The sequence below is a fragment of the Methylotetracoccus oryzae genome (assembly GCF_006175985.1).
Lineage (GTDB): Bacteria > Pseudomonadota > Gammaproteobacteria > Methylococcales > Methylococcaceae > Methylotetracoccus > Methylotetracoccus oryzae.
In genome coordinates this window covers 1-57,671 of record NZ_SRSH01000027.1, presented here as the reverse complement: position 1 = coordinate 57,671, position 57,671 = coordinate 1, and the positions used below count along the sequence as shown (strand labels likewise).

The following is a 57,671-nucleotide window of genomic DNA, read 5'->3' as shown; positions in this document are numbered from 1 at the left end:
CGTCTGCAAAACGGCGATATCGGCGGTCGCGGTACGATCCAACAAGCGGTCGCGGACGAAGACATCCCCGAACCCGTTCGAGTCAGGCACGCTAACCAGGTTGGTCGCCCCTGAACTGAAGGCAGCGAAACGACCATTGGCCGACAATTCTGGTGTTCGCGAGAACTCGTTGGCTGGATTGCCGCTCGCGTCGACGGAAACCAGCGAGGTTTCGTGGGTCAGCCGATCGTGAATGTACGTGCGCTGAGTGCCGTATACCGATGGGGGAGTGTTGACTACGAGATTGTTGGCATTCGAACTGAACCCTACGAAACGGCCGTCGGCGGACAGACTACTGCCGAGTATGCCCGACCAGCTGTCGGCTTCTCGGCCCATGGAATCGACGCTCACGCGTGTGGTCTCGCGTGTCTGCCGGTCGTGCACAAAGACATCGGGCTGGCCGTTCGTGTCACCGGGGACCAGATTGCTGGCGTAGGAGGTAAAGGCCACGTAGCGTCCATCCAATGAGATTGCCAATCCACCTGCCGAGTCATCGTTTCCTTGACGGCCCACCGAGTCGACACTGACGCGGATTGTCTGATGCGTCTTGCGATCATGGACGAAGACATCCCAGGTTCCGTTCGTATCGCCAGCGACGAGATTGGTGGCGTCTGAAACGAAAGCCACGAAACGCCCGTCAGCCGAGAGCGCCGGTCTGGACGGCGGGTAATAGGATGGAGGTTGATCTCCTTGCTTGCCGGCGGAATCGACGCTGATTCGGGTTGTTTGGCGTGTCGTGCGATCACGCACGAAGATGTCCCATGCGCCGTTTGTGTCGCCAGCGACGAGATTGGTGGCGTTTGAGGGGAAAGCCACGAAACGGCCATTTCCTGAAAGAGCCGGTTCAACCCAGCAATACACGGCGCAGAGGTCCGGCAGGTTACCGGCAGAGTCCAGGTCGACCCTCTCGGTCATCCCTGTCTTCCAGTCGTGCACTGATACCTCGAGGCCAGCAAAAGGCGACGAGAAGCCGTAACTTACAAAGGCCACGTGGCGTCCGTTGCTGGAGATGGAAGGATGGTGGGACTCCCCGAGGCTTTGCACTCCATGGGAATCCACGCTGACGCGCCGGGTGACTCCGTTGCGGCGATCGTGGACGAACACGTCAGCGAAGTCGCCATTGGCGTCCCCGGCGACCAGATTCTTGGAGGTTGAGGTGAAGGCAACAAAGCGACCATCCGCGGAAATGTCCTGTTCGCTCGATGACTTTTTTCCCTGTTCTCCCTTGGAGTTGACACTGACCATAGTCGTCTCGCCGATGGCCCGCGCTGATTGGGAAAGACTCCACATGCCGGCCGCCGCAAGGGCGAAGGACATTAACCGGAGTACCGGTGCGAATCGAAAATGACCTGGGGCAAATAGACGTTTCACTGGGTTTCTCCTTGGTGCGTGAGGCCGTCGGGTTGCGCTATTCGGCCCTGGTCGCCCGGTTAGTGTGAGCGACTTACGCGGGTTCGTTAGGCCTGCGCCCCTGGCATCGACCATTGGATCCGATAACGGCGCCCGTCGCATCGCAGGTTGCGGCAACAACACCGCATGCGGATTCTCCGGTTCCTCGAGTCCTTGTGCGTCGCAGCGCCCCTGGCGCGGCTCGATCGGAACTCGGCCAGCATCCGAATCCGCCATTGGGTAACACATGATCGGGGTTCTTTCCTGAATGATCGGACTCCGCACACCTGCCTCGCGGGAGCGGGCTGGAGGCCGAGACAGGCCGTGAATCCGTCCCTGGAGGCTAGCCTGCGGGTTCCCTCCCGCAGACGGTCTCGCCCTCCCGGCCCGCTCCCGGTACCCCGCAAAAGGGGGGTGAATGGTTACGCTCGGGGCACCCCTCCTACTGCTCCCGCATGCGTCGGGGATCGCGGGCGATGTCCTGCACGCGGAAGACGTATTCGCCGCGCTGGCGGTCCTCAACAAAGAATTGCAGGGTGCGGTGCACCGTTTCGAACGACAGGTCGTCCCAGGGGATTTCGTCCTCCCGGAACAATCGGGTCTCCAGGCTTTCGGCGCCGGCCCAGAACTCGGGCGACAGCATCTGGGCGCGAAAGAAGACGTAGACCTGGGAGATGTGAGGCAGATTGAACAGCGTGTAGATCTCGCCGATCGCGACTTTGAGGTTGGCTTCCTCATGGGCTTCGCGCTCCGCGGCCTGGGCAATCGTCTCGCCCAGTTCCATGAAGCCCGCCGGCAGCGTCCAGTAGCCCTTGCGCGGCTCGATCGCGCGCTTGCACAGCAGGATGCGGTCTTCCCAGACCGGGATGCAGCCCGCGATCAGTTTGGGGTTCTGATAGTGGACGGTGACGCAGGCGTCGCAGATGAAACGCGGGCGGTCGTCACCCGCGGGAACGCCGACGCGAACCGGAGCGCCGCAAGCCGAACAGTATTTCATTGCACCCCATGAGCTGGTTTACGGAGAGTTTCCGCCGACGGCGCGACCGCCACCCGCCTCAATTCATCAACGCTTCGACCATCTGGTCTTCCAGTTCGGAGCGGGTCACCAAGGCGTCGCCGAGGCGAACCAGATCGGGCTCCAGCTCGGCGGCCAGCGAAGCTCGATCGAGCGCTTCGTACTTGTCGTTGAAGGCGAGCGCGATGTCGGTCGCTTCTTCGATCCGCGGGTACACGCGTTGCGCGGTCTCGACCGCGAGACGGCGGCGCTCCGTGCCATCGATGATGCGGCGGTACACGCCGAAATGGCCGAGCGAGATGTAATCGATCAGGACCTGGCAGAATTCCATCACCTTGGCGGGGAGACCAACATCGGCCGCAGCACGCGCCATGCCGCTGAGCTCATGGAAAATCGCCCATACCTGCTCGCGCTCCTGCAACAGTTCAGCGACCATTTTCGAGGTTTGCGGGCGGCGGACATCAAAGACGGGCATGCTCATTTATTTCAATCCCTGTTCAAGGCCATCGGGCTACTTTATGCGATACGGACCGCGTGGACAATCGGTGGGCGGCTGACCCGGCCGTCCCGTGCGATACTGACCAAGACCCAACAGGCGCCCCTGCGTCGACCGTCCGTGCGCGCCCATGCCTCACCCCGTCTCTGTCATCATCCCCACGCACAACCGGGCCGCACTGCTGGAGCGCGCCCTGCGTTCGGTATACGCGCAGACCGCGCCGGTACTGGAAGTGATCGTCGTCGACGATGGCTCGACCGACGGCACCCGCGAACTGATCGAACGGACGTTTCCGGAAGTCCGCTATCTGCAACAGGCGCAGGCCGGGGTGAGCACCGCCCGCAACCGGGGCATCGCCGCCGCGCAGGGAACCTGGGTCGCACTGCTCGACTCTGACGACGAGTGGTTGCCGCGGAAGATCGAGCGGCAATGGGCGCGGCTTGGCGCCGAGCCGGAGCTGCGAATCTGCCATACGGATGAAATCTGGATACGCCATGGCGTCCGGGTCAACGCGATGAACAAGCACGCGAAGCGCGGCGGCTGGATCTTCCGGCACTGCCTGCCGCTGTGTGCGATGTCGCCGTCGTCGATCCTGATCCATCGCGACATATTCGATACCGTCGGCGTGTTCGACGAAACCCTGCCCGCCTGCGAGGACTACGACCTGTGGCTGCGCATCGCCGCGCGGTTCCCGGTGCTGTTCGTCGACGAACCGCTGATCTTCAAGTACGGCGGCCACGAGGATCAGCTCTCGCGCCGCCATTGGGGCATGGACCGCTTCCGGATACGCGCGCTGGAGAAGATCCTCGCGAGCGGCGTCCTAAGCGAAGAAGACCGCGCCGCCGCCGCCGCGACCTGCGCCGCGAAGGCGGCCGTGGTCGCCAACGGTGCGCGCAAGCGCGGCAAGCATGAACTGGCCACGTACTATCAGGAGATCAGTGAACGCCATGCGACCCACCGCTGAGACTTTCGTGCATTTCGTCGTCGCGTTGCCGGCGGAAGCCAAACCGCTGATCGCGCACTACCAACTGAAGCGGCGCACCGGCGAGGATGCCTTTGCGATCTTCGAAAAGGACGGCATCAGCCTGACCGTCGCCGGCGTCGGCAAGCTGGCGACCGCCGCCGCGGTAGCCTACACCCACGTGCTGTTCGGCAAACCGGCCAACGCGATCTGGCTGAATGTCGGCCTGGCCGGGCACGCCCACCATCCGCTCGGCAGCGCCTGGCTGGCGCACAAGGTCACCGATGCCGAGCGCGGGAAGAGCTGGTACCCGGCAATTGCCTTCAAGGCCGCGTGTCCGAGCGCCGAGATTCGCACCGTCTCCCAGCCCGAAACCGAATACGCTGGCGATTGCCTGTACGACATGGAGGCCGCGGCCTTCCTGGATGCCGCCAGCCGCTTCTCGACGCTGGAGCTGATTCATTGCCTGAAGGCCGTATCGGACAACCGCGACCACGCGATCTGCGATATCGACCCGGCGCGCGCGAGCGCGTGGGTCGACGGCATCATCGACACGGTGACCCACACGCAGCAGTGCCTGCGCCGGCTTGCCGAGCAGCTCCGCCCCGCGGCGACGCCCGATCAACCGGACTGGCTGGCTGCACTGCACTTCACGGCCCAACAGCGGCTGCAGCTCGATCGTTTGCTGCAACGGTGGCACGTACTGACCGACAACCGACCGTTGCCGGAACCGCCCGTGATCGGGAACGGCCGCGAGGCCTTGGGATGGCTATTGCGCGAGATAGAACGGGAGCCGGTGATCTGGGGAGGGCGGCCTTCCGCGCCGTGAGGCACGGCAACAGCGCGCGCCGGCCATATGCGCAGGCGACCGCGAAGGGATCTTGTCAACGCATGCGTTCGGGAAGAAAGCGAACCGGAGCAGCGTGAGGACAATCGGGCGTGGTGCCAACGGCTCTCGCTGCACCGGCCCCGGCGAAGACCGCCGGGGCTTTGCGAGCACCCCCGCGGCGAATCCGTGCCGCGGGGGCTGTCATGAGCGAGGGGCTCGCTCGTTCAGAACTTCCCGGCCGTGAAAGCCTCCTTGTACATCAGGATGCCATCATTACCCTTGCCGGTGATGTCCTTGATGGTGTTGTTGAAGTTGTAATAGGCGTTGAGGCCCACTTCCTTGCCCGTCAATGGTCCGTCCTTGCCGGCCCGGATCTGAGCGCCGGTCAAGGCGCGGTCCCAGAGCCGGACTTCGTCCACCAGCCAGTTACCGTAGCGTCCGATGAGCAGATTGCCGAATCCGGCAACCACGTTGCCCGTTACGGTCGCCTTAGCGACGAGCACACCGTTTCGGTACAAGCGGAAGTTGTCGGCCGCGACAGCCGCATCGTAGGTCATGGCCAGGTGCGTCCAGACCTTCGGTGTCAGCAGCCCCTTGTCACCGTCTGCCGAGAGCGCGAAGAACCCGGAGGTCGTCTCCAGATCCGCGACCAGTTTCCGTTGCCCGTAGTAGTCGCGGGTCGCCAAACCGAAGGCCGGTTCGTATCCCGTCGACAGCGTTCGCTGCTTGAACAACATCGGGGTTCGGTAGTCGGTGAATCCGGTACCGATGCCGCCGCCCAGATCCTTGACCCACAGTTCGGCCGTCATGGCCGTCGTGAAACCCAGGGTTTTCGACGCCAGTTGCACATTGTCAACGCGATCTTCGAAAGTGGCCCCCTGGGTCAGCAGGCGCATGCCGATCTGCGTACCCGAGGGATCGGGCACCGGCGGGATCCGGCGATAGAAGGTATCCCAGTCGCAGATGCCGTTACATAACGCGTTCGAGTAAAAGAACCCGCTGGTCGTCGCATGCAAGGTGCCCACGCTGTCGACGATGGCTTGCGAGCGATGGAGACGGTTGTAGCTGAAGATCGGATGGGACCACAGCGGCTGGCTGAAGGTCTTGCCGGCGTTGGTCGTCTGGCGATACGTCGGCGCATCCCAGAAGGCATAGAACGTCGCCCCCGTGGCATCGCGCGGATCGAGGACCACTTCCGGCCACCAGCCCCCCGTGGTGCTGAGCTCCTGTACCTCCTGGAACCCCCACCCGGAAGTCAGAGAACGCCGCAGCTGGATCTTGTTGTCCGTCGTCGGGAACAGGATGTAGACATAGCTGCCCTTGGCGGCAATGGTTTCCTGCCCCGGATAGAGGGTGTTGCCCTTGAAAAGGACCTTGGGCGCGGCGAAGGAAGCCCCATTATCGGTGGACCGCGCGTACATCAGTGTCTTCGTACCCTGATAGTTCGTATCGAGCTGATTCCAAATGACATGGACGTTCGACCCCTCCACGGCGAGGTCGGGCGAGTTGTACAAGTCCTTCGTGCCCAGCGCGTAATAGCGCCCGTCCGTCGCCGGTGTCGTCAGGAACACACTGCGGAAGGACTGGCTGTCGTCGATCGAGGACGCAAGCCCGATCCGCGCCTGAAAGTTGCCGTAGTAATAGTCCTCAAGCAGGTGGTAATACAGCACGTAGACCTCGGTCCCGGACAGCACCAAGTCCTCGAGGCTGCCGTCGCGATCGTTCGAGCCCACCACTTCCGTGTTGCGAAAGGTGGCGCCCTTGTCCTCCGAGACCAGCGCGTTGATATGGTAGTTGTCGTACCAGTTCGCGCGGGTTCGGTAGGCGATCACCACGCGTTGCGGGTTGCAGGCGACCCGCGACTGATCGATATGCCAGGCATCGGCACTCGAAGCGAGCACTCGCACCGGCTCGAACGTGGCGCCACTGTCGGTGGAACGGTAGTACTCCAGGTTGTAGTACCAGCTGCGTTGCTGCGTGATGGGAAAAGAACGCGAAATCACCACATGGACGGTGGTTCCGGCCACGCAGAGGTAGCGGTCTGATTCGTTGTGAATCAGCGAGCTGCCCGGAGAATCGGACTCGGCGGCGACGACGAGCGGCGTAGCCCAACTGACGCCGCGATTGGTCGAGCGCCGATACACGAAGCGACGATCGCTCCAGTCGTCCTTGCGGCTGTACCAGAGCGTATGCACGTTCTGCCAGGCCACCGCCAGGTTGGAGAATTCATCCGACCAGTAAGTCCCCTCGGGCTCCAGTGCCGAGGTGTAGGAGAGATCGCGAATGTGCGAGGAGAGTGCGGGGTTCCGTGCGTTCGCACCGGATGCGGCCAGCAGACAACCCACCATCAGCGACCAGTAAACAAGGAGTCGATAGACTTTCATGACACATACTCCAGACGGTTCAAACGTCAGTTGTCGAACCCCTTCAAGTATGGTCGATGGAACGGCGTCATGCCGAAGTGCGGGGTCGGGAAGCGGGGGTGTTGGGGTTAATCGAGTGCGAGCCGTTGAATGAGCAAACAGGCAGACCCGGCGTCTTCTCACTCGACACGGGGCTAGGCCGGAGAGCTTGCCCTATCGCAAGGCCATTGCATGTCGCACCGATTCGATCGTTAAACGGAGCATTTCCTGCCCTACCCCATGTGGCATAGGCGCCCTGCTGGTGTAGATTGTCGCTACACGGGGAACGCAAGGGAGAGCCCAGCCAGATGAGTGAAGATTCCAAAGCCGCTTCGTCCGCCTACCGGCATTCTCAAGAAAGCGTGCAACGTCCCGATGTCGGGGTCGAGGCACAGTTTCCAAACAAGAAAAAGCCCAAAACCTACCGTTACGATTCCAGCCTCGCGCCGGAACTGTGTTGGGACGAGAACGCCGAACGCCCGTTCGCCGAATGGCTGCTGAACCTCGTGACCGAAGCAGCGGAGAGGGGGGAGAGCGTTGTCTTCGCGCAGCCGCAGATGTGGGAAGGAACGCGGGAAACCTTCTCGTCACTGTCCCAGTGCGCAGCACGGCTAAGGAGCCTGACCAAGCCCTTCCTCAATTGGGCGGGTAAGGCCGAACGGCAACAGATTTCCGTGCCGACGCTGCCGCTGTTCGTGCATGAACGGCACTCCACGCAAGCCATTCTGGAAACCCTCAAAGCGCATAAGGCCAGCGGCACGACCCTAGACCTGTTCGGCGATGCCGAGTTGGACATAGCTGACAAGCTGGATGCCTACCAGCACAAAGGCCCGTGGACGAACCGCCTCATCCTCGGCGACTCGCTGCAGGTGATGAACTCCCTGCTCGAATACGAGGGGCTAGGCGGGCAGGTGCAGATGATTTATTTCGACCCGCCCTATGGGGTCAAGTTTGGTTCGAACTTCCAGCCATTCGTGCGCAAGCGCGACGTGAAGCACGGCGCGGACGATGAAATGATCCGCGAACCGGAGATGGTCAAGGCCTACCGTGACACATGGGAACTCGGCCTGCATTCCTATCTCGCCTATCTGCGCGACCGGTTACTCCTTGCGCGGGAAATGCTCAATGAATCCGGCTCAATTTTCGTGCAAATTTCTGATGAGAACCTCCACCATGTGCGAGAGTTGATGGATGAGGTCTTTCCGGTGGGCTTCGTCTCGCAGATCAGCTTCCAGACTACATCAGGATTTGAATCTTCGACATTGCCCACGGTCGGGGATTTTATGCTCTGGTATGCCAAGGATAAGGATAAAGTTCGGTACAACAAGATGTTCCAGCCGCAGCCCGTTGAGCTTGGGAAAGGAAATGCGCGATGGGTTCTCCTGCCAGATGGCACTTATCGTGGCGTCACTGCCGCAGAAAAACGAGGTGAAGTCGAGATTCCGCCTAATGCTAGGCTTTATAAACCAGATAATATCCAGTCTCAAGGGGCATCATCCGAACCACAACCATTCGAGTATCTAGGAAAAACTTATAAGCCAGGTGCCAATTCGCATTGGAAGGCTAATTATCCAGATGGGATGAAACGAATAGCTGAAGCTGGACGCATTCACGTTGCCGCTAATAGCATCCAGTATGTCCGCTTTACGGACGATTTTCCGTTTCAGCAGATCGGGAATATTTGGACGGATACTGCGACCGGAAGCTTTACGGACGATAAGGTTTATGTCGTGCAGACCGGTTTTAAAGTCATCGAGCGCTGTATGCAAATGACCACCGACCCCGGCGACCTGGTCTTGGACATTACCTGCGGTTCCGGCACCACGGCTTACGTCGCCGAACAATGGGGCCGCCGCTGGATTACCTGTGACACGTCTCGCGTTCCGCTCGCTCTGGCTCGGCAACGTCTACTTACCGCTACGTTTCCATGGTATCGCCTTAAGAACCATGCCCAAGGCCCTTCGGGTGGTTTTGTTTACGAGCGCAAGCAGAACCGCAAGGGTGAAGAGGTCGGCGGCCTCGTGCCGCGCATCACGCTGAAGTCGATAGCCAACAACGAACAACCGGAAATGGTTACTTTGGTTGACCGCCCGGAGGTGAACAACCAAATCACCCGTGTCTGCGGGCCGTTCACAGTCGAAGCCACTATCCAAGCGGCGCTGACGCTGGCCGAAGAAGGCAGCCAAGTCGCCGAGGCCTCGAAGGGTTACACCAGCCCCCGCGCCTATCTTGACCGCATGATTGAGGTGCTGCGGCAAAGCAAGACGCTGCGGCTGCCGGGGAATGTCAGCCTTGAACTGGAAACCGTCCGCCCGTTGGCGGATCGGGAGTACATCCACGCCGAGGCAACGGCCAAGAACGGCTCGGAAAAACGCATTGCGATCGTCTTTGGCCCGGAAGATGGCGCGATTGGCTCCGAATACGTCTTCAACGCTCACACGGAAGCGCTGCAACAGGGCTTCCAGCAACTTTTCCTGTTCGGCTTCGCGATACAAGCCAAGGCCCGCGAAATGCTGGAAAAGCTGAAGATCCCAACCACTTACATTGCCATGACTCCCGATGTGGTGATGTCTGACTTGCTGAAAACGAGCAAGTCCAGCGAGATTTTCTCGATTACCGGCCTGCCGGAAGTCGCGCTGGAACCCGCCGGGAACAAGCCGGACGGAACGCCACTGCATCAGGTGGAAGTCAAAGGCCTCGATATTTTCCGGCCCGACACGATGGAAACGGACTCCATCGAAGCCGAGAACCTGCCGTGCTGGATGCTGGACACCAATTACAACGGCATGGTGTTTTGCGCCGCCCAAGTGTTCTTCCCGAAAACCGGGGCATGGGACAACCTTCGGAAATCGCTCAAGGCCGACTTTAGCGACAGTGTGTGGGAGCATCTGGCCGGGACGGTGAGCGAACCGTTCACGCTGGGCGACCAGCGGCGGATTGCCGTCAAGGTGATTGACGACCGGGGCAATGAACTGATGGTCGTCAAAAACGCAGAGGGAGCGCACTGATGGCAACCGCCAAACAGGAGTTGTCGCCGCCGGTAACACCCGCTGAGGTGGACTCACCAATCATCAATTCGCCGTTCTACGAGCCGCAATTTCACTGGCAGATTGAACGGGGCAAGCCGCCCGTCAAAGCAGACGGCCGCCGTCGGGCCAGCTACTTCTACCGGGTGCCGGAACACTCCGGGCGCGGCAGCAAGAACAAAGCGCAGGTCGAACTGTTCGAGACCGAGAAGGGCGAGGAAGTCGAACTCACCATCGTCAACGGCATCCGCGCGCGCCTTCAAGACTGGCGCGACGGCACTCGCAGTTCAGGCTTCGCCTATGACGGTGCTTCCAGCGTCACGAAGGAGCTATTGGAACAATGGCGCAGCGAAGACCGAATGCAGCGGCTGTTCTTCGCGCAAATCGAGGCAGTTGAAACGATCATCTTCCTGCTCGAGGCAAGCGAACACTATCGCAAGGGGCTGCCAGCGATCCCCAAGGACGAACCCGGCCTCGAATCCAAGGCCGCAGGCATTAAGGCATTCGTCCGCTACGCCTGCAAGATGGCGACCGGGTCCGGCAAGACGACCGTCATGGGCATGCTCGCGGCGTGGTCAATCCTCAACCGTGTAGCCGCGCCCACGGATGACCGGTACTCCGACACCATTCTGATTGTCTGTCCGAACGTCACGATCCGCGAGCGCTTGCAGGAACTCGATCCGGCGCTCGGCGACTTGAGCCTGTATCGCACCCGCCAGTTGGTACCGCCGCAGCGGATGGAAGAGCTGCGCCGGGGCGAGGTGATGATCGCCAACTGGCACCGGCTGGCGAAGAAGGAAACCAACACAGTCAACGGAACCTCGGCCAAGGTGGTCAAGACCGGCGAGCCGGTGGAAGTGGTCAAGAATGCGGGCAAGGACAATGAATCACTCGAGGTGAAATACTTCGAGTCCGACGCGGCATGGTTCAAGCGTCTCCGGCAGGAACTCGGCAGCGGGAAGGGCCGGAGTCCGCATTGGCTGGTCTTCAACGATGAAGCCCACCACGCCTATCGGCGCGGGGACGTGACCGGGGACGAACAGTCCCTCGATGAAGACAAAGACCTCGCCAAGAAGAACGCGCGCGAGGCGACCATCTGGATTGAAGGTCTCGACCGCATCAACAAGCTGGCCGGGGGTAGACGCAAGCGCGGCATCAACCTCTGCGTGGATCTATCCGCTACGCCCTTCTATATACAAGGCTCGGGCAACGAAGTAGGCAAGCCGTTTCCGTGGATCGTTTCGGATTTCGGGCTGTTGGATGCAATTGAATCCGGTCTGGTCAAGATTCCGCAACTGCCGTCGCGCGATGTGACCGGTGCCGACGAGGCTGCCTATTTCAATATCTGGCGCTGGGTTCAGACCAAGGCTGAAGAAGACGGCTACGGGAAGAAGCTAACCTCCGAACTCGTGATGAACTATGCCAGTGCCCCGATCAACCTGCTGGCGGCGGAATGGCATCAGCGCTTCACTGAATGGGAACGCACCTCGAAACAGCAGCACAAACACCCGGTGCCACCGGTGTTCATCGTGGTGTGCCGAGATACCGCCGTCGCCAAGGAAGTGTACGGCTGGCTGGCGAACGGAAATGATGGCTATGGCGTGTCGCCGCCCTGGTTCAAGAACCAGCCGGGGCAGGAAGTCACGGTGCGCATTGATTCGAAGGTCATCGAAGACATCGAGGAGGGCGGCACCAAGGATGAGACCCAGCGGCTGCGTTTCATCCTCGAAACCACCGGCAAGGCCGAGTGGCCGGGTGGGAAGATCCCCGAAGACTGGTCGGAGCTTGTCCGCAAGCACAATGAGAAAGTCGCCAGTGAAGACAACGACGGCTCGTTGAAATGGATGGACGAGCGGATTCCGCCGGGCCGGGACATCCGCTGCATCGTCTCGGTCGCAATGCTAGCCGAGGGCTGGGATGCCAACACCGTCACCCATATCGTCGGTCTACGCCCGTTTGGCTCGCAACTCTTGTGTGAGCAGGTCGTCGGCCGCGCCCTGCGCCGGAAGAGCTACGCACTGAATGAAGAGTCCCAGATGTTCGCCGAAGAGACCGCCAAGGTCTTCGGGGTACCGTTTGAGTTAATCCCGTTCAAGGTGGCGCCCGCTGGTCCGACCCCCGAAGCGCCAGACCCGAGCCATATCTATTCCGTACCGGAGAAGGCCACCTACGAAATCACGTTCCCGATCGTGACCGGCTATCACGAATCCGGGCAGTTCGATGTCTTTGTGGATTGGGACCAGGTTGCCAAGGTTACGATCGACCCAATTAACATTCCGCAAACGGTCGAGCTAACCCCTCTGACGACGCCAGATGGCGCACTCGCAGCTTACGGCCCGGGCGAAAAACCGGTTCTGTCCCTGAAGGACTGGAGACGGATGTTTCGGGAGCAGCAAGTTGCCTTCAAGCTGGCGCGGGAGATTTGCGTCCGCTGGCAAAAGGACAACGGCGCGGCAGCCGTTCCGGTGCAGGTCTTGTTCCCGAAGGTCGCCTTCGCAGCCAAGCGGTTCCTGGCCGAAAAGCTCGATCGGAAAGGCGGGAGCCAGCCCTGCGATGTGCTGCTGGTGGGCGAGTACATGCAGGCCGCCATCGGTTCACTGCTGGAAGCAATCAAGAAGGGCACCGCGACCGGGAGCGCCGAAGTGGCTGTGATCCCACAAGGCGCGGCCGGGCGCGGGAGCACACTGTATGTGGATTTCCACACCACGAAGCCGATTTACCCGGTCACCAAGTGCCACCTCAACGCGATGGTGGCGGATACAAAGAAATGGGAGCAAAGCGCGGCATTCCTGCTAGATAGTCACCCAGGCGTGACAAAGTGGGTGAAAAATGATCGCCTGGGCTTCTTAATACCCTACCGTAACAAGGGCATCCCGGCCCGCTATGTGCCGGATTTCCTCGTTGTCACCGATGCCGGTCTCAACATCATTGTGGAGATCAAGGGCCAGGTCACCGACAGCGCCGACGTAAAGGCAAAAGCAGCAGAACGTTGGGTCAAAGCCGTCAACCGGCTCGGGCAGCACGGCACTTGGCACTATCTGCTGGTCACCGACCCCGGAAAGGCTGGGATTGCGCTCAATGGTTACGCAAACGCCAAATGGGATGAAGGGCAGTTCGAATTGATGTAAGCGGCATCGGAATTCTGTTCCACTTCCAATTTCACGAAAGTTCTCTGTGTATGGCTAGCGCTCCGACCAAGATTGATCCGATTCGAGACCGCTACTTTCGTCCTCTAGAGGTCGCAGAATCGACGACGGACACACTTTTTTACATAGCCGCGCTTCTTTCCTTCACGGTCTTGTTGGTAAATAAAAATGAATATCAAACAGCTTACTCCATTGTCCAAATCGCATTTGTATTGAGTGTAATCGTTGTGTTCTTCCTTGGGCTTGGCATTCGGCTTTACTGGACACCCCGGGCCGAGGATCAGCGCCGTCTCGATTTACTTTCCAACGCACATGGCGTTCCGTTGACTCACGAGCAAACGACTGGCTACTACAACAACGATCAGACAGACCCGATTAAACGGCTTGGCGTAGCCGTCATGGAGAACAGCCACTTTAGTAGGGCCATTGCATTGGAAATGGCCAAGACTGAGCGCCTCAAGGTATTAATTTATTTAGCTGCTTTTGTTATCGTTCTTCTTTATAGGAATACTGAACTGGCTGTCGCGGCAACGGCGGCGCAGGCTATATTCAGCGAACAAATATTATCGCGCTGGTTCAGACTCGAATGGTTGCGAATCCGATGCGACGACACCTACAAGCATCTGTATTCCGTCTTTCAAGCTTCCCCCAATCGAAGCACAATGAATGCGCGAGTGCTTGAATTTGCAATGTTCTACGAGACTGGAAAGGCCAATGCTGGAATTATGCTGTCCGCAAAAGTGTTCCAAAAACTCAATCCGTCACTTTCAATGGAGTGGGATAGGATAAAAGCAACATTAAAAATATAGATCAGAATACCTCTTAACCATATGTTGGAAAATAGTCGTCGAAGATCTTCCGCCATTCCTCGAACGCGGCAGGAATTTTGTTTGCGCTTGCCAACTCCTCTGCCTTCACGGCGCGATTATATGCCGTTGTGAAGCGACTCACAGCATCATCTACCGTATTAACGTTATTGAGCGGATTTATATAGCCCCCGAAGCCGGCAGGGTCGCGCTGCTTGTATTTTATCTTATCACGCCCCTTGTCAAAAACGTATCTAACGCCGCTAGGAAAATCTGAGATAGTGACATTTGTAAGAATGTCAGTGGTCATAAGTTCGAGATAAAAGCCCGTGAACGCGCCATTTATAATGCGATTCCATCCCTTGATCATTTTGATGAGTGGAACGAGGCTCCCGTCATGTGCTTTATTTTGTGCCGTAAGTAGTGAGGCATGAGCCGTCGGGTCGGTGCTAATCCAGCGCTTATTAACGGAGTCAGGAATCAGGTAGCCGCCACCGTTACGATTAAATGCCGGAACAACATCAACTACAAAATCTGTAAATGTGATGGTGACGGCTTGGCCGTTACGGCTAATTTTCGGTGTCTTTGGATAGGTACGGAGCAGGACAGCGCGAAGGCGGTCAAGTAATGAAGCTGGCGTGTATTTCGAAAAATAGGACGGGTCTAGGACTACAATAATATCTATGTCGCTATCCTTCAGGGGCGCAATCATCGTGGAACGGGCATAAGATCCGGCGAGAAATGATGTTAGAACAGTGAACTCTTGTTGCACCGCCTCGCGCACGTTTTGTTGCCTCGTCGAAACTGTAGAAGACTGCAATGTCGTTATTTGCAGGTTCTCGCGGAGTTTCTCAAAGCCCGTTTTGATTGTTGTAGCCATTCGGCATCCCCCTTCGGTAAGTTCAGACACGTTAAGCAACGGCAGTTCTGTTGTCGAGAACAACAGAAAGTATGAACCGTTCACTACCAAGCATCTTAAATAGCACTAAGACGCAGGCACGGCGCAACTTACGGTGCGATTTTCAGTTGCCAGCGTAAAGCCGCGAAACGCGATGCGGCGAGCTGAGGCCACTCTAGGCGGCCGCCCACTCCTTCATGGGGGGAGAGCAGTGAACGTGCCGAACCGCTGAGCGACCGGGCAGTCACCCTAAGCTGCGCGAGCGATTCCTTTAGCTACGCCAACCACGCAAGATCAATCGAGCGTGACAAGAAAAGCCCCAGCGATGCTACCCAGGGCGCGGAAGACGGGTTTCCGGAACTCGGCGTTGACTTTCGGAGCAGAGACCACGAGTCTCCGAGCGGCCATCGCAACGCTCGGAGCGACGACCGCGACGCTCGGATTGGCGAGGGAGACGCTTTGATTGTCGCAGGGGACGCTACACAGCTCTCATCGCGCCCGATTTTGGGTCGTGGGGGAGTTGCGGAGAGTTGACGGCGGGAAGAAAAGAACCCACGGCGGTTCTGCGATATTGTCCGCCGCGGGTTAGAGAGTCGGCGTCCATGTCATCTACACCTCGAGTTTTCCTTTGCGCGATGGTGCCGCAGCGCTCCTGGTCGGGCGCGGTGTAAAGGGCGACTCAGCCGGCCACGAAAGACTCGCAGGTGCTCAGGCAGGAACCGGCTCTGCAGTTTCCTTTTTCCGCCCGCCCCCGGGGAACCGCGAACTCAGGTCATTACAAATCGCCTCCGCCCCGGGGAGCTTCCGACGCGCTGCATCCTGCGCGCTGTGATAGAAAGCGAGGTCAGCGAGCCAGATGTCGCTGCCAACAGCCATCAGCGTGTCTTCCATGGCACTGGACAATGCCTGTAACGGAGCGAAACAGCGCATCAACTGGCCACGCAAAGTCCGCTCCAGGTTAATCTCATCCAGCGCAACGAAGCCCGGAAGGAATTCGGGATGAGAGGCCATGTGTTGAGCGCACTTTTCCTCGAAGCCGATCGAGCGTTCTCCCAGCTTCGGCAACTGGCGCCGCTCCTGCGCGGTCAAGGTGATCAGAAAGTCGAACTTGGCCTTCAACGCTTCGAGCATTGTCACGATTTCGGCCACTTCCTGTTCGGTCAAGGTCTTGGTTGGAAGGGTGTGGGTGGACATGAGCTTTTACCTCTCGGGTTCGATGTCACTTGGGAAGCTGGCGGCTTCGGCCACGTACGCTGCCCAAAAGCCTGCGCACGCAAGGAGGAAACCTAGCCGCGCGCCGCGACTTTAACCACTGATAACCGGACTATTTTCTCGGAACTGTGCAGAGCATCACGCTGTTGAAGGGAGCAAACCCAAAATCACCGCGAAAACGCGTCGGTTAAAATCCCTCTCGCGCTCCCCCGACCATAAATCGGCGCACAGCAACCGAAACATCCGGCGCGCGTCCGCGCCGCCGCCCCGGCAACGCCACCCTCACGGTTCCAGCCCTGATCGACACGCTTTACCTTGAAGACGCCGTCCGCGACCATCCGCGCGCGGCCGAGGTCATTGCCCGCTTCCCCGAGGCGCGGGTCGTGCCGTGCGCGCGCTATGGCGAGGTGTTCAATCCGAAGGCGCAGAACTTCCGGCTGCAGAAGCAGAAACCGGCGCTGATCCTGGCCGAGAAGTACCGCAATTTCGTGCTGCCGGCGCCGCCCGGCTACGGCATCGGCGCCGCGCGGAATTACTATTTCTCGCACATGCTGAATTGCGTGTACGACTGCCGTTACTGCTTCCTGCAGGGCATGTACCGTTCGGCGAATTACCTGCTGTTCGTGAACTACGAGGATTTCCAGGCGGAAATCCGGCGCATCGCCGATGAGGCCGCCGGCGAGCCGGTGCACTTCTTCTCCGGCTACGACTGCGACAGCCTGGCGCTGGAACCGGTGACCGGCTTCGCGGCCGCGTTCCTGCCGCTGTTCCGGGAACTGCCGAATGCCTGGCTGGAGCTGCGAACCAAGAGCACGCAGGTGCGCTCGCTGCTGGCAGTGGAGCCACTGGAGCGCGCCGTCGTCGCGTTCAGCTTCATGCCGGAAACCATCGCGGCCGCGGTCGACCACAAGGCCCCGACGCCCGCCAAGCGCTTGCTGGCCGCCCAGCGCCTGCAGCGGCAGGGCTGGCCGATCGGCCTGCGCTTCGACCCGGTGATTTATGTCGACGGCTGGCAGGACTGTTACCGGGCGATGTTCGATGAGGTCTTTCGCGTGCTCGATCCGGCCGGAATCCATTCGGTGAGTCTCGGCGCCTTCCGCTTGCCCGACGCCTTTCTGCGCCGGATGACCGACCTTTACCCGGACGAAAAGCTGTTCGCGGGTCCGCTCGAATCGCGGCGCGGGATGAGTTCCTACCGGGCGGATCTGGAAGAAGCGCTGCTGGGCTTCTGCCGCAACGAAATCCTGCGGTATGTACCCGCGGAGCGATTCTTCCCGTGTGTGGCCTGAGTCAGGCTTCGGGTTCGCCGTCCCTGGACGCGCGAATTCCGGGTTCCCACCTGGAATGACGGTTTGGGGAAGACGGGCCGTGAGCCGCCGTGGCGGTGGGCTCGGTGCAGTCCCGCGGGCATGACGGACTTGAGGGTTAATGCGATTGGGCCGGTGTGCCCGACAAAGCGGCCCGCTCCCTTATAATCACGGCCTACAACCCACTGGCAACGAGAGGCTTCGATTCCCCCCATGCAGGTACTCATCGTCGGCGGCGGCGGCCGCGAACATGCCCTCGCCTGGAAGTGCGCGCAGTCGGCGCGAGTCACCCGGGTGTTCGTTGCGCCGGGCAACGCCGGCACGGCAATCGAACCAAAGCTGACCAATGTCGACATCGCGGCAGACGATGTCGCAGGGCTGAAGCGCTTCGCGCAGGACAATGCCGTCGACCTGACCATCGTCGGGCCGGAAGCGCCCCTGGTGAAGGGCATTGTCGATGAGTTCACGGCCGCGGGCTTGCGCTGCTTCGGCCCGACCCGCCTGGCCGCTCAACTCGAAGGCTCGAAATCCTTCTGCAAGGATTTTCTGGCCCGCCACAGCATTCCGACCGCCGCCTACGAAACCTTCGAGCAGGCCGAACCGGCCATCGCCTACATTCGCGAGCGCGGCGCGCCCATCGTCGTCAAGGCGGACGGACTGGCCGCGGGCAAGGGCGTCGTCGTCGCGCAGACCCAGGAAGAAGCGATCGCCGCGGTCGAGGACATGCTGTCCGGCAACGTGTTCGGCGCGGCCGGCCACCGCGTCGTCGTCGAGGAATTCCTGCAGGGCGAGGAAGCCAGCTTCATCGTCATGGCCGACGGCACGCATGCGCTGGCGATGGCCAGCTCGCAGGACCACAAGGCGCGCGACGACGGCGACCGCGGTCCGAACACGGGGGGCATGGGCGCGTATTCGCCGGCCCCGGTGGTCACGCCCACGCTGCACGAACGGATCATGGCGGAAGTCATCCTGCCGACACTGCGCGGCATGGCTGCGGAAGGCCTGCCGTATACGGGCTTCCTGTATGCCGGCGTCATGGTCAGCCCGGCGGGCGAACCCAAGGTGCTCGAATTCAACTGCCGCTTCGGCGATCCGGAAACCCAGCCGATCATGCTGCGGCTGAAGAGCGATCTGCCGGAACTGTGCCTGGCGGCGCTGGACGGGCGTCTGGACCAGGTCTCGGCCGAATGGGACCCGCGCACGGCGCTCGGTATCGTGATGGCGGCGGGCGGCTATCCGGGCGAGTATCGACAGGGCGATCCGATCAGCGGTCTGGACGCGCCGGACGAGCCCGGCGTGAAGGTGTTCCATGCCGGAACGCGCCGGCACGACGACCAGATCGTGACGGCCGGCGGACGGGTTCTGTGCGTCACCGCATTGGCCGACACGGTCGTCGAAACCCAGCGCCTGGCCTACCGCCGGGCCCGGGCCATCGCATGGGATGGCGTCTATTACCGCACCGATATCGGCTACCGCGCCATCGGGCGGGACTGAGGCGCCCGCTGCGCCGCAGCGGTCTTGGAACCGTAAAGCGCGTGGGCTAGGCTTGAGCCCCGGGTTTACCAATTCCCCCGTAACATGAACCACCGCTACCCGTACGACCGCCGCCGTTTCCTGAAGTCGCTTGGCGGCCTCGCCGCCGCCGGCGCGCTGCCGCGCATCCTGTCCGCCCAGACGAAGTTCGCCGCCAATCCCTTTGCACTGGGCGTCGCCTCCGGTTACCCGTTGCCGGGCGGTGTCGTGCTGTGGACCCGGCTGGCGCCGGAGCCGCTGGCACCGGGAGGCGGCATGGCGCCTGTGGTCATGCCGGTCGCATTCGAGGTCGCGGCGGACGCGGCCTTCCGCAAGATCGTCACCAAGGGTTCCAGCTACGCGACGCCGGACTGGGGCCATTCGGTCCATGTCGAAGTCGACGGCTTGGAGCCGGACCGCTGGTATTGGTACCGCTTCCATGCCGGCAATGCGACCAGCCCGATCGGACGGACGCGCACGGCGCCGGCGCTGGACGCCGAGCCGTCCCGGCTGCGCTTCGCGGTCGGTTCGTGCCAGCAGTACGAGCAGGGCTACTACGCGGCCTACCGGCACATGCTGGCGGACGACCTGGACCTGATCGTCCATCTGGGCGACTACATCTACGAATCGTCCTGGGGCAAGGACCACGTCCGGAAGCACGAAGGCCCGGAACCGATCACGCTGGATGACTACCGCGCCCGCTTCGCCCGCTACAAGACCGATCCCGACCTGCAGGCGGCGCATGCCCTTTGCCCGTGGCTGGTGACCTGGGACGATCACGAGGTCGAAAACGACTACGCCGGCTCCCGCTCCGAGAACGACGACGAACCGGGCTGGTTCCTGCGGCGCCGGGCGGCCGCCTATCAGGCCTATTACGAGCACCTGCCGCTGCGCCGCTCGATGGTGCCGCTGGGTCCGGACATGCGCATCCATACCCGCGTCGCATTCGGCCGGCTGGCCGACTTCCACATGCTGGATGACCGGCAGTACCGCAGTCCGCAGCCTTGTCCGAAGCCCGGCCGCGGCGGCTCGAACCATGTCGAAGGCTGTAACGAACGGCTGAATCCCGAGGCCACGCTGCTCGGCGCGCGGCAGGAGCGCTGGCTGGAAGCCGGCCTCAGAACCAGCAAGGCGCGCTGGAACATCCTGGGCCAGGAAACCGTGATGGCGCAGATCGACGCCAAGTCCGGTGACGGTCTCAACATCTACACCGATTGCTGGGACGGCTATCCGGCCGCGCGCAAGCGGCTGATGGAGTGCCTCGCGAGCGCTAAGCCCGCCAACCCGATCGCCATCGGCGGCGACGTGCATTCGTTCTGGGTCAATGACCTGAAGACCGACTTCGACGACCCGAAGTCGCCGGTCGTAGCCAGCGAGTTCGTCTGCGGCTCGATCAGCTCGCAACCGCCATCGGAAGATCTGATCCAGACCGCCAAGCGCGAGGGCGCCGACTTCATCCATTTCGCGACCGGCGTGCCGCGGGGCTACGCCCGCTTCGAACTGACGCCCGGGCGTTGTCTGGTCGACATTCGCGCGCTGGCCGACATCCGCAAGCGCGACTCGGATTGCCACACGCTCTCGTCCTGGGTCGTCGAGGATGGGAAACCCGGGGCCAAACCGGCCTGAATCCCCCGCCGGCATCGTACCGGTTTACAATCATTGGGCGGCTTGAGCGCACGCCCCCCGTCTCCGGGATCGGCGCGGCCAGCCTGCCCTCGTCACCTCGCCGAAGACCGCGCCACCCGATGATTGCACCCCCTATCCCACGAGCCGTCGTCCTGCTGAGCGGCGGCCTCGATTCCACGACGACGCTGGCGATCGCCCGCGCCGAAGGTTTCGAGCCCTACGCCCTGTCGTTCCGCTACGGCCAGCGCCACAGCGTCGAACTGGACTCGGCCCGACTCGTGGCCTCGGCACTCGGCGCTAAGGAGCACGTGATCGCCGACATCGACCTGCGCCAGTTCGGCGGATCGGCGCTGACCAGCGACCTGCCGGTGCCAAAGCAGCGCAGTGCCGACGCGATGGCCGAGGGTATACCGATCACCTACGTCCCGGCCCGCAACACCGTGTTTCTGTCGTTCGCGCTGGCTTGGGCCGAAGTGCTGGAAGCCTGCGACGTCTTCATCGGCGTCAATGCGCTCGACTACAGCGGCTACCCGGATTGCCGGCCCGAGTACATCGCCGCGTTCGAGACCATGGCGAATCTCGCGACCAAGGCCGGCGTCGAAGGGCGGCAACGGCTGAAGATTCATGCACCGCTGATCGCGCTGACCAAGGCCGGCATCATTCGAAGGGGCACCGAACTCGGCGTCGATTACGCCTGGACCAGCAGTTGCTACGACCCGGCACCCGACGGCGCGCCATGCGGGGCCTGCGACTCCTGCCTGCTGCGCGCGAAAGGCTTCGCCGAAGCCGGACTCGCCGACCCGCTGCTGAGCCGTTTCGGGCTCGCCGACGCGTGAACACCCGGTTGCTCCACGTCGCGGCCACGAACTTCGAGGCCGCCTGCCGGATACCGGTCCTGCCGGACGAACACCGCTCGCGGCGCCTGCACGGTCACAGCTTCCTGGCGCGCGTCCGCGCGGCCGTGCCGGAAGATTGGGGCGGCTACCGCGGCGCCGGGACGAGCGCGCTCAGCGCCGCGCTCGGTGACTGCCTGGCCCCGCTCGATTACGCCGACCTGAACGAACACCTGCCCATTCCGACCGACGAGAATCTGGCCCGCTGGATCCGGGAGCGGCTGGAGGTGCCGGGCATCGAATCGGTCGGCGTGCAGAGCACCAGCGAGCAGGGCGCCGATCTCGACCCGCACGACCGCGCGCACATCTGGCGGCGCTTCCGCTTCGAGGCAGCCCATCAGTTGCCGAATGTGCCTCCCGGACACCGCTGCGGGCGGATGCACGGGCACGGCTTCGAGGTCATCGTGCATGCCGAGCAGGACCTGACGCAGCGCGACATGGGCGTCGATTTCGATCACCTCGGCCGGCTCTGGGAGCCGCTGCAGGCCGAGTTGCACTATGCCTGCCTGAACGACGTGCCGGGCCTCGAGAATCCGACCAGCGAGAAGCTCGCCGCGTGGATCTGGCGCCGGCTTGCGGCAGTGCTGCCGGAGCTGTCCTGGGTTACCGTCTACGAGACGCACACCGCCGGCTGCCATTACGACGGGCGGCATTACCGCATCTGGAAGGAGCACCGCTTCGAAAGCGCGCTGCGCCTGATCCAGGCGCCCGACGGCGATCCGCGCCGGCGCCTGCACGGTCACAGCTACATCGTCCGGCTGCATTTGACCGCGCCGCTCGATGCCGTGCATGGCTGGACGGTGGACTACGGCGACGTCAAGGAGCTGTTCACGCCGATCTACCGGCAACTCGACCATGATCTGTTGAATGCACTGCCGGGGCTTGTCGACGCCGACCCGGGCTCGTTGGCACTGTGGATCCGGTCCGCAATGGCCACCCGGCTGCCGTCGCTGGATCGGATCGACCTGTACGAGACACCCGGCTGCGGCGTACTGCTGAGCTGGGGCGAGGAAGGCCCGGCGCTGCCGGCCTGACGCCGATGAGCTATTCGGTCAAGGAAATCTTCTACACGCTGCAGGGCGAGGGCGCCCAGGCCGGCCGGCCGGCGGTGTTCTGCCGCTTCGCCGGTTGCAACCTGTGGTCCGGGCGCGAGGCCGACCGCGCGGCGGCCGTCTGCCGGTTCTGCGATACCGATTTCGTCGGTACCGATGGCCTGGGCGGCGGAACCTTTGCCACACCCGACGCCCTGGCGGACGCGGTCGCCCACTGTTGGCCCGACGTCAGCGCGGGTGCCGGAAAACGCTTCGTCGTCTGCACCGGCGGCGAACCGCTGCTGCAACTGGATACCGCGCTGATCGAATGTTTTCACGAGCGCGGCTTCGAGATCGCCGTCGAGACCAACGGCACACGGCCGGCGCCGCCGGGCATCGACTGGCTTTGCGTCAGCCCGAAATCGAACGCGGCACTGGTACTGACTAGGGGCGATGAACTTAAGCTGGTCTATCCGCAAGCCGATGCACCGCCGGAGCGCTTCGCAGGCCTCGCGTTCGAACGATTCCTGCTGCAACCGATGGACGGGCCGGACCGGGAGAAGAACACCGAACGCGCGCTGCACTATTGCCTCGCCCACCCCCAGTGGCGGCTCAGCCTGCAGACCCACAAGCTGCTGGGGATACCCTGAGGTCACACTCCAGATTCCTCCCTGCATCATGCCCCACCTATCTGCAGCATTCTGAAATCGCATTCCCTCCATCATGTCCAATCTCTGGAAGCATTTCTGCGAGTCGGCAGGTCGCTATGCCCGTTACGTCCCGGTCGAAACCTTCAACTACGGTCTGAATATTTCGCTCAAGCACCGATACGTCTACGTCGAAACCCCGAAGGTCGCCTGCTCGACGATCAAGCTGACGCTGCAGCGACTGGAACTGCAGGATGAGGACTTCCATCATGAACAGTCGGCGGACATGCACAAGCGGCAGTACTCTCCACTGATTGGTCCGACTCAAGTGGGTGACCTGGCGAAGTTCCTATCGCGTGGCGACCTGCTGAAATTTTGCTTCGTGCGAAATCCGTATACGCGCTTCCTGTCATGCTATCTCGACAAGATCGTGGGCAATGCCACGCAGAAAATTCAGATCCTCAGACAATTAGGCTACGACCCATCGTCGCTGCAGACGGAAATCTCGTTCGAACAGTTCTTTGCGGCCGTTGAGGCCCAGCCCATCAGCGTCATGGACCCGCATTGGCGCATCCAGTATTACCAGACATTCCAGGACGCCATCACCTATGACTTCGTGGGGAGGTTCGAGACCTTCGAAGCCGATTTCCACCATATTGGCCGCCTTGTCTCGCCGGACTTTCAAAAGTATTACAAGGTGGAAGATCGCCATCGTACGTCCACAAACGTCAACCTCACACGCTACTACGATGCCGATCTTCAACGACGCGTCTATGAGCGCTATCGGAAGGACTTCGACGCCTTTGGCTATCCTTTCGCGCTGCCCTGCGGCGAATGACACGGCCAGCCCAGCCTCGGTTGGGATGCAGCACCTGCCGCTGGCCCCGAGCAGACAAACAGCTATTGCTGAGATGGCCGCCGCCTTCGCGACGGCCTTGCGTTACTACCGTCCGGCCTTCCCATCCATGCGCTTCAGCAGTGAGAACAGTTCGGAGCCGGTGGACAGCACGACGGTCGCGTCCGGGTCGATGACCTTCCGGTAGGTGTCCATGCTCTTCAGAAACCGGTAAAACTCGGCGGCCTCGGGGCGTTGGGTGTAGGCCCGCGCGTAGATTTCGGTCGCTCTGGCGTCGGCTTCGCCCTGAATCTGCTGCACCTGCCGGTAAGCATTGGACGCGATCTCGTTGAGGTCGCGGTCCTTGTTGCCGTTGATCCGGGCCGCCTCACCCTCACCCTCCGAGCGGAAACGCTGGGCGATCTGCAGGCGTTCGCTGATCATGCGCTGGTAGATGCGGTCGAGCACTTCCGGGTTGTAGTTGATGCGCTTGAAGCGCACGTCGAGCAATTCGATGCCGAACTCCGCGAGCTTGGGCGCCGCCGCGGTGAACACATCCTTCTCCAGTTGCACGCGCCCGAAATGGATCGGGCGCAGCACGCCAACGGCGCCCATGGCCTCATCCTGCAAGGGCACGCGGTCCTTGTCGGTGCGGACGACCTCGGTCAGTTCGTGACGGGCGATCGTCGTCCGCGTCTCCGAACCGAGGATATCCTCCAGCCGTGACTGGGCACTGCGCTCGTCGCGGAGCCGCAGGTAGTAGCGCAGCGGGTCGGTGATCCGCCAGCGGGCGAAAGTGTCGACCTGCAGATACGTCTTGTCCTTGGTCGACATTTCCACCATCGGTCCGTCCCAGGCCAGATAGCGCTTGTCGAAGCGCGTGACCTGCTGCACCAGCGGCAGTTTGAAATGCAGGCCGGGGTCGATGATCGGCTCGCGCACGGGCCGCCCGAATTGCGTGATGATGACCTGTTCGGTCTGATTGACGGTGAACGCCGCTGAATAGGCCAGTACGACTACGAGCGCCGACAGGCCGACCAACGCTCGGCGCCACCCGTTCATTGCGTCGCCTCCGGTAGACGCTCGGGCAGAGGCAGCATCGGCAGCAGTTGCTGCACCGAATCATCGACGATGATCGCTTGACGGGTGTTCGGCAGCACCTCGCCCAGCGTTTCCAGGTAGATGCGGGTCCGCGTGACCTCCGGCGCCTTGACGTATTGTTCCAGCACCGCCGTGAAAGCCGCAGCATCGCCCTCGGCTTCGTTGACCCGCTTGAACCGGTAACCTTCGGCCGCCCGGATCTTCTGGTCGGCCTCGCCCCGGGCGCGCGGCACCGCCTTGTTGTATTCGCCATTGGCCAGGTTGATCGCATTCTCACGATCCTGCTGAGCCCGATTCACCTCGTTGAACGAGGGCTGCACCGGTTCCGGCGGATTCACGTTCTTCAACTGAACCTGGTTGATGGACAAGCCCAGGTGATAACGCTCCGACAGTTCCCGCATCCTTTGCAGCACACGGTCCTCGATCTGCTGCCGTCCGATCGTGATGATCTCATCGACCGTGCGGTCGCCGACCACTTCGCGCATGACGGATTCGGAGATGTCGCGCAAGGTCTGGCCAGGTTCGCGCACGGCGAACAGGTAGGTCTCGGGCTCGGTGATGCGGTACTGCACGATCCATTCGACGAGGGCCGAGTTGAGGTCGCCGGTCACCATCGAGCGCTCCTTCTCTGGACTTATGGCAGCCTGGTCGGGGTTGGTGTGGGAAGGGGTCGTGAAGCCGAACTCCAGCTTCAACTGGCGCTGGGTCGGCACGGTCAACACCTCGTCGACACCGAACGGCAGCTTGAAATGCAGACCCGGAGGCACCTTCAGAATGTACTCGCCGAAGCGCAGCACGATGCCTTCCGACTCGGCCGGAATCGTGTAGTAGGACGTCCAAAGACCGACTACCGCCAGCAACACGCCGAACAACTGCAGCGCGGAAAGCCGCACGGCGCCGAACAGCCCCGGCCACAAGCCGCCGCGCGGACCCTTTCGACCGGAACCCGGCGGTAGACCCGGCACATCCGGCAAGCCTGTATCCATCACTCTCCCTCCTTTCGCCGTATGACTTTTCGGTCGCGCTGCCCGGGACGGGACCGCGAGCGTCCGCCGGCGTCAGATCTGGCCGCGGCTCAACATCGCGTGGACCTTCAACAGGCCCGCCACCGAGATGGCGTCGGTGATCTCGCCCCGCATGACGCGCTCGACCGCTTCGCCGAATGGCACGCGAACCAGGCTGAGGTCCTCGGTTTCTTCCGGCGTCGCCTCCAATGGGTAGAGGTCACGCGCCAGGAACACGATGGCCGCCTCGTCGGTGACGCTGTTACTGAGATCCAACTCCAGCACCCGCTCCCAGCGGTGAGCGCCGAGACCGACCTCTTCCTGCAATTCGCGCTGCGCGCTGTCGAGCGGATCCACACCGATCCTTCCACCCCCTTCGGGAATCTCCCAGGAATATTTGTCCTGCGGATAGCGGTGCTGTCCGACCAGCCAGGTACAGCCCTCGTGATCGATCGGGATGATCCCGATCGCCAGATTCTCGAAGCGCACGACACCGTAGATGCCGTCGCCGCCCGACGGGTTGACGACCTCGTCGTGGAATACGGTGATCCAGTTGTTCCGGTAGACGATGTCCCGGGTCTTGCGTAGCCAGTTGCCGACTTTGGTCATGGTGTTGGGTTGGTCGCCGTCAGTGACTCCAGGTATCGTTGGGAAGCCGGGCTCATCCGGTCAGCCCCTGGGGCGCCGACTTGTCCGCCTTTTCGCGCGCCCTTCGGTATTCGCGACTGAAGAAATCGACGCCCGAACCGATCTGCGGATCGCGCAGCTCCTTGCGCTGCAGCGCGATATGCGGGGCGAGCAAGCCGTGAAAGTCGTAGGCGTACTTGCCGAAAAATCGGATCGCCGTATCCCGATCGCAAAGGCCCGAGGTCGTGCAGGCCTGGAGTTCATCGAAGAAATCCATCACGGCGCCGATCGCCGGATCGAGGCCGCCGTCGGCGATCGTCTTCTCGAGAAAGGCCGCAAGCCTGGCTTCACCGTCAGTTTGTTGCAACAGCGCGAACACCTCGTCGCGCCGAGCATTCCAGGCCGTATCCAGATCGCCACGCGCCTTGAAGATACGCTCTTCCTGAAATCGGTCGAGGTACTTCAGCGTCATGTTGACCTTATCGGCCTGAGAGTTCTCACGGTATTGCTGGATACCCAGCACAGCGGCGGTCACGACCCCCAGGGCCTCGACCCAGATGCCGATGATTTCGACCGTTTGCCGGTTGCGTTCCCACCATGAACTGCCCTGGGTCACGCCCCTGGATTCCTGTTCCATTGCCCGGTTGGTCCTGCGCAACCACCGCCGGATCAGCGCCATCGGCGCCCGCGGCCCTAGCCCGGCGCCGCGCCGGCGGGATCTTCGATCACTCCCCGCACCATTTCGGCTGAGGACTGCCGTGACAGGGGTTCAACAGACCCGGGTTGGCCTGCTCGGGGTCCGGCCGGGTGCCGCCCGGCGGCTTGGCCAGGCTCTCGGTCCGTTCGGGCTTGGCCGATGCCTTCGGGACCTCGATCGGGGCCTCGGCCCTGGACTCGGTCGCAGGCGTCGCGCTCTCTTCCCGGGCACCCAGCGCAGGCGCGGCCACCAGGGGCAGCCACAAGGACAGCAGGACAGGCACCACGGTGCGGCAATTCGCGCGGGCTGGAGCGTTGCGTGGCGTCATGTCAGTCTTCCTCGGAAGGTCATCGATCAATGAATTCAGGACGAGTTATCCACATTCCACTGTTTCAGCACGGCGCGCGGTGGACAGGAGGCCGCCTGGTTCTTCACCGAGAAACCGTGCTTGGCCACCTGCGGCGAAATCCCCATCTCGAGCAGGTATTGATAGCGCTCGGCGGCGTACTGGGCCGCATCCTGCTCCAGCGATTGCAGTTGCTTGACCGTGCTCTGCAAGGCCTGACTGGACTCGTAGCCGCTGAAATTCGAGAACATGTGGACGGTGTAGGCGCCCCCCGCCTCGATCGTGCGAAACACGCCTCCCAGGAAGGCAACAGAACAGGCGCTGACGCAGAAGGCACCGGTACGGATGCGGGTCGGCACGCCGAGACCGCGGATCACGCGTCCCATCGCCTGGCCTTCCTCCGAATCGCCGCCCGGTGAATTGAACCAGATTTCGTAAATGCCGCCGGGCTGCGCGAGCGCTTGCTGGATCTGCATCTTGAGGCGCGATGATTCGCCGGACTTGATCTGCCCTTCGGCAATCACGACGACCCCTTTCGGCGTCGCCATCAGGCGATACGTCATGGGCTGCCAGAAACCGGCATCGGCGGCCGGCCACGCCGGGCAGGGGTATTCCTCAGCCGACGCATTGGGCACGACCGCGGTCAAGGCGGCAGTCAGGACCGCCGCAAGCGGGCCGTTGAACCGGTTCAGACGACCCCCGCGGACCAGGTCCCGGTTTTCGGGTCGCGGCACAGCGTTTCGGTCTGTTCGACATCCTTGCCCTTGACGTTGACGAAGTTGCGCTGGGTCCGGCACTCACGCCCATCGGCGCCGCTACTCTGCGCGATCACCGTCGAACCGCCCGACACGCCGGGATTGCTCTGGCTGCTCCAGGTGCGGGTCGAGCCGGGACCGACCTTGTTGCTGTTGATGGCTTCGCGCGCCGCCGCTTCGGCCTGCAGGCGCTCGCGCTCGTCGAGATACTTGGCGATCTCTTCACCGATCAGGCCGCCGATATTCGTGGTGAGATCGCCTACGGACTGGGTACCGGGGATGCCGGTCTGTGAAAGGTATGAGCCGCCCACATTTCCGGCGAACTGGCCCAACTGGTTGCCCATTTCCTTGGTGCATCCAGTAGTGATCAATCCCGCCGCGGCGACCGCTGCGACGAGACACGGGCGCGCCTTTCGATCGACTTTTGCCATCGCTTTTCCCTCCAGTCCGTACGTCGCGCGATTCTAACGCGTCCCGGGCCGCTGCGGACAAGAAGTTGCCTGCGGTGAGGCAAGATCAGTGACGCACGCAAGCTGCCCAACCTGCTCGTAAGCCCAGGCCGTTCTTGTTATATTCGCGGCGCACACAACCACAAGAACCACGAGGAAAAAATGGAATCCAACTTCATCAAGGCGGCAATCGGGTTCGGCATACTGATGGCTGTCGGCTTCATCATTGTCGGGACGACGCGGGAGACGCAACAGGAGAAGATCCAGGGGGCTTTCCTGCAGACATCAAGCATGCTCAATACGCTGGCACTCGATAAATGCACCGAGGCGGTCAGAAACGAGGTGGGCACGCATCCCTATACCCCATCCGAATCCAGCAGCGACAATCTGACTTACGTATCCCTGGCCTGGAACAACGTCGGATCGGCCAAGCGCGCCGAATGCCGCTACATCATGGATCAGGGCATCACCTTGCTGAAGGTCGACGAGCGCACGGTGATCGAGAAGGCGGAGCCGGCGACTGGCGCCCCTGCAGCTGCCGGCGGCGCGCACCACCGCCAGTAAAACCGCAAGCCCGGTCTGGCTCGCCCGACCCGAGCCGGACCGGCAGCACTCCGGCTCAGGTCAGCGGACGGGCCAACAAGCGTTCCAGGGTCCGCAACGGGGCCCGTTCAGGATCCCGCATCGCATCGACCGGCACATAGAATGTCTGTTCCAGCAGATACTGACCGCGCACGACTGCGTGCGGCACCTGATCGGTAAACACCAGCCAGGTGGACTGCGGCGGGAAATCGTAACCGGTGACGTCGGGACTGGACTGATAGGCACCGTCCGCCTTCATGCGGTCATGCAACTGGAGCATGTAGTGGTCGTAGGCAGTCCGGTAGCCACGGGTGACCGAACACCATTGCAGCAACCGGGCGCTGCCCCGCGGCGGCGCGGTGAGCGTCGGCAGGAAGCGTTCCGCCACTGCCTCGAACGAACCGCCAAAGCGCCACGAGCGGGCTTGACCGTTCGGATTCACGTTGCTGAACAGCCGCAGGATCCGCTTCCCCTGTACCGGCGTAGAAGGGAAGCTGTCGACGTGCAAGCGCGTATCGTCCTTGCGCCAGGAGGTTGACCGCCCGGCGACCTCGACGGCGCGGAAACTCGTTCGCGATGTGACCAGGGCGCCCGGATAGGCGGGGAACAGCGCGCGGAGCAACGACTCACCGGCCGCCGCAAAACGCTGCATCATTCCCTGCAGCAGCGGCTGCAGCGCGGGGTCGACATTGCTGCCTCGCAGACGACCGGCCACCCCGTCCCAACTCACATTCTTGCTCTTGCCGGCCGTTTCCGGAGACAGGAACGCCTGCTCGGCAGCGCCAAGCTGAAAGCCGAGATGGGGGAAAAACAGGATATTGCCCTGTTCGAGCGATTCGGCGGCACACTCCACAACGTCAGGCGCGCAATTCGTCGGCGCCCACCGGTCCACAGATAGGGTAATGATGCGGGGCATGGCGAGCCCTCCCTGGGAAGTCAAAAGGTGATCGTCCCTGAAGCCTGCGGGCACCCCGGCGGGACAGGCGGGGCATTCTAACGCAGCGACGGGCGCCCATAGCAACAACAAGGGCGTTTGAATTAGCCCAACGAGCGGACGCCGAACCTGGCCTTTCGCCAAAGACTTGGAGTGGGCTAAAGCGTTCGATCATGGCATTAAACCCCGACGCACGGTAAGCCTCGATAAAATGAGGGCTTACCTAGTGACCCGGTCCGCGGCCTGACGGCAGCCGGGCGATCAGATCCGCGGCCAATGCACTGTATACGGCGGCGACGCTGTCCAGCAGCGGCAACAGCCTGGGCAGCGCCTCGCCCTCCTTGACCGACATTTCAAGCTCCGCCGCGAGCGGTTGAAGCGCCGTGGCGCCCAGCACGGCTGCATTGCCCTTGATCGTGTGCGCCATGCGCCGCGCGTCCTGGAACTCGCCGGCTACCAGGGCTGCGCGCAAGGCGGCAATTTCAACATCGCAACGTTCCGCGAACAGTTTCAAGACACGCACATAGACGTCCATCTGATCGCCGAGGTATTCCAGGCCCTGCCTCGCGTCCAGACCCTCGATTTGCGACAGCACACCGCGAAGATCCGAAGCGGCAGGAGCACTAACCGGCGCCTCGGGGGCAGGCCGAGGGTGCCACGGCGCCGCAGCGGCCGGCGCGCTTCTGTCGGCCTCTCCGCCGGGAGGCAGCCAGCGCAGCAGGGCACCGAAAAGCGCCGCCGGCTCGATCGGCTTTGCCAGATGCTCGTTCAGGCCGGCCTGCTGCGAGGCGGTACGATCTTCGGCGAACGCGTTCGCCGTCAGCGCCAGGATCGGCACCGTGTCACGGCCGGGCATCTGCCGGATCATCGCCGCGGCCGTCAGTCCGTCCATGACCGGCATCTGGATATCCATCAGAATCAGATCGTAATCGTACTCGGCGACCCGCTCGACCGCCGCGCGGCCGTCCTCGGCCACATCCACGCTCAAACCGCAATCGCTCAACAAATCGAGGACGACCTCGCGATTCAGCGCGTTATCCTCGACCAGCAGCAAATGCGCACCGGCATGACGCGTGCGCACCGCGGCCGGCGTCGCGGGAGTTTGCAGAGCGGGGTCGACCCGGCCGGCAGCAGGATCGCTCCCACGCAACAGTTTCGCCGTGAACCAGAACAGGCTGCCCTGCCCTGGCTCGCTCTCGACACCGATCTCTCCCCCCATCAGGTGCACGAGCCGCCGGCTGATGGCCAACCCGAGTCCGGTGCCGCCAAAGCGACGGGTTACCTCTCCGTCAGCCTGCTCGAAGGCCGAAAACAGCCGTTGCATGGCCTCCGGCGCAATTCCGATGCCCGTGTCCTGGACTTCGAAGCGCACCAGAAGATGTCCGTCATCCTCAGCCACCAGCCGCGCACGCAGCGCAATCTGGCCCGCTTCGGTGAACTTGACCGAGTTGCTGACGAAGTTGACCAGGATCTGACGCAGACGCAGCGGATCCCCCATCAGTGTGCAGTCCAGCCGCGGGTCGGTCTCAACTCTCCACACCAGCCCCTTCTGGGCAGCCGAGTCGTGAAACAGCGCTTCGACGGCCTCGAACAACGCCTCGATCCCGAAAAGGGTCGCGTCGAGCTGCAGCTTGCCCGACTCGATCTTCGAGATGTCCAGGATGTCGTTGAGGATGGACAGCAGATGCTGGGCCGCATCGACGATCTTACGTAGGCGCTGCGTCTGCTCGGGATCGACACTCCGCTCGGCGAGCAGATGTGTCAGGCCGAGTATCGCGTTCATCGGCGTCCGGATCTCGTGGCTCATGTTCGCGAGAAAGGTGCTTTTGGCACGATTCGCCGCCTCGGCCTGATCGCGTGCGTCGGCGAGCGCGGCCTCGAGGCGGCGGCGCTCGGTGACGTCGCGCAGGCCGCAGTAGAGCAGCTCGCGTCCCTGCAACATCAGCAACGTCAGGGACACCTCGATGAAAACATCGGCACCATCGCGCCGGAGCCACTGCCAGTCGAAGCGGCAGGGTGCGCCCCGCAGCGCGGCACGGAGGAGCTCCGCGGCATACTCGTCGCTGCGGCGGCCGTTCGGCTGGATTTCCGGCGAGAAATCGACCGGCGAATGTCCGATGATGTCTTCGCGACCGCTGGCGCCGAGAACGGCCACCGTGGCATCGTTGCACTCGACGAACCGCCCCTCGTGAATCAGCATGACCGGATCGAGCGCCCCTTCGAACAGCAGGCGGAAGGTTTGTTCGCGCTCCTGCAGCGCCACCTCCGCCCGTTTGCGCTCGGTGATGTCGCGGCAGATCGTTGCCAGGACTTCGACGTTGCCACTGCCGTCGGCGGCTTTCTCCGCGATGATCAACTGCGATACGGGGATAAGCGATCCGTCGCGGTGCCGGACCAGGTTGTCCTCGAACCACACGCCGTGCTCGATGGCCGCGGGCAAGCCGACCTCGGCCACCCGTCGGAAGGTCTCGGCGTCGTGGTAATCGGAAATGTGCGCGGCATCCAGCAGCTCATCGTCCGGAATGCCCAGCATCCGTCGACCTGCGCGATTCATGTATGTGATCCGGCCTGAGGCATCAGCGGTCGCGATCATGTCGCCGCTGGCCTCGACGACCGCGATGAGCCGAGACCGCTCGGCTTCCGCCCGCTTGCTCTCGTCGATGTCCGTATGCGTGCCGATCATTCTCAGCGGCCGGCCATCGGCAGTCCATTCGACCACCTTGCCGCAATCCAGAACCCAGCGATAGCTGCCATCCTTGCAACGTAGGCGGAACTCCGGCGCATACCGCGCGACACGGCCTGCGAAGTAATCCGTCAAGACATTGAACACGCGCTCGGCGTCGTCGGGGTGAATCCGGGTCTGCCACTCCTCGACGTGGCTGCGCCAATCGCCCGGGGCATAGCCGAGCATGGTCAGCAAACGCGGCGAGTACAACACCTCGCCGGTCACGACATTCCAGTCCCAGACCCCCATGTCGTGAGCTTCCAGCGCGACCAGCCAGCGCTGCTCCTTGTCCTCAAGCTCGCGTTCCGACTCTTTCTCGGCGGTGATGTCGCGATTGACACCCACCATGCGCAGGGCGCGCCCGTCCGCATCGCGCACGACGCGCCCAAAGGCTGAGATGTGACGAATCGCCCCGTTGGGATGCACCACCTTAAAGTTGGTCCGGAACTCACCCAGTCCCGCGATGGCTTGCTGAATCTCCCGCTCGGCCCGAAGCTTATCGTCTGGGTGCAGCGCGCGCGACCAGGCTTGGTACGCTGAAGTGAACTCATCGGGCCTGCTCCCGTAGAGTTCAAACATGCGCTGGTCCCAGATCAGTTCATCTTCCGGGATCCGCCATTCCCACACACCGATCTCCGCGGCGTCGGAGGCGAGTTGCAGGCGCTCCGCCGTGACGGAGAGTTGTTGCTGCGCCTGCAGCAGTTCCGCCGTGCGTGCGGCGACCGCAGCTTCGAGGTCCTCCAGGTAGCGAAGCTCCAACTCCTCGACACGCTTGCGGTCGCTGATGTCCTTTGCGACACCGTTGTGGAGCACGTCACCGTTAGGGCAGATGCTGACATGGGCATCGAGGCGCAGCCATCGGATGCTCCCGTCCACGACGACGCGCCCCTCCCACCAGTTGTGCTCCTCGCGGCGGGCAATCGCTGCTTGCAGGTTGGGCCAGTCGTCCGGGTGCACGATGTCGAAAGCGGCCTGGAGGTTTCGCACCAGCGTCGCGGCGTCAATGCCCAGCAGTTCTGCGAAGCGGTCGCTGACATAGTCCATGCCCATCGTGCCGTCGGGGCGTATCCGGAACGTATACACTCCAATCGGAATGCGTCCGACCAGTTCGTCGTAGCGCTCCATGCTGTCGCGCAGCGAAGCCGCAGCCCGCTGCTCGTCGGTCACGTCCCAATTGACGCCAACGGTCCGAACCACCGCCCCGGACGCATCGTGCTGCAAAAACGCGAACGAACGGATGTGTCTGACGTCGCCGTCCGGCCGGCAGATGCGAAAGGCGGTGTCGTAGGCGGCTTCGCCCTTCAGTGCGCGAGCCCACAGATCGGCCTGGGCGTCCCGGTCCTCGGGCGCGAGCGCGGCCACCCAGTCGGCCACCGTGACGGCAGTGCCGGGCGGCAATCCGTAAAGCCGCAGCATCGTATCGTCCCAATGCAGGGCGTCGGACGCGACTTCGAATTCCCAGACTCCGATGCCAGCACCCTGTACCGCCGCATCGAGTCGCTCGCGCACACGTTCCATTGCAGCGTCGGCAGCGCGGCGCGCGGTCAGGTCGACGACGCTGGCGATCACATGGATCTGGCCGGCCACCGTCACCGGCGCCAGGCTGACGTCGACCGGAATCTCATAGCCTGCCGCATGCTGCCCGCTCAGTTCGCGCCCCAGGCCAAGTTGATGAGGTCGGGCGTTGTGCAGGTAGCCGGCACGCAGCGCGGGGTGCGCCTCGCGCACCCGGGCCGGGACGAGTTGCTCGATGACGACGCCGTTCAATGTCCCCTGCTCGTAACCAAAGGTCTTCTCGGCGGCCGCATTGGCCTGTTCGATCACGCCGCTTTCGGAGACCAGCAACATCGCGACCGGCGAGGCTTCGAATATCCGATTGGCCCGCTGCTCGCTCTCACGCAGCGCCTCCTCGGCGCGCCGCCGGGCCGTGATGTCCGTCAGCAGGCAATGCGTGCGGATGAACCGACCGGCAGCGTCGCGCTGAACCCGTCCTTCGAGGATCACGTCGACGGCGCTGCCGTCCTTCCGCGTCAAGCGCAATTCCACCGAGGTCGTCGACTCACGCTTGAGGCTGGCGAATTGGTCCGGGAACGCTGGACGCGCCGTGTCGTCCCAGACCTCGTCGAAACCGCGCCCCAGCAGTTCGGTGCGTGCGTATCCCAGCAACTCACAAAGCTGCTCATTGACGTCGATGAAGCGCCCCTGGATATCCAGCGACTGGTAAGCCATCGGCGAGTTTTCGACCAGACCGCGGAAGCGCTTCTCGCTGTCGCGCAGGCGCAGTTCCAGTTCCTTGCGCTCGGTGATCGGCAGCAGAATTCCAGTCTCGCGGAGCGGCCGGCCCGATTCGTCCCGTTCGGTTCGGCCCTTGTCGAGCATCCAGACCCATTGCCCGTCCTTGGTGCGGACGCGGTACTCGCAATCGAAGCCGTCGCGGCGTCCGGCATCGCTGTCGGCGAGTTGCGCTTCGATGGCAGGCCGGTCGTCGGGATGGACCAGATCCAGCCAACCGCGATTGGCGCAGACCAGTTCATCGGCCGCGTAACCCAAGGTGGCAAGCAAGCGCGGGTCGATCCGCGACGTGCCGGTGCGACGGTCGGCATCGTAGTAGCCGCCGCCCGAGGCCTCGAGAGCCAACTCGAGTCGTTCCCGGGACAGCCGCGACTCGCTGTCGGCATGCTCGCCGGTCGGGGCAGGGCGTACGACACCGACCAGCCCGATGGACCGACCGGAGGCATCACGCAGCGCGGTCCTGGTGATCTCGAAACGCGCCGGGGCAGTCCCCGCGACGTAGCACAGCCATTCGTCGTGACGGCGCGGCTCGTCCGATTCCATGGCTTCGAGATCCTGGGCCTCGAAGCGGGCAGCGAATTCGGGCTCGACCAGATCGCGATCCGTCTTGCCTCGGATGGCCACATCCGACAGTCCGCACAGCCGTTCGAACGCGGGGTTGCAACCGAGGTAAACACCCTGACAATCCTTCAGCCAGACCGGGTCCGGGACGCCCTGCATGAAACTGCGGAGGACAGCGCACTCGGCCGCCGCGATGCCAGTCTCCACGTTCGCTTGCGCTCCAACGCCGGGGTGGTGGCCGCCTGTCGATTGGCTCATCAGGATCTGTCCTTCGTGGAGGGGGCGCAGCGTTGCGGTGGTGGGCCGGGAAGGGCGCGCGGAAACAGCCATCATTGGAACTATTTCCAAGGTGTAGCCTAGCGCAAGGACGGCAACCAAGGCCAGAAACATTGGCCAACGGACGACGCCTGTTACCTCGGGGGAATGTCGGCCGGGGTATCGCTTAGTGCATTGCCTCGATGGGCCAGCGCAGGCCGGCCCGCAGTTCGATTCTCATGGTTCACCGGCGTTGGCTTTCGTGTTGGCGTCGCGACGAATCGGCGCAGCTCCAGCGCACCGACCCGCCGGGGCAGGAAGCAGAATCCGCAGGTGAATGGCGGGGACAGCCTTTTTTTAAGAATCATTCTCAACTATGATGTCCATGACCTTCACACGTCTCCGGAGATATCGCGATGCAGACCCCAAGCCCCACCTGTCGAATCGAGATCCTCGCCCGCACCGAGCATTGCTCAGTCGGCTACTGCCGCCGTTGCAACGTCTTCCACGTCGACCTCGGGACTGTCAGCCTGAAGCTTCATGCGCTGCAGGTGCATGCTCTCGGCGGCAGCCTGAACCAGGCTCTGCAGGTCTTCAAGCGCGCCATCCTCCAAGGGGAAGCCCCGGGAGTTCGACCCGCGCTCGAAGAGTCGATTCATTGACGGCCCTTGGCCGTGCATACTTCCCGCGTCGCAACCGCCGGGCGGCGCCACGAACCTGAAGCCGCAGCGCGCGGCCAGCAGCCGGCATCTTTTCCCTCGGCAATAGGAGTAGCCAACATGTTGTCACGGTCCCTGTTTCTCGGCGCAATGGTCCTGTCGGGATGCGCTCCGCTTCCCATCGCGGACTTGTCCCAAGTGAGCGACGCCGCGGGCAGCCAGCCAATGGTCGGTCAGCCAGCCCATACCCCGCTGGGTGGCCTCATGTACACCGAGTACAGCTACTGGCATCGCTCCGGGGCGCGCATCCTCGACGCCAGTCGTCAGCCTTTCGGGCTCGGCGGCCTGTTCATCGGTAGGGGCGAAGTGGTGTTTCCGGCCCGGCTCGGCAAAGCCGAGGTCTACTGCTCGGACAAGAAGATCTATTCGGACCCGATCGCGGGATTCGTCTCGAAGGCCTGCTTCACGGACACCGGTCAGGATGGTGTGTTCGACTCGGTCCAGGTCGCGCCGGAACAATCGACATGGGTCGAACGCGCACTGTCGACACCGCTCCGCTATTCGAAGATGGACATCCCGGTACCGCACCGCGGCTCGTTCAAGTACGAACTCGCCTACGACGGGTATGCGGATCACACGCTGCACCTCTCGTACCGCGAGTATCGCGGCAAATCGCTGGACCGGCCCTCGTACACGCAACAGGCCAAATATGACATCGGGAGCTTCCCGACGTCGGTCGTCTTCCGCAATGTCAAGATCGAGGTCACGCAGGCCAACAACCAGGAGATCATCTACACGGTCCGCAGCGGGTTCTGACCGGGACGATCCCGGCACTGACACGGACGATGCCCGAACTCGGCCCTCTGCGCCCGGCAGGTGAGCCGGTCGCCGACACACGCCGTATGACCTTCGTCCGGCCCCCAGGAGACCTCAGGTACTGGCGCAAAGACCTCGACAAGCGCCCCTTACCCACTTATCTTCGCTGACGGCCTGATCCTTGACCACGCGGTGAGAATCAGGCCCATCGGGAGCCTGACAAGAACTCGGCAGGGGCGTCGCATGCTGCATATTCCGATCAACGAACAGGGTTGGGGCCTGTTCGTCCAGCTCATCCGGAACCTGACCCGGTCGGACGTCGGCGGCAAAGCCGTTGCCCTGTTCGTCACGTTGACCGTGTTGCTGTTCGCGACGAACGGCCTCAACGTACTGAACAGCTACGTCGGCCGTGACTTCATGACGGCCATCGCCAACCGGGAGACGACGACCTACCTGCGTGAAGCCGCCATCTACCTGGGCGTGTTCGCCGCATCGACCGTGGTCGCGGTACTGATCCGCTATGCGGAGGAAAGCCTCGGAATACTGTGGCGTCAATGGATGACGCAGCGCTTCGTCGAACTCTACCTGCAGTATCCGACCTATTACCGGATGAACGATGCCGTGATCCGGAACAGCGGCATGGAACACCCGGACCAGCGCATCGCCGATGACGTCCGGACGTTCACGACGACGACCCTGTCGTTCGCGCTGATGCTGATGAACGGGCTCTTCACGATCGTCGCGTTCTCCGGGGTGCTGTGGCGCATCAGCCCCACGCTGTTCATGGTCGCCGTCGGCTACGCCGTGTTCGGGTCGCTGCTGACGGTCTGGCTGGGCGGCGCATTGATCGATCTCAACCATGCGCAACTGGACAAGGAGGCGACGTTCCGCTCAGGACTGCTGCACATCAGCGAGCGCGCGGAGTCCGTGGCGCTGCTGCACCGGGAGAAACCCTTGCTCCGCAGGTTGCTGATGCGGCTCGACGACCTGGCCGGGAACTTCCGCAAGATCGTCAAGGTAAACCGCAATCTGGGCTTTTTCACGACGGCCTACAACTATCTGGTGCAGGTGCTGCCCATTCTGCTGGTGGCTCCCTTGTACATGCGCGGTGAAGTGGACTTCGGCGTCGTCACGCAGTCGGTGATGGCCTTTACGACCCTGGTTGCCGCCTTTTCATTGATCATCACGCAGTTTCAGTCGATCTCATCGTTCGCCGCGGTCGTCCAGCGCTTGATCAACCTTTGGTATGCGGTCGAACTGGCGCAGACCGAAACCGTCTCCGGCATCGACTGGACCGAAAGCGACGACCGCGTCGCCTTCGAGAACCTGACCCTGCGTTCCACGACCGACGGACACACCCTGGTCCGGGAACTCTCGGCCTCGATCCCGCAGGGCAAGCGCACCCTGATCACGGCCATCGACGACGCGGCCAAGGACGCGATATTCAAGGCCACGGCGGGAATACTCGACATCGGGCGGGGCAGGGTGTTCAGGCCCCGCCTGAGCCGCGTGTTGTTCCTGCCCGAACGGGCCTACCTGCCGCCCGGCACGTTGCGTGAGGCGCTGGTATCAGCCGGGGAGCCCGGCAGCGTCGACGACGAAACCCTTATCGCCACGTTGCGCTCGCTCGGGATCGAGTCCGTACTCGCCCGGACTGGCGGACTCGACAAGGAGCAGGAGTGGGAAACGCTGCTGACCTTCAACGAGCAGTACATGCTGTCCTTCGCGCGAATTCTGATTGCATCACCCCCATTCACGGTGATCAATCTGCCGAGCGCCGATCTGAACCCGGAGCGAATACGCCTGATGCTGGCGCAACTGTCCGCGGCAGGAATCTCGTACCTCGTGATCGGCCGTCCCGGTCAACAGAACACCGAGGAGCAGCGACGCAGCTACGATGCCGTGCTGGAGATCGAACTGGATGGCGGCTGGGCGTGGCAGAGCGCGGCATGATGGACACCCGTATCTCCGCCGCGATGACCCGCATCGGCGGATTCCCAACCTCGGCGGGCGCCCACCGGCATGCTTCCGGCCGTCCGCCGGCAGGACGGGCACCGTGGCACTGAACGCTGCGTCCAGTGACGGCACCGGGTATGCCCGAGTCCTGCAGCCCGACGCGGCGAAGGTATTCAGCGCGCGGGCACAGCGTTTGCGGGCACTGGCCTCGATGGAAAGCGGTTTGTCCCCGTTCCTCGCACTACTGGCACAGATTGCCGACGCGCAGCAAAGCGTCTGCTCGACGCTGGCGACCGGCGTATTACAGCCGATCCTGAGGGCTGGGCCTGTCCCGCTCGGCGCGGATGCCCCTCTTCCCGACATCTGGCTGACGGCGCTGCGCGCGCTGCTGAATGCGTTGCAGGTGCCGGATGAGCCCATCGGAGCCTGTATCGCACGCCTCGGACAACAACCGCCGGAAGCGCTGCAGGATTTCGCCGTTGCGCTGCTTTCAGGCAATCCGAACCAACTGGACCGCAGCGACGCAGCGCTGTTGGCCGCGGCACTGCAAGTGGTCTGGACCGCCGCAGCCGCACAACTGGACCCCGTCGCTCTGGACCCCGACCGGAGCCCGCGGGGCTGTCCAGCGTGTGGTTCGGCGCCCGTCAGCAGCGTGCTGCTGGCCGGTGGCAACACGCAAGGACTGCGCTACCTGTGCTGTTCGCTTTGTTCAACGCAGTGGAACCTGCCCCGGATCCGCTGCGTCTGGTGTGGGGCAAGCGGCCGCATCGGCTACTACCACGTCCAGGATTCCGACGCGGGCGTGCGGGCCGAAGCCTGCGACGACTGCAAGACCTATACGAAAATCCTGGATCAAGAAAAGCACCCCGGGCTTGAGTCCTTCGCCGATGACCTGGCGACGCTTGGCCTGGACGTGATGATGGCGGAGGCGGGCTACGCGCGGTTTGGGCTGAACCCGTTTCTGTTGCCGGGGGTTTAGCGAGAGGCCGGCGCGCTGGCACGTGAGCTGGCAACGCGGGAAAGGAGGAAAGGACACCGCATCGCCGGAACCGGGTTACGCGAGCCCCTCCCCTCGGGAAGACTTGTCGAGAAGAGTTAGTCCGCTGCGCCGCGAGCGTTGTAAAGTGCGAAGACCTCGTCCGGCGTGCCGGAGGCCAGCAGCCGACCACCTTCGAGCAGGAACGCACGGTTGCACAGACGCCGAATGATTTCCTCCGAGTGCGACGCCAGAACCAGGATGCCGGACTGACGCACCAGGCCCTCCAGCCGTTCCTGAGCCTTGTCCAGAAACCGGGCGTCGCCGGCGCCGATCCATTCGTCCATCAACAGGATCTCCGGCACGAAGCTGGTCGAGACCGCGAACGCCAGTCGCAGCAACATACCGCTGGAGTAGGCGCGGACCGGCATATCCAGATACTCCCCGAGTTCCGTGAACCGGGCGATTTCTTCCGTCTTTTCCCGCAGTTCATCCCTGGAAAGTCCCATCAGCAAACCGCGCAAAAAGATGTTCTCGTAGCCGCTCGCCTCCATGTCCATGCCGAGCGAGGGATCGAATAGCGCCGCGGCCCGCCCTTGCAGCTTGACCGTGCCCTGGCCCGGCTCGAAGATCCCGGACAGGACGCGCAGCAGGGTCGACTTCCCGGCACCGTTGGGCCCCACCAGGCCGACACGTTCCCCGTGCGATATCGTGAAGGACAGATCCCGGAGCGCCTTGACGACAACGGTATCGTTCGACTCGCGCGCCACGCGCCCGCCGCTGCCGATACGCACTATCGCCTTTTTCAGCGAGCGACTGCCGGCGCCGAACAGCGGAAAATCCAGCGAAACGTTCTGTACGGTGATATGCGCCACTGAACTACACCCAGAATGCGATGCGGCGGCGAAGCCGGGCAAACATGAAGAAAGCCACCAGGGAACCCAGCAGTGCGCAACCCAGGGTCACCGCCCAGGTCTGGAGCGAAATCCCGTTACCCAGCATGGGGCCCCGGATCAACTCGACGAAGTGGAAGAAGGGGTTTTCCTGCACGAACACGGGGCGGCTGGTCAACAGCTCGGGCTTCCAGAGGATCGGGGTCATGAAGAAGACGACCTGCACCAGACTGGACACGACTTGCGGGATGTCTCGGAAGCGCGCGCACAGCGCGCCGAGCACCAGACCGGACCAAAAGCCCGTGTAGAGGATGATCGCCAGACCGGGAAGCAACCAAAGGAGCTGCCATGTCGGCACGACCTTGAAAATCAGGGCGACGGCTACGAACACCAGCGCATTGTGGAAGAAGATGATCAGATTGCGCCAGCACAGTCGAAACAGATAAAGCGACACAGGTAATCGCAGCTGGCGAATGTAGCCCGTAGCGCCGATGAATGCCGTACAACTGTCAATGACGAGCGTCGAAATCAAATTCCACGCGACAAAGCCGACCGTCAGAAACGGCAGATAGTCATCGAGCGGCGTCTTGAAGAGATCGCCGTAGACGTACCCAAGCGCACCGACCATGACACCCATGCTAAGGGTCAGCCACAACGGACCGAGGATTGAACGGCGATAGCGCTGCCGGACGTCCTGCCATCCCAGCATGCCCCAGATGGGCCAGGCCCTTAAGCCGTCGGCAAGGTCTGCGAAGGCCAGACGAAGTTGGTTCATGGATCGAATGGTCGATTGGGAGGTCCGAGTTATAGCGGCCGTTGCCTAGCTGACAAAAGCGGGGCGCTCATTAAAGTATTCCGGCAACGAAGCGCCAGCAGCGATAGCCGCTGAAACCGAAACAGCAGCAGGCGACCGGGAGTTCCCCCGTTCGTCGCGCAACCCGACAAAGGCCGCTGCGACCACTGGCGCTTATCGGGCCGACAACGCTTTACAGCTTGTGCGAGACCAGCCTGACCTCGCCCTCTCGTCCTGAAAGTGTCATCGGCGCGATTCAGACACGGATAGCTCATGCCAAGCCGCCCGAATTCGCCATCTGACAGCAGGCACGCATTTTGTCCGAACGCCCGTCGAGGCGCAACTCAACCTGTGCTCAGCGGCGACTACAGACGGCCTATTGTGAATGAAGGTAAGTGCTCCAAAGGTCCCAGGCTGTCCGCTGCGGTTAAAGTCGTGACCGCAGACTGGGGGCGCCCCGCGCACGGCTGGAAGACCGCCATGAATCAGTTTGCGATACTCAACGAAGAACGCTTCATCCGGTGATCACAAGACCTTTCCCTGAACCCCTCACACACAGAATTTGTGACACTCCCTTCCTAACAGATTGCTCAGGCAATCATGAGGTGATGGCGGGGTAGGTCAGACCGTGACTGGCAAACACCGCTTCTCTAAGAGATCCTCGAGATCGCTAAGTCGAGCAGGCATCAGTGACCGATTCAATCAGGGCCCGCAGTCAATCAGCCGCAGATCAAGGCAGGATGTATGACAGCAATATTTGCCGTCTTCACCGTCATCGACGGAACGCTTGGCAAACCGGGGCGACCAGGTTTGCGAGGATTGCCCCCTGTCTAGCAGTTGATCGTTATTGCGGTTTACGGGCCTCGATACGGCCCATTCCGACGCGTGACTGAGGCAGCCATTGGGCATGCTCAACAACAAACTCTTTAAAACCGGCTTCTGCCAACTCTTGCAGCATGCTGTCGAGGGTGCCGTGGAGCACCGGGTCCTCCACCTCACGGCCCTCGGAGTAACACCACAAGTTCCGCGTGAAGGGCACAGTGTCTACAGTCAAGACGATCGAGCCGCCCGGTTTCAATTGATGAAAGGCTTTGCTGATCCATGCGAGTCGAGTGTCTCGTGTAAGATGCTCTATGACGCTGACGCTGACAACGGCGTCCACCAACTCGCCATGGAGTTCCAGATCCTGGTACGCAATATTCACAGAACGAATTCGCGGATCCAGTTCCGCGTAATCAAGGAATCCCCATTCGTTCCAGGACTCGGGGGATGTGTCGTTCCGCCGAGTCGGATGTGGGTCGGCTGTAATGACGGAGTGCCCACGATCAGCAAGCAAGAAGGGCAGCACACTAACTCCGGCGCCAGCCTCGATGATCCGTAGATCCCGACGACCGGCAAGGCGTTGTATGATCCAGGGATACTCGATGCAGCGCGGCAGATGATTGGGAAAGAAGCCGAGCTTTGCGCGGGAGACGCACAAGGCTTCAAGCAGCAGGAGCGGATCGTCCACCAATGGGGCGGCGCGGCGCAGAGTCGCATCCGTGATGTCCCGGGCTGCCCGGGCCGAATGCGCCGGCAGCGCAACACAAGCCAACAGTCCACGATACGCGCCGACCGGAATGGGCATGAATCCTTCGTTCGAAAGTGATTCGGACAAAGCCTCGTGGAAATAAGTCATTGGACCCGTCGCGACGGGTTGGTCGTCGAAGCCGGAAAGCAATACCGGCTTGCCCTGGGCCAGTAGGTGCCGAATCGCCGCCCGATATTCCCGTTGGCTCGACAGATGAATGAGTAAGTCGAAGCAGATGAGCAGGTCCGCGCTCGTCTGGAGCGGCGCGTCGGTGATGTCGTGTTGTACCCAGGTCGCGTGCGGGTTAGCCTGGAGATAAAGGGGCCGGGCTGCAACCGCCAGGTCGGCTGCATGGACCCCGATGGTAGAAGGCAACTCGGACACCGTTTGCCCGTCGCCACCGCCTATGTCGAGAACAGTGCGTGCCCCCAGGAGCTCAACAACCTTAGCGAGCAGGCGGCGCTTGACGGCAAGTGTCGCCCCGCGGGAGCCGACCCCTGAGCCGAGCCGCGGGTTTGACAAGTATCTCGCATTCCAAAAGGCGCTGTTGTCGAAGTGCTCCCGTCTCCAGTTTTCCAAGCGGCGATTCACTTCATTGATAGCAGTGTTGACTTTGGGTAGGTCTGGCACTGGACGCAAGAAAAACTGATCATCCAGGGCTTGGTGATAATGCAGGATCGCTGGGTCGCAGTCGAGCGCAGGTGGCTGGCGCACATGGGTCGGCACATTGTAGCGCCGCTCGAGATCGGCAAACGGTGTCCGGAGAGCGGTAATTGCCATGGCAAAGGCAATCTGGTCAATATGCATCCATTGATCGTCGAACACGGCGCGACGCTTCAGGCACCAAGCGGCCCACTTGCGCCATTCGGACGCGAGGGGCGCGAAGACATCTCGAGATATCAGATAGACCCCGCCGTTCACGTTGCCGCGAACGGTTTTCCCACCGTCGACATCGGCGACGGCTGGTATCAGCGGGAGCCCTGCTTCAGCGAAGAGTCGCTCGACGATAGCGATGCCTGGGCGTTCGAAGTCCACGGGCTTGCCCATGGCGCAGCCGGTCGCCAGTGGCGGTTCTTCCAGGACAATGACGTCGCAGTCGAGCAGCACAACGTCATCGAAAATGCGCTCAGCCAGGCAGGGCAGTTGCTGAAGCTTGTTGCAGTAAGGGTGATCCGGGTATGCATCTACCGGCACGATGTCGACGTTCAAGTCCGACAAGCGGGCAAGAATCCCTGGGTCGGCCGCAGCATTCACGACATGCAGAACGATCTGCCGCGGCGAGACCCCCGCAAGCTCGGTCAAGGACCACACCAGGTACCGGGCCTGGAGTGGGAATGGGCCGATGGCGTCGACAACCGCGGAGTAAAGACGTATGGACATCGGAAAAGGCTATCACCCCGGGAGGCGTGTTACCAGCGCAAGCTGGCTGCCACCCTTCCAAACTCAAGGCGCTCAGAGCTACGATGTTTCGGCATCGAACCCCTCCGGAGCTCTTGATTAAGTCGTTATCGCAAAATAACTTTCTCAGAGTCCCTGCCTCAAGGGACCCGATCCCTGTAAGCTTTCGGGGCTAAGCTGTGTGGCCGCGGGCCCTTATGGACACCTCGAGAAACCTACGTCATGAGAGAATCGCATCGTCGATAGACAGCCGAGCGAGCCGACGATCAAAGAGATGCTGTTTGCCGCGAAGGAGGGCGGGGTCGAAAATCAATCGGTTGGGGGATTTTCTGCGAGTGCTGAATGGGCAGTTTCATTTCGCTACGCTGGCGGCGGCGATCGACCAGGCCCTCCCGCGTCCTGGTCGGGAACGCGATGGACGTCCGCCGTTTCCGACCGACATTATGGTGCGTGGGCTCTTGCTGCTGCGACTGTACAATCTCAAAGGTGAGCAGATGGAATTCCACCTGCTCAATCGGTTGTGTCTCCAATACTTCTCTAGGTTGCGGCACAGCACTCAGATTCCGGATAGCACAACGCGACGGGCGTGCCGGAAGCGCCTGATCACCGCGGGCGCGACGGACACCCTGTTTGACGCAGCCAATCGAGAGCTGGCGAAGCACGGCCACCCTGCACGGGTTGGGCAGATCATGGATGTCAGTCTGATCCCGGTTCCGCGGCAACGGATCGGTAACGACGAAGCCGAGGTTCTCCAACAACAGGCCACGCCCAGTGAGTGTGCGCCTGCGACACGACGGAAGAAGAACACCGCGGCCCTCTGCACCGAAAAGCGCGCCAAGGCAAGCCATTATTTGGAATGCCAAAACTCCGTAACACCCGCATCACCCAGAGCCGGGGTGCGCATGGAGCACTTGTTTGCCGCCTTGGAACAACTGGACGGCGAGGGGCTCGCGCTGTATCGGCTTGGCTCCCACCACGCCACTGCTCCACTGGAAAAATGCGACCTATCACCTAACTCGGTTGTGCAGACTGAAAACCTTGGGCTTGGTCACCGTATTTCGCACGAGAAGCGCCTGAAATCCGCGAAAACGGTGATTTCGGGCTTCAAATGGAACCACTCCACGGAAAAAAGCCGGAGATACTGGGCTGTCAAGCACCTGCAGCGTGTCTCCTGGCCGCGCCATCGGCTCTTGCAAGGTTTTTGGAGATGTCTTACTGCGTTGTTAATGCTTGCAGCGTGCCTAATCGAACAAACCTGCGTGGAGCGATTAAAATGACTCAAAAGAGCGAGAACGGCGGAGCGACGTTCGACGACAATAATGATGGTAGAGGGCCGTCCCCTGAACCTTTTCTCTCGACCAAAGGCTACTGTGTCACCTGCGACTCCAGTGTCACGTTCGAGTCTTTCCACCCTTGGCTCCGAGACCACTTTCTCTGTTCCAACTGTCGAAGCATTCCAAGAGAACGAGCGCTCATGTTGGCCATCGAGCGATTCTTCCCGAGTTGGCGTGAGTTCCGCGTACACGAATCGTCTCCCTGCGGCAGAGGAGCGAGTGTCAAGCTGAGGAAGGGGTGCCGTGAATACATCGGAAGCCATTTTTTTCCTGACATCCCGCCCGGCCAGACACATGCATCAGGCTGGCGTTGCGAGAATCTCGAAGCCATGTCCTTCCCCAATGAGTCTTTCGATATGGTCGTGACCCAGGACGTGATGGAGCACATTTTTGACCCAGCCAAGGCCTTCGCGGAGATCGCCCGAACCCTGAAGCCGGGGGGATCCCACATTTTCACCGTCCCCATCGTACGTAAAGAAAAGGAAAGCCAGGTACGAGCCTTGCGAGACCGGAACGGTAATGTCGTGCATTTGCTCCCCGAGAACTATCACGGCAATCCGATCGATGCCAACGGATCCCTTGTGACAATCGATTGGGGATACGACATTGTGCCGTTCATAGAAACGCACAGTGGACTACTCACGACGCTTGTTTATTTCGACGACCTCGCGCACGGAATACGAGCGGAGCTTATTGAGGTATTGATCAGCAGGAAACTGCCAGCCTACTCCAAGCTTAAAGCCTGACACAGGACTTTTTCCTTGCCGCGCTGCACACAGATCTAACCAACCTGGCATACCGGCGCAGTTTACGGCGCGAGCACTGACGGATTTCCTCCGTAGACGATGGCCTTTACCGACTCTTGGCGCCTGATAATTCGCGGCCGACTGGGTTGACTCTGATCCTTAACTATTATCTTGCCAGACGAATACCGCATATTTTTGTAGAAATGGCGGGGGAAACAGAACGTGCTGATGTGCGGAAGCTGCCGCCCTTTGCGCGACAGAGGTCACGGCAGGTCGCGGCGCGGTCCTTTAGACGGGGAAGGTCGACGTCGGCGATTGCCTGGAAATTGGGGGGTTACGCTAACCGACGGTGTCGGACGGGTTGGGCCGCGTGCCGCATCGACGCAGTCCGGCCTATCGGCCGAAAGCCGAACTGTGGGCTAATATCGGCGCCTGACGCTGGAGTAACAGGCGTGCATCGGCACGGCGTCGTCGACAAGACACTGAGGCAGATCAAACTGCGCGATGCACTTGGACGGCATGTGCGGTGCGTGCGTTGATCGAGGACTACTTTGGGATCGAAATCCCCGCGCGGACGGTCGGCGTCTATCTGGCGCGCTGGAGGCTCACCCGACAGCGTCCCTTGGAATGCGCGTTCGAACAACACCCGGCGGTGTTGCAACAGTGGCTGCCAGCGACTTATCCCGTCATCGCCGCCCGCGTCAAGCGCGAAGGCACAGAAATCTGTTGGAGCGACGAGACAGCCATCTCGTCAATTGAGGAATTCCCCCTCGGCTATGCCCCAAAGGGTCAAGCGCCGGTGCTGGTGCTCTCGCAGTCGAAACGGGAGCCCATCAAGCAGATTTCGGCAATCAGGAATCAAGGGATCATGGGCTTCATGCTGGATCGCAAGGCCCCTAACGCCGAAATGCTCATCCAATTTCTGCAACAGCTCATCCGCGAGTCGCGGCGCAAGGTTTTCCGTATCCTCAATAGTCTTCGACCAAGTGCATCACTGTCGTTAGCATAACGTCCCTGACTAAGGCTTCATTTTGATAAAGTTGGTGTTCATGAGAACACCGATGAAGCTGACCGTGAGTGAAGAGGACCGAGCGACCCTGGAACGCTGGCTGAAGAGTCGCGCGGTGACGGGCAAACAGAAGCTGCGGGCCAAACTGGTGTTGCTGACGGCGGATGGGGCGCCCTCGCAGGAGATCCTGGACACGTTGCGCATTAGCGCGCCGACCCTGAACCTGTGGCGGCGGCGTTATCGGGACTGCGGCATCGAGGGTTTGAAGCAGGGCAAGACGCGGCCGCCGCGGCCGCCGCGGGTGCCGCCGTTGCCGGTCGAAAAGGTCCAAGCGGTGCTGACCTTGACGCTGACCGGCAAACCGGCGGCGGCGACGCATTGGAGTTGCCGTACGCTGGCGCAACAGGTCGGCATTTCGCGCATGGCGGTGCACCGCATCTGGCGCGAACACCGCCTGAAGCCGCATCGGGTGAAGGGCTTCAAAGTCTCGAACGATCCCCAGTTCGAGGCCAAATCGCGCGATGTCATCGGGCTGTATCTTGACCCCCCGGAGAAGGCCATCGTGTTTTCCGTCGACGAGACGAGCCAGATTCAAGCGTTGGACCGGACCCCGCCCGGCCTACCGATGAAGCCGGGGAAAAATGGCACCATGACGCATGACTACAAACGTCACGGCACCACCACCTTGTTCGCCGCACTGGATGTCCACGCCGGGACCGTCATGGGCGAATGCCTGCCGAAACACCGGAACGACGAGTTTCTGAAATTCCTCAAACGACTCGACCGGCACACTGACAAGACCTTGGCCGTCCATCTCATCGTCGACAACTATGCCACCCACAAGCATCCCAACGTGAAGACCTGGTTGGCCAAGCATCCGCGCTTCCATCTGCACTTCACCCCAACCTCGGCCTCCTGGCTCAATCTGGTCGAATGCTTCTTCCGCGACATCACCGAAGAGCGCATCCGGCGCGGCGTCTTCCATAGCGTCGCCGACTTGGAGCAGGCCATCATGGAGTACTTGGACCACCGCAATGCTCATCCCAAGCCCTACCACTGGACGGCCACACCCGACGCCATCCTCAACAAAGTCGCTAAAGCTAAAGACACGTTGGGGACGTTACACTAGGTGACGGCTTGGCCCGGAGATCACAAAGGCCACATCGAGCTGATTCTTTCTGCCCAGCTATTTGCCCGTACTTAACCCAAAGGGTACCTGAATGCGGATCTCAAGGCGCGCATGCTCGCCGCGGCCCCGTCCGCAACGATGACCGCATCAAGCGCAAGGTCCACTCCCATCTCCGCTCACTCGAGAAGCAGCCCGCCCGCATTAGCTTCTACCGATCTCGTCTTCCTGGCTAGGGCAGCGGCTCCGAGGTTTCTACTGACGACCGTACGGACTGTTCCGAATCGCCCTAAGCTCCAGCTCCGCGGATGAAACGCCGCCAAGAAGCCACTCATGTCGATCGGAGTTGATCTGGGTTAGAATCAAACCAATGCTGGGGCTCGGGATCGTGCGAGTGCGGACTCTCTTTGGCAACACCGCACCCGGCAACTTGGCGGCGATCGCCAAGGGATAAGCCGCTACGCCGTAACCCATACACAGTTCCTCGACGCCAACTTCCTCGTATGAGTTCGACATTGCCCGCCGCCCATCACCGCGCTACACACCGAGAAGGTTCAGACTCGAACTCCCCAATGAGCCCTGGAGTCAATCTGGTCGTCGTATTGGGTATGCACCGATGCGGCACGAGTGCGCTTGCGCGAGGCCTCATCGAGTTGGGCGTCGATCTCGGAGACAATCTGATGGAGGCGGTGAACGCCTACAACGACAAGGGGTTTTGGGAGAATCTCGATGTCGTTGGCTTGAATGAGCGTTTGCTAGGCGTCCTGGGCTCTCGTTGGGACGCGCTGGCGCCGATCACCGACTGGAGGTTCAACGATCCCGCCGTAGCGGATCTACTCGCCATCGCAGTCGAAACCGTTTCGCACGCCGCCGACCGGCCACGCCCATTTGGATTCAAGGATCCGCGTACAACAAGGCTTTTGCCCTTCTGGCGGCGCGTCTTTACTGCTTCAGGCCTGCAACCGGGGTATGTGATCGCGCTTCGCAATCCACTCAGCGTCGCCGCTTCGCTGCGGGAGCGTGATCAGTTCCCGCCGGAAAAATCCTGTTTACTTTGGTTGCAGCACCTGTTCGCCGCGGTATCCGATACGGCGGGGCACCCACGGGTGATAGTCGATTACGATCGACTCTTGGACAACCCTCCGCGGGAGATCGGTCGGATTGCTGACTGTTTCGGGTGGAAAAAGCCCTCGGCGGAAAGGCTTGCGCGCTCCGTCTACGTGCGTCGGTTTCTGACACCCAGCATGCGCCACACTAAGTTCTCGCCACAGCGCTTGTCGGATCAACCGGAGTTCGGCGGCATTGTTAAGCTGGCCTACGACGTGCTGCTGCGTGTCGCAGACGGTAGCCTGGGCATAGACGATTTACCCGGTACCGGCGAGTGGCAGCGAATCGAAGCCACTTGGCAAGATCTGAGCCGCCTACTGCCCTTTGTGGGAGATCAAGAGCAACGGCTGCAGTGTGCGCGCGATAATTTCAGAGCGGCTCGGGAATCCAAGACGCAGTTGGAAGAGGGCTATGGAGCGTTAGAGGCGAGTCTGCATCAGCGCGAAGAGGCAGCCCTCGAAGCCATAGCCCAAGCCAAGGAACTAGAGATTCGAGTGGCCGACCTAGAGCGCGACCTTCATGCGGCACAACAGCGGGCCGCGTCACTCACCAACTCTCTGTCTTGGCAAGTCACGACTCCATTGCGAGCGATCTCCGACGGCCTAATGCGAGTGAAATCTCGACTCGCCGGCACTATCCGGGCTGTGTACGTTGCCTTGCCCCTCAAGGTCGAACGAAAACTTCAGTTCAAGGCTCTTGTGTTCTCCACATTACGTCCCATCCTGGCGCAAACTGCGAGTTATCGAGCCTGGGTGGAATTCGAAAACCTGAGACGGAGCGCCGAAGGCGGAGACAGAGAAAGCGCGCAGGAATCGACTGACGACCACAGCGGCCAGGGATGCCCTGGCCTACTGGGTCTGCGGCCCAGCCTCCTGGCGCCTGTTCTAGATATCCGGACAGCCAATGCGGAGACTCTCGGTACGCATCTAGCGCGGCTTCCTCAAGCCCCCCAGGCGTGCCCGGATCGGCGCCGTGTCCTGATGATCGATTTTTGGATCCCGACCCCTGACCGATCAAGCGGGTCAGCACGCCAATATGAACTGTTGAAGTTCATGAACCAAATCGGTTCATCGGTCGACCTCCTCCTTCATTACCGAAGGGATGCACACCCAGCCATTGGCCTATCGCCTGCAGAACTGGAACGTTACGAGGCGGCACTGCGGGATGTCGGGGTACGGTTGATCTACGGAGCAGAGCAAGGGCTTATCGAAATCGTCAATACCGGCCACCTCTACGCCAATGTATGGCTAAACTTTCCAGAGATTGCTTATGAGTATTTGCCTTGGATACGCGCCCATGCAATCAATGCTCGGGTAATTTTCGATTCCATCGATCTTCATTATCTGCGTTTTTCCCGCGAGGCGGAGATCTCCGGAAACCCCGAGAGCTTGGGTTTAGCAAACCACTATCGGAAGATTGAAACAGTTTGTGCGAACTGCGCCGATGTGACCATCGCGATAACCGAGCGAGAGCGAGCCCTGCTAAGGGAACTTGCGCCCGGAAGTCACGTGGAAGTGGTACCAAATGTCCACGAGCTTGCGACACACGTCCCTTCCTATTCCGAGCGCAAGAACCTTTTCTTCATCGGTGGATTTGCGCATCGCCCGAACGTAGATGCAGTCCTTTATTTCGCCAACGAAGTTTTTCCTCTGATTCGAAGGGAGATTACCGACATCGAATTCCTGATAGTAGGCAGCAACATGCCCGACTCCGTCCGTGCTCTCGGAGGCCCCGGGATTCGCGCCATTGGCTACGTCGAGGATGTGTCCACATACTTTGAGACTAGCCGTGTCTTTGTCGTCCCTTTACGTTATGGCGCCGGCATGAAAGGGAAGTTGGGGCAGGCCATGAGCTATGGACTACCGTCGGTGACAACCGCAATCGGGGCCGAAGGGATGTATCTCGAACACGGTCAACATGCCCTTATTGCCGATGCACCCAGCGACTTTGCGAGAGACGTGATCGCACTCTACAAGAACCCAATCCTTTGGATGCAGCTATCCACGAACGGCATGAGCCACCTCGATGAACGGTTCTCGCCGCGCTCGGTCAAGCAGAAGGTAGAGGCGCTCCTATCTTGCGCCAATTCCGCCGCGGAAGAGTCTCTGAGCTATCCTGATCATTCTCATCATCGGTCTGCAGGCGTCGGGCGAGCGGCATGAGGACGAAAGACCGGGTCCTCGTCGTCGGCGTCTACCTGCTCGACCACGAGAACCGCGCGGAAGACATTACGCGCGAACTTTCTTCTGCACACAATTGGGACGTCGAGCAGTCTTGGGCGGCCCTTGGTAAAGGCAAGGTCCCGGAACGCCTGAGCGCAATAACGGCGCTGGTTTCCCAGGCGTCGATACCGAAGTTCACTCTGCTCAACCGCCTCCTCGCCGAACGACCATTGCAAGACTATCAGTTCATTCTCGTAGTCGATGACGACATAGGCCTGCCTCCAAACTTCCTCGATAACTACCTCAACATCGTCTCCCGCTGTGACTTTGCCCTGGCCCAGCCCGCACGCACGCGCGACAGCTTCATAGATCACCCCTTTGTGAGCCAAATGCCTGGAATCGACGCTCGCGAGACACTCTTTGTGGAGATTGGACCCTTATTCTCTATTCGCCGACCTGCGTTCAGTTGCCTGCTACCCTTCGACGATGAGTCCGGAATGGGCTGGGGCTACGACTTCGTCTGGCCGGTCTTACTCCAACAGCGCGCGCTGCGACTCGGTATCGTTGACAAGTTTCCTATCGCCCATGACCTTAGGAAACCGGTCACGCACTACCGCCACTCCGATTCCGACCGCCAGATGCAGGACTTCCTCAGCCAGCGCGAACATCTCGCCCCCGGGGACGCATTTACCATAATTCGAACGTATGCAACGCCGAAGTCCCCACCGCTCCTATAGCGCGGATTGGAAACTGCCATGCAACGGAAACCACTGATCTCGGCTATCCTCACCACCTTTAACCGCGCTGGTTACCTGCCTCGGGTATTGGAGGCGCTCGCTGCTCAGACACTCGATCAAGGGCAGTTTGAAGTGGTCGTCGTGGACGATGGCTCCTCAGACCAGACACACGCCGTGATCGAGGGTTATCGCCACATAATTCCCGGACTTCGGTACGCGTTTCAGCGCAACTCTGGGCTAGCAGCCGCGAAAAACCACGGGATTTTCCTTGCCCGCGCGCCGATCGTACTTTTTCTGGACGACGACGACGCAGCTGACCCGAGACTTCTAGAGGAACACTTGATCTGCCATCGCACAAACCCCAGCCTACACCATGCCGTGCTCGGGTTCACGGACATGACTCCAGAGATCGCGAGTGATCCTCTGATGGATTTCGTCACCGGACCAGGTGGTTATCTTTTCTCTTACAGCGACTTAAGAGAAGGCGACGAATTGAGCTATAGGTATTTTTGGGGCGGCCGTTCCTCCGCTAAGCGTGAATTGTTTGTCCGTCACGGTCTTTTCGACCCGGTGTTTCGTTTCGGATGCGAAGATATCGAATTGGGTTTTCGTCTTTCCGCCTTTAGGCTAAAGGTCATATATCATCCGAAGGCGCGCACCTCCATGATGCGCTCCCTGAGCCTTGCTGATTTCCTCCGCCGATGTAGATTGCAGGGGGAATCACAATATGTGTTTAGTCAGAAACATCTTGTGCCCGAAATTCTCGAATACACGAACGTTTTAAACTCTGAAGCCCAGTGGCAGCGACTTGAGCCGTTGGCGGACTCAATCTTTCGGAGCGCACTAGCTTTAGATACTTTCGTTCGTACGACCAAGACCCAAGACCTACAGATAGGGGAGCATGTAATTCAAGCCTTATCATGGGCTTACCATCGCGCCTTTCAGGCTGCTAACTATCAAGGTATCGTAGGCAAGCTACGGCAACAGTTTGCATCCATTTGACGCGACACCCTCATAGAGGGTCCGGCCACCGACAGCTGAATGGGGGGGCTCCGCCTTGATGCCCGATTTTCCCGGTCCAGCGTGCACGCCCAAGTTCCGCAGTTAATCGAGTAGGTATATGATTTGACGACCTGTGATCATCAAAAAATGTGACTACAGCCGGCTATTTCGGGACGGGCACTTGCAGTGCGGCGAAGAGTTCGAGTTGTTCGGGGGTGGTTCGACAGATGCCGGAATAGGGTTTTCGAGCCAACGGTGGCGCGGTGCTGTTGGATCCGGCTCAGCAGTTGTAAGGCGGTTTTGGGGCTGGCAGCGCTGCCGTTGCTTTTCAGGCGCAGCTGGGCCGCGATCAAGTCCTCCACCGCCGTGCCCTGATCCAACAGTGCATCCATGGCGCGCAGCAGATGATCGTGCGAGATCACGCTCGGCAGGTGCAGGTTGGCGACCGTCTGGAGCCAATCCACACACCCCAGCTTGGAATCAGGGGCACACGGTAGTTAGAAAACCATCGCGCGCACCAGGGCCTCCGCATCAACGTTCTGGCGCGACGACCGCAAGGCGCGTTGGATCAACTGGCCAAAGCCGAGCTATTGCCACAACTGCTGCACAAAGACATCCCGGTAGGCCTTGGAGCTCTCGTATTCCGGCGCGAACGCCGCGTTGGTCGTACGACCGAGCGCGCGGTTTAGTCCGTTGATCAGCGGATCAATATCCTTCTGTGCCGGTTGATCGAGGCGGCCGCGGTTGGCGATGACCTTCTGGCGCACCGCGCCGGAGTCGATTCGGTAGGATTCCACGAGGTGCAGGTAGCTTCGACCGCCAGATCGGGGCATGCGCGTATACATGTGCGCAGCACAGCACTTTTACAGGCCTTCCCTCAATTCACTCCGGAAACATGGCGTGACACTGCAGCCCAGCGCCGCTCGGACCTACCTTTGTGCGCTACGTCATTGAAACATCAGACGTGAATTGGGCACGTCGCCTGGAATTCCGTTCAGAACTGCGGAACTTGGGGCACCCAACTCAACAAGGTCTGCGCCGTGCAACCCATCTTGCCGGCGATCGATATCAAGGCAGCCCATTGTGAAGAATTCCTCGCGACACTTGAACACCAAGCGCACGGCTCGCTCACGAACCTCGGGGAAAAACTTCGTTGACTTCTTCATGGCTCCATCTTCTCAGGATTTCGAGCCTTCACCAAACCCTGGCGGTTCAGCATTCCAGAAGCCACTTCTGTTGTTGGCGATGCCGACCACCGCTTGGATTAACCCCCCCGCCCGCAGTAAAAGAAAACGACCAGCCAGCTCGTCGGCCCCACACCAAATAAGCGTCGCGGGTCTCGCAACGTAATTGACGCGTCCGGGCCACGATTTGCGCTTGATGCACGTCCAGCCCCACGACTCGCTGGTCCAGCAGTTTTAGTTCCTTTCCGCTCCCTCTCGTCTTAAACTGCGACAGATAGGACGGAGGGTGCCGGAACCGAGACCCCCTGAACGTGACGGGTCGCCAACTGCCTGGCGGACGTGTCCTAACTACGAAGTCGATCTGGCCTGCCGGTCGGTTCGGCGGGTCGCGTTAGCATGCAGGGTCAAACCGCCAAGACCTATCACGACATCCTCCCGCCGTCTTCAATCCCATCGTTTCTTTGATCTTCCGGCGCAGCGCACCTCGCCATGATCGTTAGCCAGACCGGAAGATCAGGCTGGATGAGATTCATCGCTAGACAGGTGGGTTTTTGCCTTTTGCTACGCCCCCCCCTTTTTCGCGTCCAAGAGTTTTCTCTAGGTGTTTTTGCCCATGAATAATGAGAAGTTTCTACACCTTTTATATCGCAGCCTTCTGCATCGGGACCCTGAACCGGGCGCCGTCCAGGCTTGGATTAACCAGATGCGGGCAGGCCTCTCCGAAGCCGACGTCACGGCAGCTTTTTTGTCGTCAGATGAATACCTAACCGTCAACACTGCGCGAGCGCGACTGTTCCGGCCTCCCGGGCACTTCTACAGCCCAATTGTGGATGTAAGCACCGTAGCGCATCTGTTTGGTGATGTGGGGTGGCCCTCGTCCCTGCCCGGGATTGACCTAAACCCCACGACTCAGTTGGCCATGTGGCGGCGTTTACTGCCGCATCTTCAATCAGCGCCGTTTTCGAAAGCGGGCGTTGTGGAAAGGCGTTATCGCCCAGATAACCCAGCATATGGTGTCGGCGATGCAAGTGTCTACTTTGCGATGCTCATGACATATCGACCGCATCGTATTGTGGAAATTGGTTCAGGTTTTTCTTCTGCGTGTGCCTTGGATACAATCGAACACCATCTGCGGCAGGAGGTTAACGTTACTTTTGTCGAGCCCTATCCACAACTTCTCGATTCGCTCTTGACGTCTAGTGATCGAGTGCGTACCACGATAATCCCTTCTGAGGTCCAGAGCGTTGACCTTGATGTGTTCCGCTCTCTTGATAGCGGTGATTTTCTCTTCATTGATTCTACACATGTACTCAAGACTGGCAGCGACGTTCACTTCGAGCTCTTTGAGATCTTGCCGGCACTCAACCCCGGCGTTCATATTCATATCCACGACACTTTCTGGCCCTTTCAGTATCCCCGCAGCTGGGTTGTTGATGAGAACAGATCCTGGAACGAATTATATGCGCTAAGGGCGTTTCTGATGTATAATAATAATTATAGTATTGAGTTTTTTAACGACTATTTCGCGAAGGTACATCACGACACTGTGCAGCGCGACTTTCCGATGATGCTTGATAACCCCGGCGGCGCCCTCTGGTTGCTAAAGAACCTCTGAACAAATGCGGCTGTTGAGCTATCGCCAACAGAGCACGTGAACGCGGTGACCGGATGAAACAGACGAGCTTCGCCTCGCTGGCCTATGACCAGAAGAAGAAGCAGACCCGACGGGAGAAGTTCCTGGCCGAGATGGAGCAGGCGGTACCCTGGTCGGAACTGCGGGCGGTGATCGAACCGTATTACCCGAC

General features: G+C 61.3%; 45 protein-coding genes and 3 pseudogenes (1 of these 48 running past the window's edge). 26 read left to right on the top strand and 22 right to left on the bottom strand.

The features are described from left to right. The 3 genes from BWR02_RS19760 to BWR02_RS19750 form a co-directional block, all read right to left on the bottom strand. Nucleotides 1-1,356: the 5' portion of a DUF11 domain-containing protein gene (locus tag BWR02_RS19760; protein WP_139559633.1), read on the bottom strand. 333 nt of this gene lie to the left of the window's left edge; 1,356 of the gene's 1,689 nt are visible here — the first part of the coding sequence; its start codon is at nucleotides 1,354-1,356; its stop codon lies beyond the left edge, outside the window. Between the two features lie 514 nt (nucleotides 1,357-1,870). After that, complete coding sequence (locus BWR02_RS19755) at nucleotides 1,871-2,425, bottom strand: NUDIX hydrolase (RefSeq protein WP_139559632.1); 555 nt, start codon at nucleotides 2,423-2,425, stop codon at nucleotides 1,871-1,873. A 58-nt stretch (nucleotides 2,426-2,483) separates the two neighbouring features. Beyond that, nucleotides 2,484-2,924 (bottom strand): Rsd/AlgQ family anti-sigma factor, encoded by a 441-nt coding sequence (locus BWR02_RS19750; RefSeq protein WP_139559631.1) that lies wholly within the window; start codon nucleotides 2,922-2,924, stop codon nucleotides 2,484-2,486. Between the two features lie 145 nt (nucleotides 2,925-3,069). On the opposite strand from BWR02_RS19750, the gene BWR02_RS19745 reads away from it, so the two are divergent. Both BWR02_RS19745 and BWR02_RS19740 read left to right on the top strand, forming a co-directional pair. Then, nucleotides 3,070-3,903 (top strand): glycosyltransferase family 2 protein, encoded by an 834-nt coding sequence (locus tag BWR02_RS19745; RefSeq protein ID WP_139559630.1) that lies wholly within the window; start codon nucleotides 3,070-3,072, stop codon nucleotides 3,901-3,903. Then, a complete protein-coding gene (locus tag BWR02_RS19740) occupies nucleotides 3,887-4,729 on the top strand; it encodes a nucleoside phosphorylase-I family protein (RefSeq protein ID WP_139559629.1) in 843 nt (280 codons plus the stop codon). Before BWR02_RS19745 ends, BWR02_RS19740 begins: the two co-directional genes overlap by 17 nt. A gap of 224 nt (nucleotides 4,730-4,953) precedes the next feature. On the opposite strand, the gene BWR02_RS19735 is transcribed toward BWR02_RS19740, so the two are convergent. Next, complete coding sequence (locus BWR02_RS19735) at nucleotides 4,954-7,113, bottom strand: sialidase family protein (RefSeq protein WP_139559628.1); 2,160 nt, start codon at nucleotides 7,111-7,113, stop codon at nucleotides 4,954-4,956. 326 nt (nucleotides 7,114-7,439) lie between these two features. Here BWR02_RS19735 and BWR02_RS19730 point away from each other — a divergent pair, with 326 nt between their 5' ends. The 3 genes from BWR02_RS19730 to BWR02_RS19720 are packed head-to-tail and all read left to right on the top strand — an operon-like array spanning nucleotide 7,440 to nucleotide 14,112. Beyond that, entirely contained in the window at nucleotides 7,440-10,139 is a 2,700-nt protein-coding gene (locus BWR02_RS19730; RefSeq protein ID WP_139559627.1) for a site-specific DNA-methyltransferase, read from the top strand. Further along, nucleotides 10,139-13,285, top strand: a complete 3,147-nt coding sequence (locus BWR02_RS19725; protein ID WP_139559626.1) for a BPTD_3080 family restriction endonuclease — start codon at nucleotides 10,139-10,141, stop codon at nucleotides 13,283-13,285. The genes BWR02_RS19730 and BWR02_RS19725 overlap by 1 nt, the downstream gene beginning before the upstream one ends. Before the next feature lie 50 nt (nucleotides 13,286-13,335). Then, nucleotides 13,336-14,112, top strand: a complete 777-nt coding sequence (locus BWR02_RS19720) for a hypothetical protein (RefSeq protein WP_139559625.1) — start codon at nucleotides 13,336-13,338, stop codon at nucleotides 14,110-14,112. 13 nt (nucleotides 14,113-14,125) lie between these two features. Here BWR02_RS19720 and BWR02_RS19715 read toward each other — a convergent pair whose 3' ends face one another. Both BWR02_RS19715 and BWR02_RS19710 read right to left on the bottom strand, forming a co-directional pair. After that, nucleotides 14,126-14,989 carry an SMODS domain-containing nucleotidyltransferase gene (locus BWR02_RS19715; protein WP_139559624.1) on the bottom strand — a complete coding sequence of 288 codons (864 nt, stop codon included), beginning with the start codon at nucleotides 14,987-14,989 and terminating at the stop codon, nucleotides 14,126-14,128. Nucleotides 14,990-15,715: 726 nt separating this feature from the next. Continuing rightward, nucleotides 15,716-16,201, bottom strand: a complete 486-nt coding sequence (locus BWR02_RS19710; RefSeq protein ID WP_139559623.1) for a hypothetical protein — start codon at nucleotides 16,199-16,201, stop codon at nucleotides 15,716-15,718. Nucleotides 16,202-16,602: 401 nt separating this feature from the next. Between BWR02_RS19710 and BWR02_RS19705 the strand changes: the two genes are divergently transcribed. The 7 genes from BWR02_RS19705 to BWR02_RS19675 all read left to right on the top strand — a co-directional run bounded on the left by BWR02_RS19705 (nucleotide 16,603) and on the right by BWR02_RS19675 (nucleotide 24,073). Then, nucleotides 16,603-17,508, top strand: coding sequence for an SPL family radical SAM protein (locus BWR02_RS19705; protein WP_521615338.1), 906 nt, complete (start codon nucleotides 16,603-16,605; stop codon nucleotides 17,506-17,508). A 231-nt stretch (nucleotides 17,509-17,739) separates the two neighbouring features. Beyond that, nucleotides 17,740-19,020: a phosphoribosylamine--glycine ligase gene (gene purD / locus BWR02_RS19700; protein ID WP_139559621.1), complete on the top strand. Its 1,281-nt coding sequence runs from the start codon at nucleotides 17,740-17,742 to the stop codon at nucleotides 19,018-19,020. A gap of 84 nt (nucleotides 19,021-19,104) precedes the next feature. Further along, the gene (locus BWR02_RS19695) at nucleotides 19,105-20,664 is read left to right on the top strand and encodes an alkaline phosphatase D family protein (RefSeq protein WP_139559620.1); all 1,560 of its coding nucleotides are present in this window, start codon (nucleotides 19,105-19,107) and stop codon (nucleotides 20,662-20,664) included. 119 nt (nucleotides 20,665-20,783) lie between these two features. Continuing rightward, complete coding sequence (gene queC / locus BWR02_RS19690) at nucleotides 20,784-21,500, top strand: 7-cyano-7-deazaguanine synthase QueC (RefSeq protein WP_139559619.1); 717 nt, start codon at nucleotides 20,784-20,786, stop codon at nucleotides 21,498-21,500. Then, complete coding sequence (locus BWR02_RS19685) at nucleotides 21,497-22,591, top strand: 6-carboxytetrahydropterin synthase (RefSeq protein ID WP_139559618.1); 1,095 nt, start codon at nucleotides 21,497-21,499, stop codon at nucleotides 22,589-22,591. The genes queC and BWR02_RS19685 overlap by 4 nt, the downstream gene beginning before the upstream one ends. A 5-nt stretch (nucleotides 22,592-22,596) precedes the next feature. Continuing rightward, nucleotides 22,597-23,238, top strand: coding sequence for a 7-carboxy-7-deazaguanine synthase (gene queE / locus BWR02_RS19680; protein WP_139559617.1), 642 nt, complete (start codon nucleotides 22,597-22,599; stop codon nucleotides 23,236-23,238). A gap of 73 nt (nucleotides 23,239-23,311) precedes the next feature. Further along, nucleotides 23,312-24,073: a sulfotransferase family protein gene (locus BWR02_RS19675; RefSeq protein WP_139559616.1), complete on the top strand. Its 762-nt coding sequence runs from the start codon at nucleotides 23,312-23,314 to the stop codon at nucleotides 24,071-24,073. Nucleotides 24,074-24,178: 105 nt separating this feature from the next. Here the strand turns inward: BWR02_RS19675 and hflC are convergent, their stop codons facing one another. From hflC to BWR02_RS19640, 7 genes are all read right to left on the bottom strand, one after another. After that, nucleotides 24,179-25,132, bottom strand: a complete 954-nt coding sequence (gene hflC, locus BWR02_RS19670; protein WP_139559615.1) for a protease modulator HflC — start codon at nucleotides 25,130-25,132, stop codon at nucleotides 24,179-24,181. Continuing rightward, complete coding sequence (gene hflK, locus BWR02_RS19665; RefSeq protein WP_139559614.1) at nucleotides 25,129-26,157, bottom strand: FtsH protease activity modulator HflK; 1,029 nt, start codon at nucleotides 26,155-26,157, stop codon at nucleotides 25,129-25,131. Before hflK ends, hflC begins: the two co-directional genes overlap by 4 nt. A 72-nt stretch (nucleotides 26,158-26,229) precedes the next feature. Beyond that, on the bottom strand, nucleotides 26,230-26,784 hold the full coding sequence (locus tag BWR02_RS19660; protein ID WP_139559613.1) for an NUDIX domain-containing protein: 555 nt from the start codon (nucleotides 26,782-26,784) through the stop codon (nucleotides 26,230-26,232). A gap of 52 nt (nucleotides 26,785-26,836) precedes the next feature. Then, nucleotides 26,837-27,439, bottom strand: coding sequence for a hypothetical protein (locus tag BWR02_RS19655; RefSeq protein WP_139559612.1), 603 nt, complete (start codon nucleotides 27,437-27,439; stop codon nucleotides 26,837-26,839). An 88-nt stretch (nucleotides 27,440-27,527) separates the two neighbouring features. After that, a complete protein-coding gene (locus BWR02_RS19650; RefSeq protein ID WP_139559611.1) occupies nucleotides 27,528-27,827 on the bottom strand; it encodes a hypothetical protein in 300 nt (99 codons plus the stop codon). A 35-nt stretch (nucleotides 27,828-27,862) separates the two neighbouring features. Beyond that, complete coding sequence (locus BWR02_RS19645) at nucleotides 27,863-28,579, bottom strand: COG3904 family protein (RefSeq protein ID WP_139559610.1); 717 nt, start codon at nucleotides 28,577-28,579, stop codon at nucleotides 27,863-27,865. Continuing rightward, nucleotides 28,534-29,031: a hypothetical protein gene (locus BWR02_RS19640; RefSeq protein WP_139559609.1), complete on the bottom strand. Its 498-nt coding sequence runs from the start codon at nucleotides 29,029-29,031 to the stop codon at nucleotides 28,534-28,536. The genes BWR02_RS19645 and BWR02_RS19640 overlap by 46 nt, the downstream gene beginning before the upstream one ends. Nucleotides 29,032-29,211: 180 nt before the next feature. Here BWR02_RS19640 and BWR02_RS19635 point away from each other — a divergent pair, with 180 nt between their 5' ends. Then, the gene (locus BWR02_RS19635) at nucleotides 29,212-29,613 is read left to right on the top strand and encodes a hypothetical protein (protein ID WP_129883435.1); all 402 of its coding nucleotides are present in this window, start codon (nucleotides 29,212-29,214) and stop codon (nucleotides 29,611-29,613) included. 55 nt (nucleotides 29,614-29,668) lie between these two features. On the opposite strand, the gene kdoO is transcribed toward BWR02_RS19635, so the two are convergent. From kdoO to BWR02_RS19620, 3 genes are all read right to left on the bottom strand, one after another. Beyond that, entirely contained in the window at nucleotides 29,669-30,547 is an 879-nt protein-coding gene (gene kdoO, locus BWR02_RS19630; protein ID WP_139559608.1) for a Kdo hydroxylase KdoO, read from the bottom strand. A 241-nt stretch (nucleotides 30,548-30,788) separates the two neighbouring features. Then, nucleotides 30,789-36,401, bottom strand: coding sequence for a PAS domain S-box protein (locus BWR02_RS19625; protein ID WP_162560255.1), 5,613 nt, complete (start codon nucleotides 36,399-36,401; stop codon nucleotides 30,789-30,791). Nucleotides 36,402-36,871: 470 nt separating this feature from the next. Continuing rightward, nucleotides 36,872-37,057: a hypothetical protein gene (locus BWR02_RS19620; RefSeq protein WP_139559606.1), complete on the bottom strand. Its 186-nt coding sequence runs from the start codon at nucleotides 37,055-37,057 to the stop codon at nucleotides 36,872-36,874. Between the two features lie 120 nt (nucleotides 37,058-37,177). On the opposite strand from BWR02_RS19620, the gene BWR02_RS19615 reads away from it, so the two are divergent. From BWR02_RS19615 to fdhE, 3 genes are all read left to right on the top strand, one after another. Next, a complete protein-coding gene (locus BWR02_RS19615; protein WP_139559605.1) occupies nucleotides 37,178-37,873 on the top strand; it encodes a hypothetical protein in 696 nt (231 codons plus the stop codon). Between the two features lie 243 nt (nucleotides 37,874-38,116). Next, nucleotides 38,117-39,826 (top strand): ABC transporter ATP-binding protein/permease, encoded by a 1,710-nt coding sequence (locus BWR02_RS19610; protein WP_139559604.1) that lies wholly within the window; start codon nucleotides 38,117-38,119, stop codon nucleotides 39,824-39,826. 103 nt (nucleotides 39,827-39,929) lie between these two features. Next, on the top strand, nucleotides 39,930-40,808 hold the full coding sequence (gene fdhE / locus BWR02_RS19605; protein WP_162560254.1) for a formate dehydrogenase accessory protein FdhE: 879 nt from the start codon (nucleotides 39,930-39,932) through the stop codon (nucleotides 40,806-40,808). A 116-nt stretch (nucleotides 40,809-40,924) separates the two neighbouring features. On the opposite strand, the gene BWR02_RS19600 is transcribed toward fdhE, so the two are convergent. From BWR02_RS19600 to BWR02_RS19590, 3 genes are all read right to left on the bottom strand, one after another. Further along, nucleotides 40,925-41,680, bottom strand: coding sequence for an ABC transporter ATP-binding protein (locus BWR02_RS19600; RefSeq protein ID WP_139559602.1), 756 nt, complete (start codon nucleotides 41,678-41,680; stop codon nucleotides 40,925-40,927). Nucleotides 41,681-41,684: 4 nt separating this feature from the next. After that, a complete protein-coding gene (locus tag BWR02_RS19595; RefSeq protein ID WP_139559601.1) occupies nucleotides 41,685-42,473 on the bottom strand; it encodes an ABC transporter permease in 789 nt (262 codons plus the stop codon). Between the two features lie 862 nt (nucleotides 42,474-43,335). Continuing rightward, nucleotides 43,336-45,363 carry a class I SAM-dependent methyltransferase gene (locus BWR02_RS19590; RefSeq protein WP_162560253.1) on the bottom strand — a complete coding sequence of 676 codons (2,028 nt, stop codon included), beginning with the start codon at nucleotides 45,361-45,363 and terminating at the stop codon, nucleotides 43,336-43,338. 293 nt (nucleotides 45,364-45,656) lie between these two features. Here BWR02_RS19590 and BWR02_RS19585 point away from each other — a divergent pair, with 293 nt between their 5' ends. The 8 genes and pseudogenes from BWR02_RS19585 to BWR02_RS19555 all read left to right on the top strand — a co-directional run bounded on the left by BWR02_RS19585 (nucleotide 45,657) and on the right by BWR02_RS19555 (nucleotide 54,682). Beyond that, complete coding sequence (locus tag BWR02_RS19585) at nucleotides 45,657-46,736, top strand: transposase (protein ID WP_139559599.1); 1,080 nt, start codon at nucleotides 45,657-45,659, stop codon at nucleotides 46,734-46,736. Between the two features lie 197 nt (nucleotides 46,737-46,933). After that, on the top strand, nucleotides 46,934-47,539 hold the full coding sequence (locus BWR02_RS19580) for a class I SAM-dependent methyltransferase (protein WP_201276337.1): 606 nt from the start codon (nucleotides 46,934-46,936) through the stop codon (nucleotides 47,537-47,539). A gap of 520 nt (nucleotides 47,540-48,059) precedes the next feature. After that, nucleotides 48,060-48,197: pseudogene (locus tag BWR02_RS21565) on the top strand (winged helix-turn-helix domain-containing protein); the annotation flags it as partial. Next, nucleotides 48,192-48,548: a transposase gene (locus BWR02_RS19575; RefSeq protein WP_328591537.1), complete on the top strand. Its 357-nt coding sequence runs from the start codon at nucleotides 48,192-48,194 to the stop codon at nucleotides 48,546-48,548. The pseudogene BWR02_RS21565 and the gene BWR02_RS19575, both read left to right, overlap by 6 nt. A gap of 40 nt (nucleotides 48,549-48,588) precedes the next feature. Next, complete coding sequence (locus BWR02_RS19570) at nucleotides 48,589-49,677, top strand: IS630 family transposase (RefSeq protein ID WP_139559596.1); 1,089 nt, start codon at nucleotides 48,589-48,591, stop codon at nucleotides 49,675-49,677. 569 nt (nucleotides 49,678-50,246) lie between these two features. Beyond that, a complete protein-coding gene (locus BWR02_RS19565) occupies nucleotides 50,247-52,943 on the top strand; it encodes a glycosyltransferase (protein ID WP_162560250.1) in 2,697 nt (898 codons plus the stop codon). Continuing rightward, nucleotides 52,940-53,680 carry a hypothetical protein gene (locus tag BWR02_RS19560; protein ID WP_139559594.1) on the top strand — a complete coding sequence of 247 codons (741 nt, stop codon included), beginning with the start codon at nucleotides 52,940-52,942 and terminating at the stop codon, nucleotides 53,678-53,680. The genes BWR02_RS19565 and BWR02_RS19560 overlap by 4 nt, the downstream gene beginning before the upstream one ends. An 18-nt stretch (nucleotides 53,681-53,698) precedes the next feature. Then, nucleotides 53,699-54,682: a glycosyltransferase family 2 protein gene (locus tag BWR02_RS19555; RefSeq protein ID WP_139559593.1), complete on the top strand. Its 984-nt coding sequence runs from the start codon at nucleotides 53,699-53,701 to the stop codon at nucleotides 54,680-54,682. Between the two features lie 140 nt (nucleotides 54,683-54,822). Here the strand turns inward: BWR02_RS19555 and BWR02_RS19550 are convergent, their stop codons facing one another. The 3 genes and pseudogenes from BWR02_RS19550 to BWR02_RS19540 all read right to left on the bottom strand — a co-directional run. Then, nucleotides 54,823-55,146, bottom strand: a complete 324-nt coding sequence (locus tag BWR02_RS19550) for a hypothetical protein (RefSeq protein ID WP_139559592.1) — start codon at nucleotides 55,144-55,146, stop codon at nucleotides 54,823-54,825. A 123-nt stretch (nucleotides 55,147-55,269) separates the two neighbouring features. Continuing rightward, nucleotides 55,270-55,515: an IS1634 family transposase N-terminal domain-related protein gene (locus tag BWR02_RS19545; RefSeq protein ID WP_139559591.1), complete on the bottom strand. Its 246-nt coding sequence runs from the start codon at nucleotides 55,513-55,515 to the stop codon at nucleotides 55,270-55,272. A gap of 185 nt (nucleotides 55,516-55,700) precedes the next feature. Beyond that, a pseudogene (locus BWR02_RS19540) lies at nucleotides 55,701-55,848 on the bottom strand (IS3 family transposase); the annotation flags it as partial. A gap of 631 nt (nucleotides 55,849-56,479) precedes the next feature. Between BWR02_RS19540 and BWR02_RS19535 the strand changes: the two are divergent. After that, nucleotides 56,480-57,481, top strand: a complete 1,002-nt coding sequence (locus BWR02_RS19535; protein WP_139559589.1) for a class I SAM-dependent methyltransferase — start codon at nucleotides 56,480-56,482, stop codon at nucleotides 57,479-57,481. A gap of 53 nt (nucleotides 57,482-57,534) precedes the next feature. Further along, nucleotides 57,535-57,671, top strand: a pseudogene (locus BWR02_RS19530) (IS5/IS1182 family transposase); the annotation flags it as partial.

Excerpts from the sequence above, each read along its gene's own strand:
- BWR02_RS19755 (WP_139559632.1), bottom strand. The coding sequence starts at position 2,425 with ATGAAATACTGTTCGGCTTGCGGCGCTCCGGTTCGCGTCGGCGTTCCC.
- BWR02_RS19750 (WP_139559631.1), bottom strand. The coding sequence starts at position 2,924 with ATGAGCATGCCCGTCTTTGATGTCCGCCGCCCGCAAACCTCGAAAATG.
- BWR02_RS19745 (WP_139559630.1), top strand. The coding sequence starts at position 3,070 with ATGCCTCACCCCGTCTCTGTCATCATCCCCACGCACAACCGGGCCGCA.
- BWR02_RS19740 (WP_139559629.1), top strand. The coding sequence starts at position 3,887 with ATGCGACCCACCGCTGAGACTTTCGTGCATTTCGTCGTCGCGTTGCCG.
- BWR02_RS19735 (WP_139559628.1), bottom strand. The coding sequence starts at position 7,113 with ATGAAAGTCTATCGACTCCTTGTTTACTGGTCGCTGATGGTGGGTTGT.
- BWR02_RS19730 (WP_139559627.1), top strand. The coding sequence starts at position 7,440 with ATGAGTGAAGATTCCAAAGCCGCTTCGTCCGCCTACCGGCATTCTCAA.
- BWR02_RS19725 (WP_139559626.1), top strand. The coding sequence starts at position 10,139 with ATGGCAACCGCCAAACAGGAGTTGTCGCCGCCGGTAACACCCGCTGAG.
- BWR02_RS19720 (WP_139559625.1), top strand. The coding sequence starts at position 13,336 with ATGGCTAGCGCTCCGACCAAGATTGATCCGATTCGAGACCGCTACTTT.
- BWR02_RS19715 (WP_139559624.1), bottom strand. The coding sequence starts at position 14,989 with ATGGCTACAACAATCAAAACGGGCTTTGAGAAACTCCGCGAGAACCTG.
- BWR02_RS19710 (WP_139559623.1), bottom strand. The coding sequence starts at position 16,201 with ATGTCCACCCACACCCTTCCAACCAAGACCTTGACCGAACAGGAAGTG.
- purD (WP_139559621.1), top strand. The coding sequence starts at position 17,740 with ATGCAGGTACTCATCGTCGGCGGCGGCGGCCGCGAACATGCCCTCGCC.
- BWR02_RS19695 (WP_139559620.1), top strand. The coding sequence starts at position 19,105 with ATGAACCACCGCTACCCGTACGACCGCCGCCGTTTCCTGAAGTCGCTT.
- queC (WP_139559619.1), top strand. The coding sequence starts at position 20,784 with ATGATTGCACCCCCTATCCCACGAGCCGTCGTCCTGCTGAGCGGCGGC.
- queE (WP_139559617.1), top strand. The coding sequence starts at position 22,597 with ATGAGCTATTCGGTCAAGGAAATCTTCTACACGCTGCAGGGCGAGGGC.
- BWR02_RS19675 (WP_139559616.1), top strand. The coding sequence starts at position 23,312 with ATGTCCAATCTCTGGAAGCATTTCTGCGAGTCGGCAGGTCGCTATGCC.
- hflC (WP_139559615.1), bottom strand. The coding sequence starts at position 25,132 with ATGAACGGGTGGCGCCGAGCGTTGGTCGGCCTGTCGGCGCTCGTAGTC.
- hflK (WP_139559614.1), bottom strand. The coding sequence starts at position 26,157 with ATGGATACAGGCTTGCCGGATGTGCCGGGTCTACCGCCGGGTTCCGGT.
- BWR02_RS19660 (WP_139559613.1), bottom strand. The coding sequence starts at position 26,784 with ATGACCAAAGTCGGCAACTGGCTACGCAAGACCCGGGACATCGTCTAC.
- BWR02_RS19655 (WP_139559612.1), bottom strand. The coding sequence starts at position 27,439 with ATGGAACAGGAATCCAGGGGCGTGACCCAGGGCAGTTCATGGTGGGAA.
- BWR02_RS19650 (WP_139559611.1), bottom strand. The coding sequence starts at position 27,827 with ATGACGCCACGCAACGCTCCAGCCCGCGCGAATTGCCGCACCGTGGTG.
- BWR02_RS19640 (WP_139559609.1), bottom strand. The coding sequence starts at position 29,031 with ATGGCAAAAGTCGATCGAAAGGCGCGCCCGTGTCTCGTCGCAGCGGTC.
- BWR02_RS19635 (WP_129883435.1), top strand. The coding sequence starts at position 29,212 with ATGGAATCCAACTTCATCAAGGCGGCAATCGGGTTCGGCATACTGATG.
- kdoO (WP_139559608.1), bottom strand. The coding sequence starts at position 30,547 with ATGCCCCGCATCATTACCCTATCTGTGGACCGGTGGGCGCCGACGAAT.
- BWR02_RS19625 (WP_162560255.1), bottom strand. The coding sequence starts at position 36,401 with ATGAGCCAATCGACAGGCGGCCACCACCCCGGCGTTGGAGCGCAAGCG.
- BWR02_RS19620 (WP_139559606.1), bottom strand. The coding sequence starts at position 37,057 with ATGAATCGACTCTTCGAGCGCGGGTCGAACTCCCGGGGCTTCCCCTTG.
- BWR02_RS19615 (WP_139559605.1), top strand. The coding sequence starts at position 37,178 with ATGTTGTCACGGTCCCTGTTTCTCGGCGCAATGGTCCTGTCGGGATGC.
- BWR02_RS19610 (WP_139559604.1), top strand. The coding sequence starts at position 38,117 with ATGCTGCATATTCCGATCAACGAACAGGGTTGGGGCCTGTTCGTCCAG.
- BWR02_RS19595 (WP_139559601.1), bottom strand. The coding sequence starts at position 42,473 with ATGAACCAACTTCGTCTGGCCTTCGCAGACCTTGCCGACGGCTTAAGG.
- BWR02_RS19585 (WP_139559599.1), top strand. The coding sequence starts at position 45,657 with ATGGACACCTCGAGAAACCTACGTCATGAGAGAATCGCATCGTCGATA.
- BWR02_RS19580 (WP_201276337.1), top strand. The coding sequence starts at position 46,934 with ATGTTGGCCATCGAGCGATTCTTCCCGAGTTGGCGTGAGTTCCGCGTA.
- BWR02_RS19570 (WP_139559596.1), top strand. The coding sequence starts at position 48,589 with ATGAGAACACCGATGAAGCTGACCGTGAGTGAAGAGGACCGAGCGACC.
- BWR02_RS19565 (WP_162560250.1), top strand. The coding sequence starts at position 50,247 with ATGAGCCCTGGAGTCAATCTGGTCGTCGTATTGGGTATGCACCGATGC.
- BWR02_RS19560 (WP_139559594.1), top strand. The coding sequence starts at position 52,940 with ATGAGGACGAAAGACCGGGTCCTCGTCGTCGGCGTCTACCTGCTCGAC.
- BWR02_RS19555 (WP_139559593.1), top strand. The coding sequence starts at position 53,699 with ATGCAACGGAAACCACTGATCTCGGCTATCCTCACCACCTTTAACCGC.
- BWR02_RS19545 (WP_139559591.1), bottom strand. The coding sequence starts at position 55,515 with ATGCCCCGATCTGGCGGTCGAAGCTACCTGCACCTCGTGGAATCCTAC.
- BWR02_RS19535 (WP_139559589.1), top strand. The coding sequence starts at position 56,480 with ATGAATAATGAGAAGTTTCTACACCTTTTATATCGCAGCCTTCTGCAT.